This window comes from Pseudomonas sp. NA-150 (genome assembly GCF_044336365.1).
GTDB lineage: Bacteria > Pseudomonadota > Gammaproteobacteria > Pseudomonadales > Pseudomonadaceae > Aquipseudomonas.
Genome location: NZ_CP172305.1, coordinates 5,485,384 through 5,542,207, shown reverse-complemented (window position 1 = coordinate 5,542,207; position 56,824 = coordinate 5,485,384). Strand labels below are relative to the sequence as shown.

At 58.2% G+C, this 56,824-nt stretch carries 52 protein-coding genes (2 of these 52 running past the window's edge); 23 read left to right on the top strand and 29 right to left on the bottom strand.

The genetic code is table 11. The annotated features are described in order from the left end of the window. Window positions 1-955 carry the 3' portion of a hypothetical protein gene (locus ACF0H7_RS26035; RefSeq protein WP_397449708.1) on the top strand. 188 nt of this gene lie to the left of the window's left edge, so the window shows 955 of its 1,143 coding nt (coding positions 189-1,143); the start codon falls outside the window, past its left edge; its stop codon occupies window positions 953-955. 85 nt (window positions 956-1,040) lie between these two features. Beyond that, window positions 1,041-2,144: a glycosyltransferase 61 family protein gene (locus tag ACF0H7_RS26030; protein WP_397449707.1), complete on the top strand. Its 1,104-nt coding sequence runs from the start codon at window positions 1,041-1,043 to the stop codon at window positions 2,142-2,144. A gap of 92 nt (window positions 2,145-2,236) precedes the next feature. On the opposite strand, the gene ACF0H7_RS26025 is transcribed toward ACF0H7_RS26030, so the two are convergent. Together ACF0H7_RS26025 and ACF0H7_RS26020 are read right to left on the bottom strand one after the other, a co-directional pair. Beyond that, entirely contained in the window at window positions 2,237-5,068 is a 2,832-nt protein-coding gene (locus ACF0H7_RS26025; protein WP_397449706.1) for an amino acid adenylation domain-containing protein, read from the bottom strand. 385 nt (window positions 5,069-5,453) lie between these two features. Then, a complete protein-coding gene (locus ACF0H7_RS26020; protein ID WP_397449705.1) occupies window positions 5,454-5,726 on the bottom strand; it encodes a YebG family protein in 273 nt (90 codons plus the stop codon). 311 nt (window positions 5,727-6,037) lie between these two features. Here ACF0H7_RS26020 and ACF0H7_RS26015 point away from each other — a divergent pair, with 311 nt between their 5' ends. Further along, a complete protein-coding gene (locus ACF0H7_RS26015; protein WP_397449704.1) occupies window positions 6,038-6,526 on the top strand; it encodes a phosphate-starvation-inducible protein PsiE in 489 nt (162 codons plus the stop codon). On the opposite strand, the gene ACF0H7_RS26010 is transcribed toward ACF0H7_RS26015, so the two are convergent. Together ACF0H7_RS26010 and ACF0H7_RS26005 are read right to left on the bottom strand one after the other, a co-directional pair. Next, window positions 6,523-6,849, bottom strand: coding sequence for a DUF3509 domain-containing protein (locus ACF0H7_RS26010; protein ID WP_397449703.1), 327 nt, complete (start codon window positions 6,847-6,849; stop codon window positions 6,523-6,525). The genes ACF0H7_RS26015 and ACF0H7_RS26010 overlap by 4 nt on opposite strands. Before the next feature lie 191 nt (window positions 6,850-7,040). Continuing rightward, window positions 7,041-7,454, bottom strand: a complete 414-nt coding sequence (locus tag ACF0H7_RS26005) for an HPF/RaiA family ribosome-associated protein (protein WP_397449702.1) — start codon at window positions 7,452-7,454, stop codon at window positions 7,041-7,043. Between the two features lie 495 nt (window positions 7,455-7,949). On the opposite strand from ACF0H7_RS26005, the gene ACF0H7_RS26000 reads away from it, so the two are divergent. Next, a complete protein-coding gene (locus ACF0H7_RS26000; RefSeq protein WP_397449701.1) occupies window positions 7,950-8,501 on the top strand; it encodes a cytochrome b in 552 nt (183 codons plus the stop codon). Window positions 8,502-8,597: 96 nt separating this feature from the next. Here ACF0H7_RS26000 and ACF0H7_RS25995 read toward each other — a convergent pair whose 3' ends face one another. Further along, window positions 8,598-9,473: a helix-turn-helix domain-containing protein gene (locus ACF0H7_RS25995; RefSeq protein WP_397449700.1), complete on the bottom strand. Its 876-nt coding sequence runs from the start codon at window positions 9,471-9,473 to the stop codon at window positions 8,598-8,600. 135 nt (window positions 9,474-9,608) lie between these two features. Between ACF0H7_RS25995 and ACF0H7_RS25990 the strand changes: the two genes are divergently transcribed. After that, window positions 9,609-10,508 (top strand): DMT family transporter, encoded by a 900-nt coding sequence (locus ACF0H7_RS25990; protein ID WP_397449699.1) that lies wholly within the window; start codon window positions 9,609-9,611, stop codon window positions 10,506-10,508. Between the two features lie 102 nt (window positions 10,509-10,610). On the opposite strand, the gene ACF0H7_RS25985 is transcribed toward ACF0H7_RS25990, so the two are convergent. After that, window positions 10,611-11,585 carry a 2-hydroxyacid dehydrogenase gene (locus tag ACF0H7_RS25985; protein ID WP_397449698.1) on the bottom strand — a complete coding sequence of 325 codons (975 nt, stop codon included), beginning with the start codon at window positions 11,583-11,585 and terminating at the stop codon, window positions 10,611-10,613. 110 nt (window positions 11,586-11,695) lie between these two features. Beyond that, window positions 11,696-12,646 carry a LysR family transcriptional regulator gene (locus ACF0H7_RS25980; RefSeq protein WP_397449697.1) on the bottom strand — a complete coding sequence of 317 codons (951 nt, stop codon included), beginning with the start codon at window positions 12,644-12,646 and terminating at the stop codon, window positions 11,696-11,698. A gap of 193 nt (window positions 12,647-12,839) precedes the next feature. Here ACF0H7_RS25980 and ACF0H7_RS25975 point away from each other — a divergent pair, with 193 nt between their 5' ends. The 4 genes from ACF0H7_RS25975 to ACF0H7_RS25960 are packed head-to-tail and all read left to right on the top strand — an operon-like array spanning window position 12,840 to window position 17,597. Further along, window positions 12,840-14,339, top strand: coding sequence for an efflux transporter outer membrane subunit (locus tag ACF0H7_RS25975; RefSeq protein WP_397454022.1), 1,500 nt, complete (start codon window positions 12,840-12,842; stop codon window positions 14,337-14,339). A gap of 13 nt (window positions 14,340-14,352) precedes the next feature. After that, window positions 14,353-16,536 carry an FUSC family protein gene (locus ACF0H7_RS25970; RefSeq protein ID WP_397449696.1) on the top strand — a complete coding sequence of 728 codons (2,184 nt, stop codon included), beginning with the start codon at window positions 14,353-14,355 and terminating at the stop codon, window positions 16,534-16,536. Then, window positions 16,526-16,726: a DUF1656 domain-containing protein gene (locus tag ACF0H7_RS25965; protein WP_397449695.1), complete on the top strand. Its 201-nt coding sequence runs from the start codon at window positions 16,526-16,528 to the stop codon at window positions 16,724-16,726. The genes ACF0H7_RS25970 and ACF0H7_RS25965 overlap by 11 nt, the downstream gene beginning before the upstream one ends. Before the next feature lie 10 nt (window positions 16,727-16,736). After that, entirely contained in the window at window positions 16,737-17,597 is an 861-nt protein-coding gene (locus ACF0H7_RS25960) for an efflux RND transporter periplasmic adaptor subunit (RefSeq protein WP_397449694.1), read from the top strand. Between the two features lie 136 nt (window positions 17,598-17,733). Here the strand turns inward: ACF0H7_RS25960 and ACF0H7_RS25955 are convergent, their stop codons facing one another. The 17 genes from ACF0H7_RS25955 to yaaA all read right to left on the bottom strand — a co-directional run bounded on the left by ACF0H7_RS25955 (window position 17,734) and on the right by yaaA (window position 39,062). Next, a complete protein-coding gene (locus ACF0H7_RS25955; protein ID WP_397449693.1) occupies window positions 17,734-19,119 on the bottom strand; it encodes a hypothetical protein in 1,386 nt (461 codons plus the stop codon). A 135-nt stretch (window positions 19,120-19,254) separates the two neighbouring features. After that, window positions 19,255-19,788 (bottom strand): DUF2867 domain-containing protein, encoded by a 534-nt coding sequence (locus ACF0H7_RS25950; RefSeq protein ID WP_397449692.1) that lies wholly within the window; start codon window positions 19,786-19,788, stop codon window positions 19,255-19,257. Further along, on the bottom strand, window positions 19,785-20,606 hold the full coding sequence (locus ACF0H7_RS25945) for an SDR family oxidoreductase (protein ID WP_397449691.1): 822 nt from the start codon (window positions 20,604-20,606) through the stop codon (window positions 19,785-19,787). Before ACF0H7_RS25945 ends, ACF0H7_RS25950 begins: the two co-directional genes overlap by 4 nt. After that, on the bottom strand, window positions 20,607-21,065 hold the full coding sequence (locus tag ACF0H7_RS25940) for a multidrug transporter (RefSeq protein ID WP_397449690.1): 459 nt from the start codon (window positions 21,063-21,065) through the stop codon (window positions 20,607-20,609). A 199-nt stretch (window positions 21,066-21,264) separates the two neighbouring features. Further along, window positions 21,265-22,716, bottom strand: a complete 1,452-nt coding sequence (locus ACF0H7_RS25935) for a mannose-1-phosphate guanylyltransferase/mannose-6-phosphate isomerase (RefSeq protein ID WP_397449689.1) — start codon at window positions 22,714-22,716, stop codon at window positions 21,265-21,267. Window positions 22,717-22,787: 71 nt separating this feature from the next. Then, window positions 22,788-23,453, bottom strand: a complete 666-nt coding sequence (locus ACF0H7_RS25930; protein WP_397449688.1) for an alginate O-acetyltransferase AlgF — start codon at window positions 23,451-23,453, stop codon at window positions 22,788-22,790. Window positions 23,454-23,465: 12 nt separating this feature from the next. Then, window positions 23,466-24,641 (bottom strand): alginate O-acetyltransferase, encoded by a 1,176-nt coding sequence (locus ACF0H7_RS25925; protein ID WP_397449687.1) that lies wholly within the window; start codon window positions 24,639-24,641, stop codon window positions 23,466-23,468. A gap of 10 nt (window positions 24,642-24,651) precedes the next feature. Then, window positions 24,652-26,106, bottom strand: a complete 1,455-nt coding sequence (locus ACF0H7_RS25920; RefSeq protein ID WP_397449686.1) for an MBOAT family O-acyltransferase — start codon at window positions 26,104-26,106, stop codon at window positions 24,652-24,654. A gap of 199 nt (window positions 26,107-26,305) precedes the next feature. After that, complete coding sequence (locus ACF0H7_RS25915; RefSeq protein WP_397449685.1) at window positions 26,306-27,427, bottom strand: mannuronate-specific alginate lyase; 1,122 nt, start codon at window positions 27,425-27,427, stop codon at window positions 26,306-26,308. A gap of 7 nt (window positions 27,428-27,434) precedes the next feature. Beyond that, the gene (locus ACF0H7_RS25910) at window positions 27,435-28,868 is read right to left on the bottom strand and encodes an alginate O-acetyltransferase (protein WP_397449684.1); all 1,434 of its coding nucleotides are present in this window, start codon (window positions 28,866-28,868) and stop codon (window positions 27,435-27,437) included. Window positions 28,869-28,880: 12 nt separating this feature from the next. Next, complete coding sequence (algG, locus tag ACF0H7_RS25905) at window positions 28,881-30,428, bottom strand: mannuronan 5-epimerase AlgG (protein WP_397449683.1); 1,548 nt, start codon at window positions 30,426-30,428, stop codon at window positions 28,881-28,883. A gap of 25 nt (window positions 30,429-30,453) precedes the next feature. Then, window positions 30,454-31,920: an alginate export family protein gene (locus ACF0H7_RS25900; protein ID WP_397449682.1), complete on the bottom strand. Its 1,467-nt coding sequence runs from the start codon at window positions 31,918-31,920 to the stop codon at window positions 30,454-30,456. Further along, on the bottom strand, window positions 31,917-33,332 hold the full coding sequence (algK, locus tag ACF0H7_RS25895) for an alginate biosynthesis TPR repeat lipoprotein AlgK (protein ID WP_397449681.1): 1,416 nt from the start codon (window positions 33,330-33,332) through the stop codon (window positions 31,917-31,919). The genes ACF0H7_RS25900 and algK overlap by 4 nt, the downstream gene beginning before the upstream one ends. 1 nt (window position 33,333) lies before the next feature. Then, entirely contained in the window at window positions 33,334-34,503 is a 1,170-nt protein-coding gene (locus ACF0H7_RS25890; protein WP_397449680.1) for a PilZ domain-containing protein, read from the bottom strand. 39 nt (window positions 34,504-34,542) lie between these two features. Then, window positions 34,543-36,024, bottom strand: coding sequence for a mannuronan synthase (gene alg8 / locus ACF0H7_RS25885; protein WP_397449679.1), 1,482 nt, complete (start codon window positions 36,022-36,024; stop codon window positions 34,543-34,545). 152 nt (window positions 36,025-36,176) lie between these two features. Next, complete coding sequence (locus ACF0H7_RS25880) at window positions 36,177-37,493, bottom strand: nucleotide sugar dehydrogenase (protein WP_397449678.1); 1,317 nt, start codon at window positions 37,491-37,493, stop codon at window positions 36,177-36,179. A 789-nt stretch (window positions 37,494-38,282) separates the two neighbouring features. Beyond that, window positions 38,283-39,062, bottom strand: coding sequence for a peroxide stress protein YaaA (gene yaaA, locus ACF0H7_RS25875; RefSeq protein ID WP_397449677.1), 780 nt, complete (start codon window positions 39,060-39,062; stop codon window positions 38,283-38,285). A gap of 258 nt (window positions 39,063-39,320) precedes the next feature. Between yaaA and ACF0H7_RS25870 the strand changes: the two genes are divergently transcribed. The 5 genes from ACF0H7_RS25870 (at window position 39,321) to moaE (ending at window position 43,574) form a co-directional block, all read left to right on the top strand. Further along, complete coding sequence (locus tag ACF0H7_RS25870; RefSeq protein ID WP_397449676.1) at window positions 39,321-40,472, top strand: polysaccharide deacetylase family protein; 1,152 nt, start codon at window positions 39,321-39,323, stop codon at window positions 40,470-40,472. 334 nt (window positions 40,473-40,806) lie between these two features. Beyond that, complete coding sequence (locus ACF0H7_RS25865) at window positions 40,807-42,201, top strand: PhoH family protein (RefSeq protein WP_397449675.1); 1,395 nt, start codon at window positions 40,807-40,809, stop codon at window positions 42,199-42,201. 184 nt (window positions 42,202-42,385) lie between these two features. Further along, window positions 42,386-42,871 (top strand): cyclic pyranopterin monophosphate synthase MoaC, encoded by a 486-nt coding sequence (gene moaC, locus ACF0H7_RS25860; RefSeq protein ID WP_397449674.1) that lies wholly within the window; start codon window positions 42,386-42,388, stop codon window positions 42,869-42,871. Further along, window positions 42,868-43,113 carry a molybdopterin converting factor subunit 1 gene (gene moaD, locus ACF0H7_RS25855; RefSeq protein WP_397449673.1) on the top strand — a complete coding sequence of 82 codons (246 nt, stop codon included), beginning with the start codon at window positions 42,868-42,870 and terminating at the stop codon, window positions 43,111-43,113. The genes moaC and moaD overlap by 4 nt, the downstream gene beginning before the upstream one ends. 2 nt (window positions 43,114-43,115) lie before the next feature. Then, window positions 43,116-43,574, top strand: coding sequence for a molybdopterin synthase catalytic subunit MoaE (gene moaE, locus ACF0H7_RS25850; protein ID WP_397449672.1), 459 nt, complete (start codon window positions 43,116-43,118; stop codon window positions 43,572-43,574). 168 nt (window positions 43,575-43,742) lie between these two features. Here the strand turns inward: moaE and rhlB are convergent, their stop codons facing one another. Together rhlB and ACF0H7_RS25840 are read right to left on the bottom strand one after the other, a co-directional pair. Further along, window positions 43,743-45,206: an ATP-dependent RNA helicase RhlB gene (gene rhlB / locus ACF0H7_RS25845; RefSeq protein ID WP_397449671.1), complete on the bottom strand. Its 1,464-nt coding sequence runs from the start codon at window positions 45,204-45,206 to the stop codon at window positions 43,743-43,745. 147 nt (window positions 45,207-45,353) lie between these two features. Then, window positions 45,354-46,010: an alpha/beta hydrolase gene (locus ACF0H7_RS25840; RefSeq protein WP_397449670.1), complete on the bottom strand. Its 657-nt coding sequence runs from the start codon at window positions 46,008-46,010 to the stop codon at window positions 45,354-45,356. 479 nt (window positions 46,011-46,489) lie between these two features. Here ACF0H7_RS25840 and ACF0H7_RS25835 point away from each other — a divergent pair, with 479 nt between their 5' ends. The 8 genes from ACF0H7_RS25835 (at window position 46,490) to ACF0H7_RS25800 (ending at window position 54,089) form a co-directional block, all read left to right on the top strand. Then, window positions 46,490-47,521: an amino acid ABC transporter substrate-binding protein gene (locus tag ACF0H7_RS25835; RefSeq protein ID WP_397449669.1), complete on the top strand. Its 1,032-nt coding sequence runs from the start codon at window positions 46,490-46,492 to the stop codon at window positions 47,519-47,521. A 69-nt stretch (window positions 47,522-47,590) separates the two neighbouring features. Then, the gene (locus ACF0H7_RS25830) at window positions 47,591-48,772 is read left to right on the top strand and encodes an amino acid ABC transporter permease (protein ID WP_397449668.1); all 1,182 of its coding nucleotides are present in this window, start codon (window positions 47,591-47,593) and stop codon (window positions 48,770-48,772) included. Between the two features lie 10 nt (window positions 48,773-48,782). After that, window positions 48,783-49,883 carry an amino acid ABC transporter permease gene (locus ACF0H7_RS25825; RefSeq protein WP_397449667.1) on the top strand — a complete coding sequence of 367 codons (1,101 nt, stop codon included), beginning with the start codon at window positions 48,783-48,785 and terminating at the stop codon, window positions 49,881-49,883. Window positions 49,884-49,893: 10 nt separating this feature from the next. After that, a complete protein-coding gene (locus tag ACF0H7_RS25820; protein ID WP_397449666.1) occupies window positions 49,894-50,658 on the top strand; it encodes an amino acid ABC transporter ATP-binding protein in 765 nt (254 codons plus the stop codon). Between the two features lie 219 nt (window positions 50,659-50,877). After that, a complete protein-coding gene (locus ACF0H7_RS25815) occupies window positions 50,878-52,155 on the top strand; it encodes a CynX/NimT family MFS transporter (protein WP_397449665.1) in 1,278 nt (425 codons plus the stop codon). 92 nt (window positions 52,156-52,247) lie between these two features. Next, the gene (locus ACF0H7_RS25810; protein WP_397449664.1) at window positions 52,248-52,718 is read left to right on the top strand and encodes a nuclear transport factor 2 family protein; all 471 of its coding nucleotides are present in this window, start codon (window positions 52,248-52,250) and stop codon (window positions 52,716-52,718) included. 37 nt (window positions 52,719-52,755) lie between these two features. After that, on the top strand, window positions 52,756-53,073 hold the full coding sequence (locus tag ACF0H7_RS25805) for a GIY-YIG nuclease family protein (protein ID WP_397449663.1): 318 nt from the start codon (window positions 52,756-52,758) through the stop codon (window positions 53,071-53,073). 83 nt (window positions 53,074-53,156) lie between these two features. Further along, window positions 53,157-54,089, top strand: a complete 933-nt coding sequence (locus ACF0H7_RS25800) for a glutathione S-transferase family protein (protein ID WP_397449662.1) — start codon at window positions 53,157-53,159, stop codon at window positions 54,087-54,089. A 93-nt stretch (window positions 54,090-54,182) separates the two neighbouring features. Here ACF0H7_RS25800 and ACF0H7_RS25795 read toward each other — a convergent pair whose 3' ends face one another. After that, window positions 54,183-54,533: a glutaredoxin family protein gene (locus ACF0H7_RS25795; protein ID WP_397449661.1), complete on the bottom strand. Its 351-nt coding sequence runs from the start codon at window positions 54,531-54,533 to the stop codon at window positions 54,183-54,185. Next, a complete protein-coding gene (gene yejK / locus ACF0H7_RS25790) occupies window positions 54,533-55,534 on the bottom strand; it encodes a nucleoid-associated protein YejK (protein WP_397449660.1) in 1,002 nt (333 codons plus the stop codon). The genes ACF0H7_RS25795 and yejK overlap by 1 nt, the downstream gene beginning before the upstream one ends. A gap of 415 nt (window positions 55,535-55,949) precedes the next feature. On the opposite strand from yejK, the gene ACF0H7_RS25785 reads away from it, so the two are divergent. Further along, window positions 55,950-56,231 carry an HU family DNA-binding protein gene (locus ACF0H7_RS25785; protein ID WP_397449659.1) on the top strand — a complete coding sequence of 94 codons (282 nt, stop codon included), beginning with the start codon at window positions 55,950-55,952 and terminating at the stop codon, window positions 56,229-56,231. Window positions 56,232-56,307: 76 nt separating this feature from the next. On the opposite strand, the gene rlmF is transcribed toward ACF0H7_RS25785, so the two are convergent. Next, window positions 56,308-56,824: the 3' portion of a 23S rRNA (adenine(1618)-N(6))-methyltransferase RlmF gene (gene rlmF, locus ACF0H7_RS25780; RefSeq protein ID WP_397449658.1), read on the bottom strand. The gene runs 485 nt beyond the window's last position; only the last 517 of its 1,002 coding nucleotides appear in the window; the start codon falls outside the window, past its right edge — the gene reads right to left on this strand; it ends in the stop codon at window positions 56,308-56,310.

The window sequence follows — 56,824 nt, the reverse complement described above, 5'->3', positions numbered from 1 at the left end:
GCGGGAGATGGCCAAAGTACTCATGGGGGTGCAGTCTTCTGTGGCCGACAGCCAGTCGAATTCCGGTAAATCGGGCCGCAGGGTTCTGGTCAGCGAAATGCCGACCCTGGGCGCATTGTATGTGCCGCACCTGCTGAGTGCCGTGGTGCCGCTGGGTCGGCCTATTGAGGATATTACGTCAAGGTACAACAGCGAGTTGCGCCGAAGCCTGCGCAAGAACCAGCCACGCTACCGTATGCGGCAGGCGCTGACGGATGAAGAAATCGAACGAGTCGACAGGGAAATGCTTCAGCCTTATGCCCTCGCAAGGCATGGCCCGACGGCCTCGCAAATTCCCTCGCATGAGGTGGCAAGGGTCGCCAAGTCCGGCGGCCGACTCGATCTGATCCTGTTGGATGACGAAGTGGTTGCCTGCCATCTTGGCTGCGTCATTACTCGGGCCGGAAAGCGCTATTGGAGCACGATTCGTTTTGGTTACCCCGAGGCGGTGTTTTCAGATGCCAAGAAGTTGCGTGAGGTCAACTCGATTACCACCTTTATGGCCCTTGAGTGGGCGATAGAAAATGGCTTTGACTATTACGACATCGGCACCTGCCTGGCCCGCCCGGACGACGGACTTCTCGAATGGAAAAGAAGACGGGGTGGTGATGTCGATACGCTGGGCAATCACGCTTATATGTTTGTCCAGCTGCCCAAGGTAGGCGCAGCCCAACTCCTTTGGGAGACCCCGCTATTTGCGGTTGAGGGCAAGAACCTGACACTGCATCTGGGCTTGCCGGACGGGCCAAACGATGAGGAAGTCGCGAATCGCTATCGTGAAATGGGCTTCGGTGGGCTGTTCAAAATTTACCTGTACTGTGCCAAAGCGCCAAGCGAACTGTTGCTCGACACATTGCGTGGTCGTTATGCCCATTTGAAATCCCCACCCATAATGGAAAGAATCCCCTCTACCTGAGCCGTTTTCTGATGTTGAACAAATGCAGCGGATGCGCTGGCGCCATTAATTGTTGTGTGTAGAGACGCCGTAAAGGGAGAGTGACATGTCAGAGATGAGTGTATTGACCAGCGGAAGTCGAACACGGTGGAGCCTTGCTGCGTACACGCATATTGTTAGATCACGGCTGATGCGAAAACCGGCGGACATCCTGCAAAGTGCAGCGGTGAAAAGTTGGGATATCGCGCCGGGTGAGGTATCGATTGCCCCACCAGCTTTTTTTCTACCCAATCAACTCGAACGTGTCACAGGCTGGGAGGGAGAACGCTTTTATCCTTTTGAACATCCTCGTCGGACTATGGAAGGCGTCGGCACTGTTGAACATGGTCCAACCCGTGGCTACTTGCTTAAAGATGTCTTGCTGATTGACGGGACGTTGTACAAGGGCAATGCGAACTCCAGTTTGACTCCCCGACTGAGTCGCCTGCCAAGAGTGTCCGTGGAAAGCGAGATCGAGCGCGGCGCGATTTACTGTACCGCCGGTGGAAATCAATGGTTTGGCTCATGGTTAATGGAAGATTGTGCCACTTATCCATTAGCCTGCAATGAGGGCGTTCCCGTAACGACCGCACTTGCGAACCTGTCGTCCGCTGCCCATGCACCGGTGTATGAAGACTGGCTGGGCATGACGCCGGTTCGCTTACGGAATGCGTTTTTTCGTGAGCTGGTGATATTCGACGATCTCAGTCAAAACCGCAGCCGGCATTCACGCTTTCGCGCGATGGGTGACAAGTTACTGTCCCACGTAAACTACAGCGCGCACTCAGGCGTATTCATTCTGCGCGGCGGCACGGGTGAATTGCGAATACTGCACAATGAACTGGCACTCGCTGAGCGTCTGCGTGACCGCAGGGGTTTTCGCATTCTTGACCCGTCTAAATCCGATGTTGCGACGATCGTGGCGGCCTGTGCCGGGGCGAAAACCATAGTCGGGATCGAGGGCAGTCATCTGGTACATGGTGTCAATGTACTGCAGCCGGGTGGCTCGCTACTGACCCTGCAGCCGCCAAATCGCTTCATCTGTTATTACAAGTACCTGACGGATCGCGACCAGCAGAATTTTGGCTTTGTGGTTGGAACGCCAGCGGGCGAAGGCTTTACCATCGACCCGGATGAGATGGAGCGCACGCTGGATTTATTCCCTTCCTGATCAAATAGGCAAAGGATCGCGCCCCAAGACCGCAGCCTGTTGGTATGGGCCGCAGGTGGGGCGTTACCGCCTGACGCAGGAATAACCTGCGTTCACGCTACCCGCTCAATCGAGTCCGAACTGCTCTTCTTCCCGTGCCCACTCCAGCGCGTTACAACCATTCGAACGCCCTTGTGCCAGGCATAGGCAACGCCAATACCACCCACTATGGCAACCGCTACCGCGAGCGCCGGCTGGTCATAGATGTGATGGGCCAGGGACTGAAACTGAAAGTGGGTCAAATAAATAAACAGTGTTGACGACGCGATCAATGCAAGTCCCCGCGCGATGATACCGGGCACGGGAACTGACTTGATCCAGATCGCTGCGAGAACGGCAGGCGCTGCGACGTCATAGTATTCCGGATTCACGGACACATGCCCGCCAAAGCCGAAAATGGCCAGCATATCCGGCCAGCCCATCACCACCACAGTCACCGCGCTGGCTAGCCACTTCTGGGCTGTTGAGTTGGCGTAGTGAATGGCCATGCCGAGCACCATGATCGGCAAGTAGTGCTGCGGTACCCGGTTAAACAGCGGGGCAGCATCAAACACATATGCACCGAAGAGGATGTCGGCCACAGCCAATACGCAGGCCGCAATCACCAGATGGCGAAATGGATTGGACGTTATGATGTCTCGCACCCGTTTGAACGACAGCGCACAGCCAATGATTATTATCATTTGCAGAAGCACTTCAATGTACCAATAGGCGAAGCCACCCGTGAGATTGGGTGGAAACCAATTTGAAATCAGTACCAGTGATTGCCAGTGAATACTGTGGAACAGTACCTGAGTCAACAGGGTGTACAGGACGGTGGGTATCGCGATACTGGCGATGGACTTGGCAAGCATGTGCGCGTTGCCGCGTTCATTGATGGCTTGAAATTGAAACCTTGCCAGGCTGATACCTGACACGACAAATAACACCGTCGTCTCGCCTGAAACGGGCCATCCTGAAATAAGATTAAAGTGTCCGATGACAATAAATATGATGGAAATCACGCGTAACAGAACCGGGACTTCCATTGCCCGCACTGAAAACCTTGAAGTCTTGGTGCTGCTGGCCAGTGCACACAGGTCACGAACCGGCTTCATTTCCCATCGATCGGGCAGACGGCCAATAAGCTCTTCAAGCACCATGGAGGCCTGAACAAACGAGAGCGAATCGCCGCCCAACTCTACGAAGGATAAGTTCGCATCGATGCGCGGTACTTCGAGTATTGCCGCCCACGCGTTCATCAGTTTGAGCGCGACCGGCGACAGATCCTGGCTCGAACCGACGGACGCCGCATCGGTGTTAACGGCTATCGGCGGTAACGCCCGCTTATCAATTTTGCCATTGGGAGTAAGCGGTATGGCATCCAGAAAAACAAACAACGCCGGCACCATATAATCCGGGAGCTGATTGCCCACATGTTCACGCAACTCAACAGATGAAAGCGGCGTTGTCGACACGCAATAGGCAACCAGTCTTACCGCTGCACTGTCATTGGCGACCGTCACAACGCACTGCTTGATCTGCGGGTGCCGCGACAAAGCGCTTTCGATTTCAGTCAGTTCGATTCGATGGCCACGAATCTTGACCTGACTATCACCCCGTCCCAGGTAACTGACACTGCCATCTGAAAGATAAGTGCCGAGGTCGCCCGTTCTATAACAAATATCGTCCTTGATCTGGGTAAACGGGTTCACCACAAATTTTTCTCGGGTTTGCGCGGTGTCACCCCAGTAACCCAAGGACAAAAAGGGGCTGCGTATCAGAATCTCTCCGACCGCGCCTTCGCCGACCAGCTGATTCGCATCATCCACGACCAGCAACTGCGCGCCTTCAATGCCTTTACCAAGCGGAATTTTGGCGTTATCGGCTTCAGGGTCAATTGGGTGGTACGCCATGGCCTGAGGCGTTTCTGTCGTGCCATAAAAATTCACGCTAACGGCATGCGGGGCCACGACGCGCATTTGTTGGTAGAGCGTATTACTTAATGCCTCTCCGCCCCAAAACAGATAGCGCAGATCGTTGAGCGTTAATCCACTCAGCTTCGCGCCCGTTTCAATCAGCTTCCCCAGGGGCGGCGTAAGATGGATAACGGTTATGCCATGCTTTCGTATCCACGCCGCCAACGCCGAAGGGTCGATAACGGTCGACTGCGCCGGAACGATAACTTTTGCGCCAATGGAGAGCGGAGTAAAAACGTCGCGGTATACCGGGTCATGACCCAAACCGGAAAGCAGGGAAAAACAATCATCTTTTGTCAGCGAGTGACGCTGGCTATGCCACTCGATGAAATGAACCAGCGGCGCATGGTGGGTGACAATACCTTTCGGTTCGCCCGTGCTGCCTGAGGTAAATGTGATGTAGGCCGGATGACCCGGGTCGACATCTGGCAAAGGTTTTTGACTAACGGCGAACTCACGCAGTGCCAGAGCCGGCGCCTCCGGTATTCTGACGATCTGCGGAGACGCGCTGTGTGCTGCGTGCGCGGGTTGCTCGAGATTGAGGTCAACAGAAGCCTCGCCGCACAACAGAACAAAGGCGGGCTGAAGGGCTTGAATGATCTGCCCCACGCGCGCGGGTGGATAGGCAATGTCGGCAACGGTGAACGTCAATCCGGCACGCGCTGCCCCAAGCATCGCATAGACCAATCCGGCACAGCGACTCGAAACAATAACAACCCGGTCGGATGCTGTAGCGCCATTTGCAATCAAAAACGCCGCAATGCCCTGGCTTATCTCTTCCAGCTGAAGATAGCTGCACGTCGTGTCTTCAGCGACGACAGCGGTTGCATCTGGCGAGCGTTTCGCCTGCTGTAGAAAGTCCATGAATATCGGGCGTTCGCCCAGATATTGCAGAGGAAGCGTTGGGTTTGGACGAGCATCCTGCATGTTGATTGCATACTCCGTATGATCTATACGAGGGTAACGTCGCGATCCGAAAATCCTGAGTGAGATTATGCGCAATTTGTCGGTGGTCGAGTTACAAAAAGGCCGCGTAATTCTGCTGAACTTTATAGCAAAGAACTGCCAGCGGTGAGTAGTTTAGGTCGATTGATTGAGCGTTAATGCGGGGTGGTTGGCGACGCGAAGTTTCGCGCCCGCTATTGAGGCGGATCGGTAGAAAGGTGTTGGAAGTCGAAGGAAGGAAGGCTCGTTAACTATTTGACGCCGATAGCGTTCACCGGTGAACGTGGGCAGGTTGTGAAGCCCGCACTGCACCTCCAGGTCTGCGGGGAGAGGGCATTATGTGCATGCCCCTCACGCTGCGCAGTCATCATTCCGATTGCGCTTCACCGTCCTGTTGGCCGAGCTCTGCCAGTGCACCGGCATTGCCTTTGAAAGCGGCCGCAAACAGAACGCGATTCTTGGCCATATAGATGCTGGCATCTTCTGCCTGTTTCTCGCTTAACCCAGGCACGTTTTTCAGCAAGACGTCCGTCAACGACTCAGCCAACTCGAGCATCTGGTCATGTGCATCGGCAAGTTTGCGGTCCACGAATGTAGTCTCCAAGTCGCGGGTACTGCGATAAAGGGTTTCAACAGCCATTGTCGGCCTCGTCGTCAGGTGCAGTATGGGATGGGGTTTCCCCCGGCTCAGCTGGATAACGCTTTCAGCAAAGGTGAATTGCTACCACTGTATTTTTATACAGCTAAAAGCATAAGCGAACCAATCCGATTTGGATAGTGGCATTTTTTGCCTTGCTGCGAATCCGTGGCCGTGCGGATGTGCCTTGCGACAACGCGCCACGCCCTCAACCATAGACTCTGGCACCCGATCTGCTACAAAAATGCCGTGCAACGGCAATCAGTCACGTTGGCACGGCATCATCCGTTTCGAATTACTCAAGGAAGTACATTGTGAAAATCACCTGGGCTGAACGCCTGCGTCAGCAAGTTCATGGGTTGGCCGAGTCGTTGGGCAATCTGTTCGTAGAGTCCTTCCACTACCTGGCGCTGTTCGCCATCGGTGGGGTGACGGCCTGGGCGGCGGTCATGGCGTTTCTCGAGATGCTGGAGAAGGGGCATATCACGGTCGATGACATTCTGCTGCTGTTCATCTACCTGGAGCTGGGGGCGATGGTCGGGATTTATTTCAAGACCAACCACATGCCCGTGCGCTTCCTGATCTACGTCGCGATCACCGCCCTGACGCGGCTGTTGATCTCTGACGTGTCGCACCACAATCCACCGGATCTGGGCGTGGTGTACCTGTCCGGGGCGATTCTGCTATTGGCGTTTGCGATTCTGGTGGTGCGCTATGCGTCGTCGCAATTCCCATCATCCAAAGTGCCTGACCCGGACGGCAGGAGCAAAGGGGCGTTGACCGAGGAGAAGGGCGAGCTTTAAACGCTGGCCCGCTGTACCAGGCTGAGTAACACGTTGGTGCGCGGTACCGACAGTTGATTGAGGACATCACTGTTGGTCATCGCGGTGAGGATTTCCATCGCGCTGTGGCCTTGTTCGATGGCAATGCCGAATTGTACGCTTTCGATCAGACGCTGCAGGCGTTTCGGATCGTTGCGCTGTGCGGTGCTGATCAGCCGTTTGGCGACCACACCGCTTTCGTTGGACAAGGTCAACATGATGCAACCGCCGGCACCTTGAATGCTCAGGTTGACTCGATATTCAGGCTGGAATGCATCGGTGATCTGCTGGAAAGGGTTATCCATGGTCCGTTACCTGCTCAAGGAGTCTGCGGTTATTGACCGGCTGTCGACGGTCTAAGTTCGCGAGGCTGGATGAACGGTCGTGTTCTTTCACCGAACGTAGACCATAAAAAAGGGCGGGGCCGCTTGTGCGCTCCCGCCCTTTTTTTAGATGGCTCTAATGATGATGGTAGATGACTAAAAAGGTAGCTCGATCAGCTGTGCAGCGCTTGATCGTTTTCCAGAAACTCTTCCTGCAATAGGGCGTCCGGGTTTTCCGAAGCCTCATTGGCAGCCAGCGCATTGGCTCCTACACGTTTATTGCGCAGTTTGCCGAACATGTGTTCGAGGGCATGATTGAGTTTGATGGCAGCGCCATCCACAGCCTGGTCCAGTGAATTGGCTTTATGAGTGACAGAAATCGGTTGATGCCCTTTGGGCCGGGCTTCCATCTGGCAGCGCATGTCATGCGGGCCGGGTTTGTCGCCATTCTCATCGCGGAGATGGACTTCGACGCGAGTCAGATTTTCTTCGTAGTGTTCGAGCGTGCTTTCAACGGTGGTACGGACCCACTCCTCCAGACGGTTGGTGCTATCGATGTGGTTATCGCTATTGACCTGGATTTGCATAGTTTTTCCCTTACTTAGGCTTGCTCACATGAGAGTGAATGACCTGACTCGGGTGAGGTGCAATCACTCGCCTCTCACCTCCAGTGTTGGCGCCGATGGGTAAACAATTCAACCCCCTTTTGTGCAGAAATATTTCAAAACTGAAAAATAAGTGACCAGACCGCCGTGTTTATTGGTCGGGAAGCGGCAGTCTTTTTTTCATATGAGAACATTTATCATTAATGCCTCTGCCGCACGACGTCGGTCAGTGCTGATCGGCGGCGAGCAGTCGGATGTTGCCCGGATAGACAACTGGTAACAGTTGATTTTTCCCGGATCTGAAAAATCCTTCTAGAGTGAGCGGATCTTTTTTCATGCGTGGTCTATTTCGCCAAACATGCGGGGAAAATAGAGAATAAACGTCATGTTGGTAGCCATTAGCAGCCATTCGCGAATGGCTAACATCATTCATTGTTTGGGATATTCATTGGGTTTAATGGATTGCAAGGAGCATGTGTGCGTTCAGAAAAAGCGACTGGCTACACCGCAACGGCCAAATGGCTACATTGGGGAATAGGTGCGATTTGGATCGTAAGTTGGTGTTTAGGTATGTTGGGGGCTTACACGCGAGACATCTTCAGCACGGATCCCAGCCTCACATTTGTACACAAGGGTTTAGCGAGTACAGTGCTGTTTCTGGTGATTTTACGAGTGGCCTGGAGATTGACTCACCCGGTGCCGGCTTTGCCGCTGAGCGTCAGCTCTGGTATGCGGCGTGGTGCGGCAATCGGTCATCTGTTTCTCTATCTGATTCCACTTTGCCTGGTGCCGCTCTCTGGCTGGTATTGGAGTTCGGTTGCCGGTAAACCGATCATGCTGATGGGTTTTTTCCGACTTCCCTCGTTGGTAGGGCCCGATCAAAGTATGTATGACGTGGCGTTATGGACGCACACACTCTCCGCCTGGTTAGCTGGAGCATTGGTGGGGGGGCATATATTGCTTGCGCTTAAACATCATTTTCTGGACCGGGACGCCGTGCTCAGCGGTATGTTGCCCGAAAAGCGCTGACGTTCCGACGGCCCGACAAAGCCGCTACTCGGCCGCTATCAGGGCGTGAATATAGACACCTGAACTTGCCTGAAGCGTGATGCATAAAACGCCTTGCTAGCTGAAAAACGCCAACCGATACGCCCCCGGCGTCGCGCCCATCACTTGCCGAAAGCGATTGTTGAAATGGCTGGCACTGGCAAAACCACAGGCCATGGCGATGTCGCCGAAGGGCATTGAGCTGGTACGCAGCAGATGCCGCGCATGGTTCATCCGTCGGGCCAACAGGTATTGGTGCGGCGGCAAGCCGAAGCTTTCACGGAACATCCGCGCAAAGTGGTATTCCGAGAGCGCACATTGTGCGGCCAATTGACTCAGGCTCAGCGGTTCAGCCAGGCGATGTTCGATGTAGTCGACCAATTGCCGGCGCAGGTGCGGCGCCAGACCGCCTTTGAGGCGCAAGCCTTCACGTTGCCCGACCTGGCTGAGCAACGTATGGCTGAGCATTTCGTGAGCGAGGCTGCTGGTCAGCAAACGTTCAGCGGGCTCGTTCCAATTCAGTTGGATCAATTGCTGGAAGCGGCGGGTTTGTTCGGCGTCATCAATGAACGTGCTTTCGCGCAGTTGCAGTTCGCGCGGTTCACGGTCGAGCAGGGTGACGCAGCCGAGGGCGAATTGTTCGGGGCTGATGTACAAATGCGCCAGACGCAGTTCGCCGTTGACCACCCAGGCGGACTCATGACCGGCAGGCAACACGCATAATTTGCCCGGACTGCCTTTGGCACTGGGCTGATCGCGACGAAAGGTGCCGGTGCCGCCCTCGATGTAGCACGACAAGGTGTGATGGCTCGGGCCGTGATACTCCTGGGCGTCGTGATAGTTGCTCCAGAGGGCTGCGACCAGCCCGTCACCCAGGCCCGCAGTCTGTTCCAGACGCGCGTGCGGTGAGCTATTCAGGGCTTGAAATACCTGGATGGAGTCCATGGTCGACATCAGTGGGTCCTCTACATCCGGCATCGTACCCTGTAGGACCTGTCCTGCCAGCCTGTCAGCGCGCAAAAGCGCAAGATTGTGCAAGTCGACGGTCGGCTGAATCAGCAGACTGAGGGCTCATTCAGGGAGCCCGTCATGAACATTTCTTTATACCTATTGACCGTGCTGATTTGGGGCACCACATGGATCGCATTGAAGTTGCAGCTTGGCGACGTGGCGATTCCGGTGTCGATTGTCTATCGCTTCGGCTTTGCCGCGCTCGTGCTGTTTGTGATGTTGCTGCTGAGCGGGCGCTTGCAGAAGGTCAATCGTCGTGGCCAGTTGATCTGCCTGGCCCAGGGCCTGTGCCTGTTTTGCGTCAACTTCATGTGTTTCTACACGGCCAGCCAGTGGATCCCCAGCGGCCTGGTTGCCGTGGTGTTTTCCACCGCGACCCTGTGGAACGCGTTGAATGCGCGAATCTTCTTCAAACAGAATGTCGCGCGTAACGTGCTGGCCGGCGGAGCGTTGGGCCTGCTGGGCCTGGCGTGCCTGTTCTGGCCGGAATTGGTCGGCCATAGCGCCAGCCGCGAAACCTTGATCGGCCTCGGTCTGTCGTTGCTCGGCACCTTGTGTTTCTCGGCGGGCAACATGCTCTCCAGCCTGCAACAGAAAGCCGGGCTGCGTCCGCTGACCACCAACGCCTACGGCATGCTGTATGGCGCGGCGATGTTGGGTATTTATTGCCTGCTCAGTGGTACGCCGTTCAGTTTCGAATGGAACACCCGTTACATCGGTTCGCTGGCGTATCTGGTGATTGCCGGCTCTGTGATTGGCTTTACCGCGTACCTGACGCTGGTCGGACGCATGGGCCCGGAGCGTGCGGCGTATTGCACGGTGCTGTTCCCGGTGGTCGCGCTGAATATCTCGGCGTTCGCCGAAGGTTACCAATGGACAATGCCCGCACTGATGGGGCTGGTGTTGGTGATGCTGGGCAACGTGCTGGTGTTCAGGAAGCCGAAGGTGGTGGTTCCAGTATCTGGGAAGTTGGCTTGAGCCTTTGTAGGAGCGGCCGGTCGATGCGCGATGGCCCGCGATAGCATTACGTCAGACAAACCGCTATCGCGGGCAAGCCCGCTCCTACAAAAATGGTTCCGGTCAGCCCTTCCACACCTGCGGGTTCACCAGGTCTTGCGGCTTCTCACCCAGCAACGCGCTGCGCAAATTGTTGTAGGCACGGTCTGCCATGGCCTGGCGCGTTTCGTGGGTGGCTGAACCGATGTGCGGCAGGGTCACCGCGTTGCTCAGTTGGAACAGTGGCGACTCCGCCAATGGTTCCTTCTCGTACACGTCCAGCCCGGCGCCACGAATAGTGCCGTTTTGCAGGGCTGCGATCAGCGCCGGTTCGTCGACCACCGGCCCGCGCGAAATGTTGATCAGGATCGCGCTGGACTTCATCAGCCCCAGTTCGCGGGCGCCGATCAGGTGCTTGGTCTTCTCGCTCAACGGCACCACCAGACAGACGAAATCCGCTTCGGCCAGCAGTTGATCCAGACTGCGGAATTGCGCGCCCATCTGCTGTTCCAGCTCGGGTTTGCGGCTGTTGCCGCTGTACAGAATCGGCATGTTGAAACCGAAATGGCCACGGCGAGCAATGGACGCGCCGATGTTGCCCATACCGACGATGCCCAGGGTTTTGCCGTGAACATCAGTGCCGAAATGCGCAGCCTCAACCGTGCGTTTCCACTGACCGGCCTTGGTCCAGGCATCCAGTTCAGCGACGCGGCGCGCGCTGCTCATCAGCAGGGCGAACGCCAGGTCGGCGGTGCTTTCGGTCAGCACGTCCGGGGTATTGGTCAGCATGATCCCGCGTTCGTTGAAGTAGCCCAGCTCGTAGTTGTCGTAACCCACGGAAATGCTCGACACCACTTCCAGCACGCTGGCGCTTTGCAGCTGCTCACGGCCCAGTTTGCGACCGGCGCCGATCAGGCCGTGGGAGTGGGGCAGGGCTTCATTGAACTGCGCATTCATATCGCCCAGTTTCGGGTCGGGCACGATCACGTTGAAATCTTGCCGCAGGCGCTCGGCCATTTCAGGAGATACACGGCTGAAGGCAAGGACGGTCTTTTTCATCGGGCAGATACTCTTGGACGATTCAAATGGGCGCTTTACATGAACAATGCGTAGCACGCTAACATTCTTGCCCGTCCTTGGGCATCAGGTTCTTGCGAGGAGGTTTGCGATCAGATGGACGCATTCAGCAAATCGTGGGTCTTCAGGTCCGCTTCGTGCGCCGCCAGAATCTCTGGCAACGAACCGCGCAGGTATTCGACCCAGGTTCTGATCTTCGCATCGAGGTACTGCCGCGACGGATAGATCGCGTACAGGTTCAGTTCTTGCGAGCGGTATTCCGGCAGCACACGCACCAGCGTGCCGTTGCGCAGGCCCTCGATGGCTGAGTAAATCGGCAGGATGCCAACCCCCATGCCACTGCTGATCGCGGTTTTCATCGCGTCGGCGGAGTTGACCAAGAAGGGTGAACTGGGGATGGTCACCATTTCCTGGCCTTCAGGGCCGTCGAACACCCATTTCTCCAGCGGAATCACCGGGCTGACCAGGCTCAGGCACGCGTGATTGAGCAGGTCCTGCGGTTTCTGCGCCGCGCCAAAGGCCATGATGTAGGCCGGGGACGCGCAGACGATGCTGTAGGTGATGCCCAGCCGCTGGGACACGAAACCCGAATCCGGAAGCTCGCTGGCCAGCACGATCGACACGTCGTAGCCCTCGTCCAGCAGGTCCGGCACGCGGTTGGCCATGGTCAGGTCGAAGCTCACGTCCGGGTGATGCTTGCGATAGCGGGCAATCGCATCAATCACGTAGTGCTGGCCGACGCCGGTCATCGAATGCACCTTCAACTGACCGGCCGGGCGTGCATGGGCATCGCTGGCTTCGGCTTCAGCTTCTTCGACATAACCGAGGATTTGTTCGCAGCGCAGCAGGTAACGCTTGCCGGCTTCGGTCAGGGCAATGCGTCGCGTGGTGCGGTTGAGCAGTCGGGTTTGCAGGTGAGCTTCCAGATTCGAGACTGCGCGGGACACGTTGGCTGTCGTGGTATCGAGCTGGATGGCGGCGGCAGTAAAGCTGCCAGCTTGCGCCACGCAGCTGAAAGCGCGCATGTTTTGCAGGGTATCCATTGGCAGTTCTCTGATGAGATAGCAAATTGTGACATGAAGTATCTGTGGCGTGTGAGCCAGGCCGGGGGATTATTTCCCGATTGGTAACAAAGAATCGCACTTCACCCGTCTTATCGCGCCCCTGACGCCCCTCTAGACTTGCTGGCTACAACCTACTCACCTCAGTCGGGGATTTGCAGCAGTGCCGCGTAGCATGATCAAAGGCCTCAAGCCACTCACTGTTTTGGCATTTTCGCTGGCAATCGGCGGCTGTATCGGTACCCATGGAATCGGCCCGCAAAGCCAATCCATGCAGGCCAATGCCCTGGCGACTGACGAAGCCATCCAAAGCGCGGCAAAAGAAGCCCATTGGCCCGCTGCCCAATGGTGGCGCGCATACGGGGACGAACAGCTCAATCGCTGGATCGACCTGGCGGTACAGGGCAGCCCAAGCCTGGCGATGGCGGCTGCACGGGTGCGTCAGGCCAAGGCCATGGCCAGTGTTGCAGAATCTGGCGAATCGCTGCATATCAAAGGCACCTCGGCGATTGATCGCCACAACTGGCCGACCGACCAGTTCTACGGCCCGGGCGAACTGTCCAACACCACCACCTGGGACAACAATGCGACGGTGGGCTTGAGCTATTCCCTGGACCTCTGGGGCAAAGACAGCAATACCACCGAGCAAGCGCTGGATATCGCGCACATGACGGCGGCCGAAGAGCAACTGGCCAGGCTTGAGTTGCAGCACAACATCATTCGCGCCTATATCCAGCTGTCGTTGAACTACGCCCAGCGCGATATCGTCCAGGCCACGCTGGCCCAGCAGGAACAAATCCTCGGGCTGGCGCAACGGCGCCTGAACGGGGGGCTGGGTACCCATTTCGAAGTCAGCCAGGCCGAAACCCCGCTGCCGGAAACCCATCGGCAGATCGACTCGCTGGACGAAGCCATCGCCCTGAGCCGCAACCAATTGGCAGCGCTGGCCGGCAAGGGCCCGGGAGATGGCGCCGCCTTGCAACGGCCGACGTTGTCCTTGCAGACCGCGTTGAAACTGCCGTCGGCATTGCCAGCCGAATTGCTGGGCCAGCGTCCGGACGTGGTCGCCAGTCGCTGGCGGGTCGCTGCCCAGGCGCGCGGTATCGATGTTGCGCATGCCGGCTTCTACCCCAACGTCGACCTGGTGGCCAACCTCGGTTACATCGCGACCGGCGGCGGCATGCTCTCGTTCCTGAGTGGCAATAAATTCAACTACGGCGGCGGCCCGGCGATCAGCCTGCCGATCTTCGACGGCGGTCGCCTGCGTGGTGAATTGGGTGAGGCATCGGCCGGCTATGACATGGCGGTCGCTCAGTACAACCAGACCTTGATTGTTGCACTGAAGGATATTTCCGATCAGTTGATCCGTCGTGCCTCGATGGACAAGCAACAAAGCTTGGCGGCGGAGTCGGTGGCGTCGGCGCAAAAGACCTACGATATTGCCTTGATCGCCTACAAGCGCGGGCTGACCGACTACCTGAACGTGCTCAACGCGCAGACCTTACTGTTCCGCCAGCAACAGATCCAACAGCAGGTGCAGGCAGCACGTCTGACCGCACATGCCGAACTGGTGGTGGCGCTGGGTGGTGGTTTGTCGGCAGGCGCCGACGTGCCGAGCGAAGCGAAAACCCTGCCGCCGAAAACCCCGGCAGCGCTTCAGTTGCTCGACCATTGAACGCGCTGACGCCATGAGCCGCTACCTCGACCCCCAGGAATGGCGCCGCGAATTTTTCGCTTGGGCGCGCAGCGACGGCGTGACCTGGACCTACATCTTCAAAACCCTGATCGCCGCGTTCCTCACTTACTGGATCGCCCTGCGCCTGGAATTGCCACAACCGCGCACCGCGATGATCACCGTGTTCATTGTCATGCAGCCGCAAAGCGGCCAGGTGTTTGCCAAGAGTTTTTATCGCTTTCTTGGGACCCTGGTGGGGTCGGCGGTGATGGTGCTGTTGATGGCGCTGTTCGCGCAAAACACCGAACTGTTCCTCGGTAGCCTGGCGCTGTGGATCGGTTTCTGTTCGGGCGGCGCGGCGCGTTACCGCAACTTGCGGGCCTACGGTTTTGTGCTCGCCGGCTACACCGCCGCGATGATCGGACTGCCCGCGTTGGCGCACCCGGAAAGCTCGTTCATGGCCGCCGTATGGCGCGTGATCGAAATTTCCCTGGCGATTGTCTGCTCGACCTTCGTCAGCGCCACGATCCTGCCGCAAACCACCAGCGCGGCGATGCGCAACGCGCTGTATCAGCGCTTCGGCGTGTTCGCCAAATTTGTCGCCGATGGCCTGCGCGGCACCACGCAACGGGCGGCGTTCGAAGCGGGCAACGTGCGCTTCATCGTCGAAGCCGTCGGTCTCGAAGGGTTGCGCAGTGTCACGGTATTCGAAGACCCGCACATGCGTCGGCGCAACGGCCGGCTCAATCGCCTGAACAGCGAGTTCATGGCCCTGACCACCCGCTTCAACGCCTTGCATCAATTGCTTGAACGTCTGCGTGTGCGCGGCTTCAGCCAGGTAATTTCGACCATCGAGCCGGGCCTCATAACGCTGGCGCAATTGCTTGATGGTTTCGCTGGCCGAGCCCTGACCAGTGCTGACGCGGCACTGCTCGACCAACGGCTGGCCGCTTACAAAGTCGATTTGCCGACGCAGATCCGCAGTCTGCGCACCACGTTGGTCCACATCGGTCCCAGCGACGCCGACCTGCTGGATTTCCATACCGCCTTCGAGTTGCTGTACCGATTTGTCGACGAGTTGCACAGTTATGCACAGACTCACGCGTCGCTGGCCGATCACACTCACGCTCGCGAACAGTGGGACGAGTCGTTCCAGTCCACCACCAGTTGGCTGTCGTCAGCGGCGTCGGCGATTCGGGCAATGTTTATTGTCGGCGCGCTAGGCACTTATTGGGTGGCCACGGCCTGGACCAGCGGTGTGACCATGACCCTGGTGGCGGCGGCGACCGTCGCATTGTCGGCAACCACGCCCAACCCCAAGCGCATGGCGTTCCAGATGGCCTGCGGTACGGCGATGGCGGCGGTGTTTGGCTTTATCGAAACCTTCTTTGTGTTCCCCTACATCGACGGCTTTCCATTGCTGTGCCTGTGTCTGTCGCCGGTGTTTGTGATCGGCGCCTTTCTCGCGTCGCGTCCGCAGTGGGTCGGTGTCGGACTTGGTTTGCTGATCTTTTTCTGTATCGGCTCGATCCCGGACAACCGGACGATTTACGATCCTTATGTGTTCATCAACGATTACATCGCCATGGTCCTGGGCATGTTGGTGTGCGCCGCCGCTGGCGCGATCATTCTGCCGCCCAACAGTCGCTGGTTGTGGCGTCGTCTGGAGGATCACCTGCGTCGGCAAGTGGTGTTCGCCATCAGCGCTCCGTTGCGCGGCCTCGGCTCTGCGTTTGAAAGCCGTACTCGCGATCTGATGCATCAGGCCTATGGTCTTGCCGTGCGTAATCCGCAAGTGCAACTCGGTTTGTTGCGCTGGATGCTGACCGTGCTGGAGATTGGCCACGCCATCATCGAACTGCGTCGCGAGCAGGAAAACCTGCCAGAGCAACCGTGCTACGCAGAGTCGCAACCGTGGCGCCAGGCAATTCGGGTCATGGGGCGTTCATTGGTGCGGCTGTTTATCCAGCCCAGTCATAGCAACCTGACGCGCAGCCTTAACGCCGTCGATCACGCCATTGTCTGCGCGCAGCAAGCCGATGAACCGGGGGCCCGACATTTCGAGACCTCGGCTCTGCGTCGGGTACAAAGTTACCTGCACTTCATTCGCACGTCATTGCTCGACCCGCAATCACCGCTGGCTGCTTACGCCTATGAGCCTGAGCCCGCGCTGCAAGGACTACAACATGCCTCGTGAAATCGCCTTTCATGGCCTTTACATGCCCACCGTGACTGTGATTTTCCTGGTCGCTGCCGTGTTGGCCTGGGTGCTGGATCGAGTGCTGTCCTGGCTCGACCTGTACCGGTTTTTCTGGCACCCGGCGCTGGCACGCCTGAGCCTGTTCAGCTGTATTTTCGGCGCCTTGGCGCTCACTGTTTACCGTTGAGAACACTAGGATGAAAAAGCTCTTCAGTCTGATCGCCACGTTACTGATCCTGGCTCTGGCCATCTGGATCGGTCGTACCCTGTGGATTCATTACATGGACACCCCGTGGACCCGCGACGGACGTGTGCGCGCCGATGTGATCAACGTTGCGGCCGACGTGACCGGTACGGTGGTCGATGTGCCGGTGCGTGATAACCAGCAGGTGAAGAAGGGCGATTTGCTGATGCAGATCGACCCGGATCATTACCAACTGGCGGTCAAGCAGGCGGAGGCGATGGTGGCTTCACGCAAGGCAACCTGGGAAATGCGCAAGCAGAACGCCACTCGCCGGGCCGACATGGACAGCATGGTGATCTCCAAGGAAAACCGTGAAGATGCCAGCAACACGGCTGCTTCCGCGCAGGCCGACTACCAACTGGCCCAGGCACAACTGGAATCAGCTCAGCTCAATCTGCAACGCACCCGCGTGTTGGCTTCGGTGGACGGGTACGTGACCAACCTCAACGTGCATCGCGGCGATTATGCGCGGATCGGCGAAGCGAAAATGGCCGTGGTCGACATGAACTCGTTCTGGGTCTACGGCTTCTTCGAAGAAACCAAATTGCCGCACATTCGTGTCGGCGATCCAGCGGACATGCAATTGATGAGCGGTGAGCTACTCAAAGGCCACGTCGAAAGCATCGCCCGCGCGATCTACGACCGCGACAACCCGGAAAGCCGCGAACTGATCGCAGACGTCAACCCGACGTTCAATTGGGTGCGACTGGCGCAGCGTGTACCGGTGCGTATTCATCTCGACAGCGTGCCGGAAGGCCTGGTGCTGGCGGCGGGGAGTACCTGTACGGTGATTGTGAATCCTGCGGTGAAGTGATGGGTTGACGGGATACTGATATGGCATTTTTGCCCCCGGTTCTTTGGGGCGCCCGCAGGGCATCGTCATGACAACATCCGGCTGAAGGCTGTGTGATGGCCGCGGGCAAAATTGTTCGCGACCATCGGTCTTGTCTCTATAGTTTGATGGCCAATATCGCGGCCCTACCTGAATAACTGCCTGCACAGAGCGCACGTGCCGGTTGTATAAATAGGGAGCCCTCGGATGGGTGAAATTTTCCACCTACAAGTACTCCTATACCGCCTCCTCCTGCAAAAGTAGTATCGAGCTTACCGGTTTTATCGTATCGGCCCAAGACATCTGAGCTTAAGTCCCAGCCAGTAACCAGAAGTTTACCATCGGAGTCGGGTTGAGCGGCCAGGTTCACCCATGTATCAAAGGGATCGGGCTGATCAATGATCTGCAAGACCGGTTTCCCCTTATTGAAGCTGATATCCATTTTTCCGTCGGTCCCACACTGACTGAGCATGGCAAACGCCGCTGACGGGTTCATACGACCGTGCGCTCCGCATAGTGCCAGCTTCTCCTCATTGTCTGATAGAAGGGCATGATAAGCATATGACTCACGCGGTTCGCCTTGGTCATGATCCCCTTGTATATCCAGAAAGCCCCTGTCGGCAAATTCTGTGTCCACTGTACCGTCTGCTTTAATCCGGGCAGCAAAAAGTGGAGTTGGCATATAACCCGTTGTGCCGTAGGTAAAGAAAGTGTTGTTCTTCTCTGAGTATGTGCACCCAACAAGAGAAATTCTTCGTTCGGGATGTGTAAATTCTATATATCCCCTATCTGGGTTCCCTGGAACATAAAAATCCTGGTCTAACGTGCCATCGGGTTTAACTCTTACCAGGTAGGCACGGTGGTAGGGGGAATCTTCAAATCCTGCGCTGCCTGAGAGAAAAATGTTACCGTCCGGTAACAGCGTGCACGACCGAGTGGACCATTGGTTGGCGCCTAGTCTTGATTTCATATAAGCGCCGATGGCAAAGATACCGCCAATGCCGAAACTCATGTCCATGCTGCCATCTTTTGTCAACTGAGATAAATAATAATTTTCCTCAAAGAGGCCGGGACTCACCTCGGACACTTGGCGGCCGCTTACCAGAATCCTGCCGTCTGGCCTTTCGTCAGTTTGCATAGGCATACTATAGCCGTCGTTATGAAATTTTATTTCCCAGGGTACGCCTTCAACATTCCCATTTTCATCCATTTGCATAATTGCTGCGTAGCCATTCTTCGGCTCTAGCCGAAGACCTTCGTAGATACTCACATAGTACTTGGACGGGTCAGACCTCATGGGGGCTATCGAAGAGGCATACACGGGATTATGACCGGCCACTGTGAATATACATTTGCCTTCAGTGCCGAAAGAATTGTCGAACTCCAGTGGATTTAGACCTCGGGGTAGGGCGTTGTCATTCGGCACATCTTCGGCGTAGAGGGTGCGATGACGGAGCGCTTCCAGTCTTTCCTGGTGAGTGCCGGTAAAAGGGGTTTTGTCCATGATAGCGAATCTCCTGGTCGAACCGAAGTATGGTTCGATACTCATTGACTCTAGTGTTGAAAAGTGCTGGCGTTAGATAGATTCGAAGCAGCTGTGCCGTTTTTATTTCGGATGTTTATTTAAAGTTCTGAGTCATTACATTGCAGCAATAATCTGCAGATACCGCCGCAACAACACCCGCACAATCACCCGATGTGCGGGCTTCACAAACACCATATACAAGCGTCCCAGCCAGTTCCGGTTATGCACCACGGTCGCCACCGTCAGCGCACAGCCTCGTTCGACAGACTGCCGATACACCGACACGCGCACTTCCAGATGGGTGTCCGCATCGCCGAGGATGACTTCGTTTTCGGCCAGATACAGCAAGGTGAATATCCCCACCCGATCGCCGACTCGATAATCTTCGATAGCTTTGTCGCGGCGCACATCACTCATCCCGCCAAGGTCTTTCAGGCCCAATTGTTTGACGATTTTGTTGCGCGCCAACATCAGGAAATTGATCCACGGTGGCGTCGAACCCAATACCTGCATGGCCAGTTTCAGCATCGAATCATTGTTGGCCGGGGTCAGCATCCGGTAGGCGTCGTGGTAACTGGCGCCTTGGCTGTAAGGATAGATTTCACTGCCAACCACAGGTTCGGTGACGGTCGGGCCGATGCGATTCATAGCGCGACGTCCAGCCCAAAGCGTTTGCGCAGGACTTTATCCAACAGGCTTTTGGGGATTAACCACGACAGCAACGGCATCGCTCGACTGCCGTTACCCAAGCGCAGCAAGCGTGGCGGCGTGTCTTTGTTCACGGCGGCGAGCAGGTCCAGGGCGAACTGCAAAGCGGGTGTTGGATTATCTTGCGAGGCGCGGGCGCGGGCTCGAATACCTTCGCGCAACGGCCACCAGGGCGACGACTCGACGATCAGTTGCTCGGCTTCACGAGTAGCGCTGGTGGCGAAACCGGTATCGATGGCGCCTGGCTGAACTTCCATCAAGCGCACGCCAAACGGCGCCAGTTCCAGGCGCAAGGCATCGCTCAGCGCATGTACCGCCGCTTTCGAGGCGCAGTACGCGCCAGCAAATGGGGTGACCAGCACGCCCGACACGCTGCCGATATTCACCACGATCCCTTTGCTGCGACGCAACAGGGGGAACAGCGCTCGAGTAACCCCGATCACCGCGAATACGTTGGTTTCGAACTGCCGGCGCATGGCTTCGACGCCGCCGTCAAGCAACGGCCCCATGGCGCCGTAACCCGCGTTGTTGATCAGCAGATCGAGGCCGCCGTGTTGCTCAAGTTGTGCCGCTAGCCGTTCAAGCGCAGCCGCGTCATTGACGTCCAACTCCACGCCGCTAAATCCGGCCGCATTCAGCGCCGCGACATCTTCGGCCTTGCGAGCCGTGGCCCACACGGTGTAACCGGCAGCGTTGAAAACATCCGCCAAAGCGCGGCCAATACCGCTGGAACAACCGGTGATCAGAGCGATGCGCATCTAAAAATTTCCTTGTAAGTGCTCGGCGCGAAACTCAACGGTTTGCGCGCGATAACCCGGGCGCAATGGCGGCAGCGGCAGACAGTCTTGCCAGTCACCGCCGGCCTTCAGCTCGCCAGGCCCGCGATAACGCGGGGCGGTGTAGACGTTGTCGGCCAGATTGACCGTATCCCCCGGCCGATAAGCTGCCACCCGCCAGCGTAGCGCCAGAAGCGGCACCTCATTGCCATTGTGCAGTTCGACGCGTAACGGATTATCGGCGGGGCATTGTTCCGGGGCATAGGTGAGGCGTAATTCAAGACGCTCCAACTGTCGGGTTTCCTGACTGTCCTGCCACACCACCCACAGCCCGACGACGCCCAGGCACACCGCTGCGGCCAACGACACCGGCAAGGCTTTGGCGGGATAGCGCAACAGCAGAATCAGCCAGGAAAGGATGAGAACGGCGCCGATCAGCATGGGAAGAGGGCCTTTGTGGTGCGGATAGTTATATCGTACAGAAGTGCCGCGCACCTGACATACCTTAGAAATACGATCATTTGTAGGAGCTACCAAAGGCTGCGATTAGGCCCGCACGGCCTTCGCGATTTAGATTGATCGCAGCCATCGGCAGCTCCTACAGATGATCTCGTTCTCGTGCGAGGCTGGTTACGCTATATCAGCGCACCACAGCTTTACCCTGCACGCCAATCTCGACCACATTGGAACGTCCATAAATGTCCTCAAAACGCTCGATGTCGTCTTCACCCAAATAGCTACCCGACTGCACCTCAATGATTTCCAGCGCGATCTTGCCTGGGTTGCGCAGGCGATGGACCGAGGCGATGGGGATGTAGGTGGATTGGTTTTCGGTGAGCAGGAACACCTTGTCGTCGCAGGTCACTTCTGCAGTGCCGGAGACCACGATCCAGTGTTCGGCACGGTGGTGGTGCATTTGCAGGGACAGGCAGGCACCCGGTTTGACCGAGATGTGCTTGACCTGAAAGCGTCCGCCCATGTCCACCGAGTCGTAGGAGCCCCACGGGCGGTAGACCTCGCAGTGGGTCTGGGTTTCGCTGCGGCCTTGATCGTTGAGGGTGTTGACCATCTGTTTGACCCCCTGAACCTTGTCCTTGTGGGCAATCATCATCGCGTCCTTGGTTTCGACGATGACGATGTTGTCCAGGCCGATGACCGAGACCAGTTTGCCGTTGCCGTGGATCATGCAGTTGCGGCTGTCTTGAATCACCACGTCGCCCTTGCTGACGTTACCGTCGTCATCCTTGTCCTGTACGTCCCACAGCGAAGACCAGCAGCCGACGTCATTCCAGCCAGCCGACAGCGGCACCACGCAGGCGCGTCGGGTTTTTTCCATCACCGCATAATCGATGGAGTTGTCCGGGCAGCAAGCGAAGGTGGCTTCGTCGATGTCGAGGTTGTCGCCGTTCTGTTGGCTGCGTTCCAGGGTTAGCAGGCAGGTGTCATAGATGTCTGGCTCGTGCTTTTTCAGTTCTTCCAGATAACGACTGGCGCGGAACAGGAACATGCCGCTGTTCCAGAAATAGCCTCCCGCATTGACGAACTCGCTGGCACGTTTCTCGTTGGGCTTCTCGACAAACTGCGCGACCCGACTGACGCCTTCCGGTAACAGGCTGTCAGGGCTGGATTTGATATAGCCATAGCCGGTTTCCGGTTTGGTCGCGGGAACGCCGAACAGCACCATTTCGCCGTTTTCGGCGGCAATGGTCGCCAGCGCGAGGGCACGTTGCAGGGCTTTTTGGTCGTCAATGACATGGTCGGCGGGCAGCACCAGCATCAACTCATCGCGACCTTCGTTGACCAGCTTCATGGCAGTGATCGCCACCGCAGGCGCAGTGTTGCGGCCGAAGGGTTCCATGAGGATCGCTTGACTCTGCAACCCAAGGCTTTCCAGTTGTTCATTGACGATGAACTGGTGGTCCTTGTTGCAGACCACGATCGGCGCCTGCATGCCATCAAAGGCCAGGCGTTCGACGGTTTGCTGAAGCAAGGTGTGTTCACCGGTCAGGGCGAGGAATTGCTTCGGGAACTGTTTGCGCGAAAGCGGCCAGAGTCGTGAGCCGCTGCCACCGGACAAAATGACTGGAATCATGTGTTTCTCCAAAGTAGTTCGAAGGGGGGTACGTCGGTTTCTGTCGTTTCAGTGTTGTTTTTGTTGCGGTCTCAGCGGGTTGCCACGGGAGGCTTGACCCACACCGAGGAGAGGCTGGTGCCGCTGCCGGTGACATACAGCACGGCAGCTTCGCCACGCTCCAGGGCAACGGGTTTCAGATCGCTGACTTTGTTGTCGCCGTCGTACAGCGCGAGGCTGACTTTCACCGGATTGATTTCGCGCTCGCCGCGGCCTTTGGCGGCAACGGCCGAGACCACATCAGTCTTGCCATCAGCGGTCTTCAGGGTTAGCGGTTTGTCACTGAGGTTCTGCACCCGGACCAGGGATTTCTGCTTGTTCTTGAACGGTGGCTCTTCCACCAGTTGCGGGGTGCCGCTGGTGGTGTTGACCAAGGTGTAATAGTGGTCGCTGGCCAGTTTCACCGGCACGGTCTGGCTGCCAACCTTGGCGCTGTAGTCACCTTGCGGCATGAAACTGAAGGCACTGCTGGCCAGTGGTGCGACCTCATTAAGACTGGTGTTGCCGATGCTGGCGCTGACCTCTGCGTTGCCGGCGTTATAGACGCGGATGAAGGTAGAACCTTTCGGCGCGGTCGGACCGTAAAGCGCTGCGTCGCCGCCCGCGAAGGCGTGAGCGGACAGCAAGCCGGCGACCAGGGCGCAGGCGGTGAACAGGTTTTTAGTGGTCGAGCGTGAAACGATAGTCTGTAGGGTCATGGGGTGGTCCTCTCAGTTTTGCGCCCGGTGGGGCGACTCGGAGTTGGTGGCGTTCAGGGCCATGTTTTGCAGCGAATCCTTGGATTTCTTCAGCTCGGCGATCCAGTGCGGATCGAACTCGCCGAGGTCGTTGTGGGCAGGCAGGTAGCGTTCAGGAAACTCCCAGATCAGCACTTGCGGCGGGTTGTTTTTGAAGGCGTCGGTGCGCAGGTACTTGAGCATCGGCAAAATCGGTCCGTGGCCGTCTTCGGCGTAATTCACCACGTCGCTGTGCAGCGCCTGTTGCAAGGCCCCGAGGAAATTCCAGTGCGGGTTGGCGCTGTAGCTGGTGCCGACCAGCGCGACCGGGACTTCGCTATCGCCGAACAAGGCGTCATCGCTTTTGCTCTCGGTCACAAGCGCCGTGGTGCTGCGTTGTTGCAGGGAGTCCGGGCTCGGCAGCAGGTTGCTGAACAGCGGATCCAGGGGCAGGAAGGTGGTCAGGTCGCCTTGGTAAGGCGTGGCGTCTTTGGCCTCGGTGATGAACTGTTGCGGCTCGCCGCTCAGTGGTGCGTGCTCGGCGATGGTGGCGCCCAGGCGTTGTGCGACGACGTCGGCACCCATCGGCGTCCAGTGGGTATCGGTGCGCAGGAACACAGGTCCGGTTTGCTTGGTGCTTTGCAATGGCGCCAACAAGTCCGGAGCGAGAATGCCGTCCTTGGCCATGCGTGCATGAAACTGTTGATACAGATCGGCGTGCAAAGCAGCAGGCACGGTGTCGCCGATGTGCTCCGGATACAGCCGGGTTTTCGCCGGCACGATGGCCATCACCAGTTGCACGCCTTGTTGTTTCAGCGCGTCGCTCACGCCACGGATCAATGCCAGATTGTCGGCTTCGTTCTGTTCGCTGCCGGCCACCGGGTTGAACTCTTCGTCGCTGTACAGCCATTGATCGCGACCCAGCACCACGCCGGGACGGCCTTCGTTGAACAGCTTGAAATCCAGCGCCGCCCACAGGTTGGTGCCCAGGCGCTTGATCGGAAACTGATCGTCGTAATGGGTCTCCGCTGCTTTAGTCCAGTGACCGTCGAGCACTGTGGTGTCGGCCGAGGTCGAGAAACTGCCGAAGCTGCGCAGCGACCAGGCGCCCAATGTCAGCAGGATGGCGAGGAACAGCGCGATATAGAGGATGCGGAATGAGCGGCTCATGACAGGCTCCTCAAAACTGGAAGTACAGGAACGGCGAGAAGCTCTGCGCCGAAAGTTTGAGAATCGAGGCCACGAACATCAGTAACACCAGCCCGCGAACGGCGTAGCGCGACCAGTCGACGGCTTGAACGCCATTGCCGATATTGTTCACTGGGAGTGGCATGGGGTTCGGCCGGTTGGCGTAGAAATCCCGCAGACCGAAAAACGCCAGCGTCAGGTAAGCCACGATCAACGTCGCCACTTGCAGACCCGTGACGCTGGCGCGGTTTAGTTCCGACAGTTGCCATTCGCTGAAGCTGAACATCGCGCCGTACATCCGCCCGGCGACGTGCAGGTTCTCAGAGCGAAAGATCACCCAACCCGTCACTACCAACAAAAAGGTCAGGGCCCAGCGGATCGGATTGAATGTGTGTGCCGAGGTGTTTAGCCCCAGGGCTTTTTCGATGGACAGCCACATGCCATGCCACGCGCCCCAGACGATGTAGGTGATGTTGGCGCCGTGCCACAGACCGCCGAGGAGCATGGTCAGAAACAGGTTGCGGTAGGTGTTGAACTTGCCGCCGCGATTGCCGCCGAGGGTGATGTACAGGTAGTCGCGCAGCCACGTCGACAGGCTGATGTGCCAGCGTCGCCAGAACTCGGTGATCGACTGGCTGATGTACGGCTGCTTGAAGTTTTCCATGAAACGAAAGCCCATCATCAAGCCCAGACCGATGGCCATGTCGCTGTAACCGGAGAAGTCGAAATACAGTTGCGCGGTATAGGCCAGCGCGCCGAGCCAGGCGTCGCCAGTGGTCGGCTGTTGCAGGGCGAAACAATGGTCGGCGACCACGGCCAGGGTGTCGGCGATGAACACTTTCTTGATGAAACCCTGCATGAACCGCGTGGCGCCTTCAGAGAACTTGTCGAGGGTGTGGGTGCGGTTGTTGAACTGGTCGGCCAGATCACGAAAGCGCAGCACCGGCCCGGCGATCAGGTGCGGAAAGATCGCAACAAAGGCGGCGAAGTCGATCAGGTTTCGCGTCGCCGGGGTATCACCGCGGTAGACGTCGATGATGTAGCTGATCGATTCAAAGATGTAGAACGAGATGCCGATCGGCAGCAGCACGTGGGTCAGGATGAACGGTTCCAGGCCGAACGAGGTCATGATCGCGTTCAGGCTGTCCACGCCGAAATTGGCGTATTTGAAATAGCCGAGGATGCACAGGTCAACGGCCACGCCAAGCAACAGCCAGCGCTGGGCCGGTTTGCTGCGTACACCTGCGGCACCGACCTTGAGGCCGATCCAGTAATTCCACAGGGTCACGCCGGCAAACAGCGCGAGAAAGTCCACCCGCCACCAGGCGTAAAACACGTAGCTGGCAACCAGCAGCAGCAAATTGCGATAACGCTGCCCGCTCAAGTAGTACAAGCCGAGGAATACCGGCAAGAACAAGAACAGGAACACGTTGGATGAGAAAACCATCCTTAACCTCTCCGTAGGTGCAACAGTCAAGGGCCACAGCCCCCCCAAACCCCCCGTGAAAAAAGGGGATGTATTGCGTTACAACAGGCAGTGATTTTTCTGTAGGAGCCAACGTGTTGGCGATGGGGCTGACGCGGTGTGACTGGCAAACCGCCTCGCCAACAAGTTGGCTCCTACAGGGATCAACAGCGCAGTCGTGTCAGCCGCCTTTATTGCCCTTCTCATGCGCCGGGTCGTACACCCGGGTCAGGTCGCCGCCAAGACGGAAGGTCTTGAACGGTTCCATTGAGTGCTTGCGATCCAGCACCTCGGGCGGGCAGGTGTAGAGTGAGCAGTAGGGTTCCAGCCAGGCGAATTTGTCGTTGATCTTCAGGTCGGTCATGTCCTGCTTCTCGCCATTGCGCTGAGTGAAGGCGGTCGAGTCCTTGACTCCGCTCAGCACCCGCTGGCCCAACCGCTGCAAGGCACCGTTGTTTTCTGCGCGCAGGTCGACGCCGTTGGCCTGGGCAAAACTGGCGATCATTGCCATCGGCGGCAGGGCGTAGTTGTGATAGGACAGCGCGCGCTGTTTGCGCTTGAGCTCGTTGGGCAGGAAGCCGTCTTTGTCGATCTGGTTGGCGCCGATGCGGTACTCCTTCACTGACCAGTCGAACAGGTCGCGGCGGTTGGTCACCACCGAAGTCGCCATCACCGACCAGGCGGCCCAGTAGGTGTGGTTGTTGTTCTGGTCCAGCGGCAGGTTGTCCCAGTCGCTGACTACTTGATCGGCGAGCGTGCTGAACCAGTGTTCGATGACCTGTGCCTGTTGCTGATGTGCCGCCAACGGGTGCGAATCGGAGAATTTCAGGTGCAGGTAAGACGACGACATACTGCCCAGCGCCCATTTGCGCATCGACTTGCCAGTGTGGTTGAAGTCCTTCGACTCCAGCGCATCGGCCTTGGCCCAGCTGGTCAGCAGGTTCAAGACACAGTCGAGCTGTTCCGGTCGCCCATCACGCATGTACTGCATGACTATTTTTGCGGTGTCCTGCTCGACTTTGGTGATGCTGGCGGTGGCGTCGCGGAAGGCCTTTTCCGAGTCTTCGTTGAGTGTCGAACGGGACTTGTCCGAGCCTTCGTACTTGCTGCGAAAGATCAGTTTGTCGGTGTAGGGCGCTGGAATTGCCGCACAGCTAAAGGAGCTGTCGCCGGACTTGGGCTTTTCGATAGCCGCTAGATATCCCTGTGGCGGGACCAATGCTTGCGCGGCAGACGCAGCGTTGGTCGCGGCCATCAAGGCGCTGGCGAGCAGGGTGGGGACGATCAGTTTTCGAGTATGCATACAGGCCTCATAATCCGGCTTGCGCAGTTGAGCGCGCAGGGGCGGGGAACACGTTGCGTTTGCAGATTTTCGCTTCGACTTGTTGGGGGGCGGTGCCCGCTTCCGGGCCCTGGACTTCCACGGCGAGCAATTGCTGGTCAGCCCAGTCTTTGTCGTCGCGCAGTTCAAAGGCAAAGCGCCCGTCGGTGTCGGATGTTTCCGGTTTCTCGATTTTCAGGTCTTCATGCCGGCCGTTCATGTACCAGAGCCGGGCATGCAGGGTTTTCACCGAGGTATCGGCGAAGCGAATGTCGACCTGGTTGCTGCCGTTGCGCACGTCCTTGATGCCGTTCTTGCCATTGACCAATAACTCGTTGGCGCCCGGTTTGAGTGTGGTGCTATTGCTCATCAGTGCGGGCTTGCCCTCGCAGCCGTTGTCCAGCAGCGACATCATCTGTCGGTAGATGGTTTCCTGATCCAGGCGGTACAGCGGCGAGAATTCCCAAATCAGGATTTTCGGTGGTTTCTTCTGGAAGTCATCGCTGCCCAGGTATTGCAACATCGAGCCTTCGAGACCACCGCCGGGGAAGGCAACGTTGAGAATGTCGGCGCCGATGTACTCCTCAAGGAAACCCGAGAAGTTGTAGTTCTTGCCACTGTGGCTGGTGCCGACCAGGGTAATTTGCGGGTTGCCGGCGTCGCCGAATAAATCGCCGTCGGCTGCCTCGCCCTTGGGCTCGGTGACGAACTGGTCCATGTACTGGATCGCGTAACTGGTGCCGCACAACTGCCCGGCCATGTTGTGCAGGGTCCCGGTTTTGCCCATGCGTCCGGACAGATGGCTTTCGAATTCACGCGTGGGGATTTCGGCGAAGCCGGGCACTTGCCTGACCTTCTCGGCGACGATTTTTGCCGTGCGTTGCGCGCCGTACGGCGTCCAGTGCTGATCGCCGCGGAAGTAGAAGTCGTGCGCTTGCTGCTCATTGGTCAGCGGCGAAAGATCCGGCACCCAGAAGCCCATTTTGCTGAAACGGCCAAGCATCGCCTGATAACTCTTCAGCGCTTTTTCATAGTCGAACTTGTCGCGTTCGGCCGGGAACAGTTTGTTGCGATCCACCAGCCCGCGGGTCGGTTGGTACACGATGACCAGCTCGACGCCTTTGCTTTTGAAGGCGTCGTGCAGCTGTTGCAGGCGACGATAGCCTTCGGGCGTGGTGTCGAATTCGGTGCGCAAATCTTCTTGAGTGCGGAACAACCAATCGCCTTGCGCTTGCACCAGCGTGGTGAAATTTTGCTGATAGCGGGTGGTGTAGTTTTTTGCATCGAGTGCCTCGGGGCACAGGTTGCAGCACGGGTCGGCCGAATAGGTCGGCGCGTCGTCGGCCCATGCCCCAGCCGTGGCGGCAAGCATGGCGGCGGCGAGGCCGGAGAGGCTGAGTAGTTTGATCAGTCGAGCAGGCATAAATGGATTTCCTCAGTCCCGGAGGTCGGTCTGGCGTTCGACCGGGTCGATCAACACGGCTTTTTTCTGGCGCACCAACAGGTCGAGAATTTCGTCCTGACGCTCGCCGAGAATGCCGTTGAAGGTGATGCCATTGGCTTTGGTCGGCGCGAGCATCGACACTCGGTACAGTTCGACACTCAATGGCGAGTCGATGGACAGCGGCCCCGAACCATTGGCCGCCAGTTCGCCGCCGACCAGGATCAGCGACACCTCGGTATCGAAGGGGTCGAGTTTGATGTCGCGGTCGGTGTCGCTCAGGTCCTTGATGTGCCCGTAGACGCCGACCAGTCCGTTGCCCATGGCGACGTTTTCATAGAGACGGATGTTGACGCTGTTGCGCACCCGAATGCCGTGCCGCCGATTGCTGATAACCCGGTTGCCCCAGAGCAGGTTGTCGCCGCTCTCGTACAGGGTGATGCCGTCGGTGTGGTTCTGGTAAATCTCGTTGTCGGCGATCAGGTTGTTCACGCTGTTACGGTCGATAACCAGGCCCGACAAGTGGTTGTCGTAGCTGCGGTTGTTGAAGATGAAGCTGTTGTTGACCTCACGGGAAACGATGATCCCGTGCTTCTTTTGGGTTCCGTAGACCGTGTTGTCGGCGATGATCAGGCCGTGGGAGCGGTCGTGCGGGTCGATGCCGTAAACGATGTTGTCGCGATAGGTATTGCTTTTGATCACCACGTCACGCGCTTCATAGCAGTAGAAGCCGTACCACATGTCCGAGAACTGCGAGCCGATGATCCAGCCAGTCGGTTCCGGGCGCTTCAGCACTTTGGCCATGTTCGGCGTGTACTGGGAAATACTCACGCCGTAAGACTTGCTGCTGGCGTAACCGAAACTGGCGAGCTGGCTGTTGACGATGTACGTCTCGGTGCCGCCCCAGGCCAGCAGGAACGGGCGAAACTCTGTCGGCGTGCGGAAGGTCGCGGGGCCGTTATCGGCTTCGCGCCAGCCGGTGACTTTGGTGTCGCGGATGAACAACTGGCCATCGTTGATCATGAACGCCCCGGCTTCCTGGGACAGGCGCAACTCCTCGGTCTTGCCGTCGATCTCAAGGATGCCCTTGCGTCCAACCACAATCGGCAGCCGGGCAAGAAATACACCGGGTGAGGTTTCGCGGACGACATTGGGCAGGCGTTTGCTCAGGTCGCGCAGGTTGAGGTAACCGTCGTCGACGAAGAGGGCTTGAGGGATGCCGTGTTGGCGCGCTACCCATTCGACCATCTTGTTGTCGCCGCCGATGAAATCCTTGAGTGCGTCTTCCTGCATCATCGGTTTGATGCTGACCTTGCCGGGTTTGCTGCGAACGATCTTCGCCGCGACGGCTTCGGCGGTGTAGCCGGAGAGGTCGGGCAGTGTTGGTTTGGCCAGCTCCAGCGACTCGCTCGGGGCGTCGGTCACGGTGTAGGTCTTGGCCTGCTGCAAGCCCTTGGCCAAAATCGCCGGCGTATCGGCATAGGCCGTCGCACAGCAAAGCAGCAGGGCGCTGGCCAGCAGGCTGGTGGTCGGATGGTTCATCGTTTGACTCCCATTGCGGCCTGCATCAGAAGCGCCAGATGACATCGACGAACGCGCGATGCATGTATGAATCGACGTTGCTGCCATAGGCGTCGCCGGGCTTGAACACGCCACCGCGCAAGCGCACCAGGGCCGACGGTTCATCAATGGACTGGCTCAGCGCGGCCGGTAGCAGGCCTTGCTTGAAGTACTTGGTGACCACCAGATCCATTTCCTGGCCCAGGTCTTTCTTGCCGTCCATCAGTGGCAGCGAGGTGCTGGAGGTCACGCCGTCTTCGGCGTTGAAGGTGTTTTCCACGGCGTCGATGCCGGTGCTGCCGACGGGCTTGTTGCCGTCGACGCGCCAGAATTTGTGGTAGACCAGACTGGCGTCGTATTCGTCGCGTAACTGCCAAGAGCCGAACAGAGTGGCGGTCTGCAGGTTGTTCATCTCGCCACGGAACGCTTCGCCAAATCGATGCAGGCGCGAGCGGGTGCCGGTGTAGTTCGAGCGATTACTTTCCAGACCGTTTTGCTCGTAGTCGCCGCTGGCGCGGGCATAGGCCGCACCGACTTGCCAATTCGGGTCCAGGCGCAGGCGCAGACCCAGGTCAGTGGCCCAACCGTTGACGTTGTCGTGGCGCTTGTCACCGGCGACGGTCACGCCGTTTTGCGACGAGGGCGAGGTGCTGTCGCGATGACCGCTGAGCCCGGTGAGGCTGGCCCAATAGTTGACGGTGTTGGTGTTGCGAAAGTTGTAGGCGTCGCTGTTGGCTTCGAGGCCGACCCAGGTCAGGTCGCCGTTTTCGGTTTTGTCCAACGAGTCGACTTGCTCGGCGCCGGTCTTCAGTTTGCCGTCGTCGTGGGTGTGGTGGGCACGCAGTCCGACCCATTGACCCGGCGTCCATTGCGTCGAGATATCGCCGAAAATATGCAGGCGGTCTTTATCTCGCGGCGCCAGTTCCGAGAGGTCGGTGCGGTATTCGCTGAAGCGTTCTGCCGCGCCGAGATTGGCCCTTAGCAAGGTGGTGTCGAAGGTCCAGTTCAGCGCTTCGATGTTGGTGTCGCGCCACTGCCCGTCGTCATTGCGCAAGCGTTGACGACCGAAACGCAGTTGCTCGCCTGGGTAAGGCGTGAAGCCTTTGTAGCCGACCCAGAATTCGCGCAAGGCCAGATAGCTTTTATCGGGCTTGCGCTTGTCGCTGCTGCTGTCATCGGCTTTTTGCAGGGTGTCGGTTTCGATAATGTCAGTGGCCGTCACTGCCTGGCCCATGACGTAGGCACTCCAGTCACCGCGCTCGCCATACGCCCACGGACGCAAGTCCAGACCGAGGCCGTTGACATCGCCACCGCCACGGGTGCCGAGGTCGCGGTCGTCTTCGGATTGGCCGGTGATCTTCACTTCCAGGCCAAAGTTTTTGGTTTCGGTGAGGTCGGCTGCCAATGCGACACTGGCCGAGAGCAACGACAGACTCAGGCTCAGCCCGGCGGTCATCCACGGATTAAACTTCATAAGGCTTCCTCGCCGTCTACAGACTGCAGCACATTCAGGGCACGCGCGTTTTGCGCAGAGGTGCCGCGCAACTGTTGCTCGTGTTGCAGCAACTGCTGGGCTTCGGCGCGCTGTACCGGCGGTAGTTGTTCATTGAGTTGCTGGGCCAGATCGGTGGCTGCCGGGGTGCCTTGGGCCAAGGCGAGCTGGCTGAAGACAAAGGCGTTGACCAGATTTGGTCGGGTGCCGTGGCCTTGGGAGAACAATTGCGCGAGGGCAAAGTCGGCGCTGTTCTGGCCGCCGCGTGCAGCGATCAGCAGTTGCTCGACAGCCTTCTGCGATTCGACGCGACCGAGATAACCACGGCGATAAATCTGGCCCAGGTAGTAATGCGCGGCAATTTCGCTGCCCGCAGCTTTTTGCAAATGGACCTCGGCTTGTCTGGCATCCGGTAACACCCATTTGCCTTCGTAATAGAGCTTGCCCAACAGCAATTCGGCGCGGGGCTGGTCTGCCGCACGGCCGTTGTCCAGGTACGTCATCATGGTCTTCACGTCACCCAGTTCCGGGAAGTCATACAGCAACTTTGCCAGGGTCACCCAAGACACCGGATACCCCGGCGCCACGCCTTGCAACAGACGCTGCGCGGTTGTGGCGTCGGGCTTGCCAAGGTCGGCATCGGCCAAGACCCGGGCGACGCCATCGACCCGTTGCGCGGACACCCGGCCTGCGGCATGGGCGTTTTCCAGTTGGGCGATCAGGGCGTTCTGTTGTTCGGTCTGCCCGCGTTTCTGATAGACCGTGGCCAGTTCGACGTAGCAGATATCGGTGGCGCTCAGCGCCGCCTTGCACAGCCGTTCGACGTCATCCAGATGCTGGTCGTAGGTGTTCTGCGTGCGATAGAGCAGTACCTGCGCCAGGTTCGCTTCCGGGTAACGGGCGGCTCGCCATTTATCGATCTGCTGTTGCGCGCTGACCTTGGGGAAACTCTGCGGGTATTGCAGGTAGAGCATCGCCAGCGGGATCAGGGTGCCGCCTTCGCCATTGGCAAAGGCTTTTTTCAGCAGGCCTTCGGCTTCCTGATGTTCGGCTTCGGTGGCATCCGGACGCGCGACCAGCAAGCGCCCCAGACGAGCCTGCGCCCGAGGCGAGGTGTCAGCGGCGGCACGGTAGGTGGCTTCGGCCCGTTTCAATTGTTCCGGGTCACGGGTTTCGACCTGAATGTCGGCCAGTCCGACCTGCGCATCGCTGTAACCGAGGTCTGCCAGTTGCCGGTAGTTCTGCGCCGCCAGCGCTGTATCGCCACGTTTGAGCGCTTCATTGGCCAGGCGTTGATCGGGCAAACCGGCGCAGCCGCTCAGGCCGATGGCCATGGCGAGGCTCAGCAGGGCTGGCGTCGACAGGGTTCGGAGTGGACGTAGAGACCCCGTCATGTCAGAGACTCGCGGCCGTGGCTTTGTCGATCAGCCAGTTCAGCGAAGGGCCACGATCACTGGTGACTTCCACCGGGCGCCCGGACAGCCCGCTGCTCAGGGCTTCATCCGGTTTGATCTGCACGCGGATGTCGGTGGACAAGTCGACGCTGCTCAAGTTGGCGCTGCTGATGATCGTGCCACCGCGCACGCTGTCATCACCGGCGACCTGGAAGTTGACCCGGGCACCGGGACGGACGTCGGCGAACTGGCGGTAGGTAAAACGAGCGTCGATGTTGGCATTGGTATTACGCGGCACCAGCTGGAAAATCACCGCGCCTTTGCCGGCGAACTGACCGTCCGCCACCAGCTGTTTGGCGACCACGCAATCGCAGGGGCTGGTCAATGTGCCGCTCAACTGGCGAGCGAACAGTTCTTCGATTTTCGCCGGTTGCAGCTGTGCGTCGTCCAGATGGTCCTTGAGCATTTCCAGCATGCTGGTGTTGAACGAAGCCAGCGGCGCACCTTTGGCGACGATGCCATCGGCGCCGACCAGACTTTGCACCGTGCCTTCGCGGGGCATGGTCACGTCCATGCTCGCCACGCTGACCACACCGGCGGAGGCGTGGCTGACGAAGTACAGGCCGTACACCGATTTGGCGATAAAGCCGAACGCCACCAGACCCACGGCGAAAATCCCCAGGCTGAAGGTCATGGCCTTCATGCGCCCGAAAGCGCTCATGCCGCTGCCGCCGTCCTTGAGCTTGCGCGCCTTGGTGAAGTTGTCGCGCTGCAAGGTGGCGAGCACTTCGCCCATGCTGATCAGGTCGCCGCTCAGGTGCGAGGTGATCAGGTGGCGCAGGGTGGCGATGTCTTGTTGTTGCAGGTGTTGAAACTGGCAGCCGGCGCGTCCGGTACGTGGGTCGAACGATCGGATTTGCAGTTCGACGTCCATGGCCAGGCCGAGGTTATCGATGACGAATTGCAGACGCGCTTTGTGCACCTCGCCTATGGTCAGGCGTTGTTGCCCGGCATTGAAACTGAGGCCCCCGGCGGACAGATCCTCGACCTGTGCTTCGAGCGGCGTGCGCTCGCTGCCGAAGAACCGCAACCTGGCCGGGATCTTGATCCGGGCATGTTGGCGTTGGGCTTCTGATTCGTGCACGACATTGGCATTCACGGCGTTATTCATGGCGTAGCTCCTACTTAATCAATTGATCCATTGGGCCGGTCAAACCATCGTCAGCAGCACAGCGACGAAAATGCTGGCGGCTGAGAAGGTCATGGTCCGAGACGACCAGGTGTTGAACCAACGTTGAAAGCTGGCCAGGTCGCGAGTGAGTTTGGTGTCCTGGCGGGTCCAGGATTGCTGGTCGAGGCGGAAGAACACGTAGATCTTCACCAGCGCGCCGACGATCTGGTTGTAATAAAGAATTGCCGGGTACGCGGGGCCGATGTTGTGCCCGGTGCAGGACAGCAACAGGGTCAGGATGAAGCGGGTCAGACCGATCCACAGCAGGTACACGAGGATGAAGGTCACGCCGTATTTGAAGCTGGCGATCAGGGCAACGGTCAGGCCGAGGATTGAGGTCCACATCGACACGCGCTGGTCGAACAGCACCACGCTGGTGAACAGACCCAAGCGGCGAATGCCCAGGCCCAGCGCGCGCGAGTTCTGCCGCAGGTTGTTGCCGTACCAGCGAAACATCAGCTTGCGACTGGCCTTGATGAAGCTCTTTTCCGGCGGGTGCTCGACGGTGTTGATCGCCGCATCGGGCACGTAGAAGGTGTCGTAGCCCAGGCGCATCAGGCTGAACCAGCTGGACTTGTCGTCGCCAGTCAAAAACTTGAACGTGCCCAGGCGCCAGTGGTTCAAAGAGTCGCTTTCGACGTCGGCGATGAAGTCTGGGTTGGTCACTACTTCGGCGCGGAATACCGACATACGCCCGGTCATGGTCAGCACGCGTTTGGACAGGGCCATGGAGCACATGTTGAGGTGACGCTGGGCGAAGCGCAGTTTGTGCCACTCGCTCATGATGTAGCCGCCGCGCACTTCGCAGAATTCGTTGGTGGTCAGCCCACCAACGTTGCCGAACAATTGGAACCACGGCACGGTCTTGCGCACGACACCGGGGCTGAGCACGGTGTCGCCATCGATCACGGCCACCACGGCGCGGGCATCGGGCAGGTGGCGGGAAATCGCGCGGAAGCCATAGGCCAGACCATCACGTTTGCCGGTGCCGGCGATGCGCACGAAGTCGAGCTTCACCCGGTCGGGCGGATTGAGCTTGGCCCATAGGCTCTTGACCAATAGCTCGTCAGACATTTCCACAAGGGAGCAGACCACGGTGGTCGGGTAGCCGCATTCGATGGCTTCACGAATCACCGAGCGGTAGACCTGCGCGGTGGTCAGGGCGTCGATGCGGAAACTGGTGACCATCAGAAACACATGGGACGGATCAGCCGCGCTGCCCAGCTTGCGCACTTTGCGCCGCAGGTATGGGTAGACCAGGTACAGAAACAGCATGCCGCGAACGAAATGCGTCGCGCCCATGGAGTAGCGCCAGATGCCGACGAAGCCAATCAGCAGCAGGAAGTCCTTCGACTGCGGATCGAAGAGACTGGTGGGTAACGCCAGGGCGATACCCATGAGAAAACTGAGGTAAAACAGCCAGCCGGCGGCCTGGAGAAGGCCGTGCTTGAGCCTGAGCATAATCTGCGTCCGTGTTGAAATCGGGGGTGTAGATCTCGGGCTGACTCGATCCCTGTAGGCGCTGCCGAATGCTGCGATCCATACGGCCGGGAGGCCGTTCCGGCCTTTCGCAGCCTTCGGCAGCTCCTACAGGGGGGCGAGTTATCCGGGCTTTACCAGCAGATGCCCTCGGTACGGTCCGAGGTGCTGGTGGCTCTGGACATGAAGCCCACTAGGTCCACCACCTGTTTGCCGAGCGGTGCTTCGTTGGCCAGGGCGCGGAATTTCTCGTCGCGGTTGCCGAGAATGATCACGTCGGAGTTGTTGATCACGTCGTCGAAGTCGGCATTCAGTAGCGACGAAACGTGAGGGATCTTCGATTCGATGTAGTCCTTGTTCGCGCCGTGAACGCGCGCGTACTCGACGTTGCTGTCGTAGATGCTCAGGTCGAATCCCTTACCAATCAGCATTTCCGCCAGCTCCACCAGAGGGCTTTCGCGCAGGTCATCGGTGCCGGCCTTGAAGCTCAAACCGAGCAGGGCAATTTTGCGTTTGTCGTGGCTGGTGATGATGTCGAAGGCGTTCTGTACCTGGGACACGTTGCTGCGCATCAGCGAGTTGAGCAGTGGCGCGTCGACGTCCAACGAGCTGGCGCGGTAGGTGAGGGCGCGCACGTCCTTGGGCAGGCACGAGCCACCAAAGGCGAAACCGGGGCGCATGTAGTACTGGGACAAATTGAGCGTCTTGTCCTGGCAGACCACGTCCATCACTTCCCGGCCATCAACTCCGACGGCCTTGGCGATGTTGCCGATCTCATTGGCGAAGGTCACTTTGGTCGCGTGCCAGACGTTGCAGGTGTACTTGATCATTTCGGCGACTTCGATGTCCTTGCGGATGATCGGCGCGTCGAGTTCTTCGTACAGGGCTTGCAGGGCGTCGCCCGAGGCGCTGTCCAGTTCACCGATGACGGTCATCGGCGGTTGGTCGTAGTCCTTGATCGCCGTGCTTTCCCGCAGGAACTCCGGGTTGACCGCGACGCCGAAGTCGACCCCGGCCTTTTTGCCCGAGCAGTCTTCGAGAATCGGGATCACAACGTTTTTCACCGTGCCCGGCAGCACGGTGCTGCGCACCACGATGGTGTGGCGCGAGGTTTTTTCACGCAGGACGAAGCCGATTTCGCGGCACACCGATTCGATGTAATCCAGTTCCAGATCGCCGTTCTTCTTGCTCGGTGTACCAACGCAAATCATCGACAGGTCGGTGTCGCGAATCGCGGCTGAAAAGTCCGTGGTGCCACGCAATTTGCCAGTACTGATGCCTTGCGCCAGCAGCTGTTCCAGCCCCGGTTCGACGATTGGCGACTTGCCCTTATTGATCAAATCGATCTTGGCGGCCGAAATGTCTACTCCTACTACATCATGGCCGCGTGCAGACAGACAGCCCGCGCACACTGCGCCTACATAGCCCAGACCAAAGATACTGATACGCATAGGATTCTCCTTGTTTATTGCTGCCAGTGACTGGCTGGTTAGTTCAGCGGACAGAGGTTTTCTGCGCGCAGGTATGTAGCCATTAGATGCCGCGTAGCAAAGGCGGACATATGAAAATGGCGAGTGGCCGGATCAAATAGGGCGAGCTCGAATGTTACTGAATGTAGGTCTTAAGTTGTCGGTATATATGTACGCTGGCGCCGGGTTCAGAAGCTGTTATGGCCGGCCCTGTCAGGGGCGGCCTTTCGATAACGGCTGAAATCCGCATCCTAGAGCCTGTTGGCTGCGGTTCCGCATCTCCATGGACCAAGGTGCTCGAGCGAGAAGTATCGAGAAACCCCGTACAGGCCTAATGAACTCCAGTATGCCGTCCGCTTCGCGTTAGATCATATGATCCGGGCACTTTGCGGAAATGCGAAGTTTGATTGGTACTGCCGAGTAGGATGTTTCCTACGTTGTGGCGGGCAGTTGTTACGGGTTGTATGAGCGTGGTGCTGAAGGATTAGTTCCCAGCCCTTAGTGCGGAAGTGAGGCGTTGCTGTGTAGGAGTTTTCGATACGAGTTAGTTGAGGTTTCGCATGCTTTTCGATTTGGGCCTTAGATTGCAGGTAGTTGCGGTGCGGGGATGTTTTTATGCCACTACTTGAAATGAGGGGGCAAAAAAATTCAAAAAAATGTAAATTTTTTGAGAAAGCAGAAAACAGAAGGGATGAATGCTTGTTTGCTGGCGCCAATAAACAGTCATTTCGAGAGTGAGCACGCCCGATATCGAGGCGTGCTCCGGGAGGATTACTCGGTAGGTGTATCCCTGAGGAACACCAGATTGTCCGGCGTCGATTTGGAAATACTGTAGCGATAGCCTTGGGCATCGAATTGCTTCAAGTCTTCGGGGGCGTTGATCTGCTCTTTGATCACAAAGCGGCTCATCATGCCGCGCGCTTTCTTGGCGTAGAAACTGATGATCTTGTATTGATCGTTTTTAAGATCGCGGAACTCGGTGTTGATCACGCGGGCCTTGAGGGCCGTGCGTTTTACCGCTGAGAAGTATTCATTGGACGCCAGGTTGAGCAGCACGTCGTCGCCTTGCTCAGTCAGTGCCTGATTCAGCCATTCACTGATTTGCGTGCCCCAGAACGCATACAGGTCTTTGCCGCGGGCGTTCTCCAGCTTGGTGCCCATTTCCAGCCGATACGGCTGCATCAGGTCCAGCGGGCGCAACAGGCCGTAGAGGCCAGAGAGCATGCGCAAGTGATCCTGGGCGTAGCTGAAGTCGGTATCGGTGAAATTCTCGGCCTGCAACCCGGTGTACACGTCGCCCTTGAACGCCAGCAGCGCCTGCTTGGCGTTTTCAGGGGTGAATGCCGGGGTCCAGCTGCCGAAGCGAGCGGCGTTGAGGCCGGAGAGCTTGTCGGACAGGTCCATCAGTTCGGCGATCTGCGCAGGGCTCAGTTCACGCAACTGGACGATCAGTTCCTGGGAATGGTCCAAGTACTGAGGCTGGGTGAAGCGTTTCGTCACCGGCGGGGTGTCGAAATCGAGGGTTTTGGCCGGGGAAATCACCATCAGCATAAGATCGTCTCCTGTAATCGTGGGCGCGATTCTAGGGGCATAGCCGGCAGTACTCCAGCTATTGGCGATGATAGGGATAATCAATGATCACTACGCCAAACGATTGTAGGAGCTGCCGCAGGCTGCGATAAGGTCGGAACGACCTTCGGCCATCGTCAAGACACAACCGCTTCGCGCTTGATCGCAGCCTTCGGCAGCTCCTACAGAAGTGCGGCGACAGGTTATAGTGCGCCGCGAGGTTTTCCTGGGGATTTGATTTTGCGCATCGTTCTGTTCATCTCGGCATGTTTGTTTTGGTCCACTGCACAGGCGGCGGGGCCTGTGGAAATCGCCACCATCGAGCGTAGTGTGTGGCCTGAGCAGTTCACCACGCCGGTGCTGTTCGATGTCGCCTCGCGCGCCGAAATTCTGGCCTTTGCCCATGCCCTGCTGGCCAGCGAAAGTCAGGACGAGGCCGCGCTCAAGGCGCGGTTGGACCTGCGAAAGATCAACATGGTCTCGCTGAACCTGATTCGTCAGCGCCTCTGGTCGCGGCTGCTGGAAAACTACCAGTACGCACAGAAGAGCTGTGAACAGGATGCCTCGTTCTGTCTGCTGGTCGAAGACCTGCCGACCCTGCGCGAGCAGGCCGGCAAGTTCGAGGTGGCCAGTGATTCGTACTACGCCGCCTGGGGCCAACCCAGTCAGGCATTTCACGAGACCTACCTGACCGAGTTACTGCACGAGGCGGCGTTGTTTCCGCTGACCAGCAGCGAGATCGAGCGCTATAACTCCGACGAGCTGACCGGCGACGAAATGCCCGATCGCTCGTTCCTGCTCAGTTTCGACAGTGGACCGACGGTGGTCGACGGCACCACCGACTGGCTGACCGACTTCCTGCGGCAGCGCAAGCTCAACGCTAACTTCTTCGTGTTGGGCAAAACCTTGCAAACGCGCGAGTCAAAAAGTTCGGCGGCGGCGGTGCAGACGCTGTACAGGCAGCAGTGCGTGGGCTCACAGGGCTGGGAATATCGCTCCCATGCCCAGTGGCTCGACTGGCAGAACTCGGTGCAGCGCAGCATCGTGCAACTGCAACAGGTGCTGCCGGATAACTACGTGCCACTGTTCCGCCCACCCTATGGCCAGCGCCGGGCTGACAGCGCCGAGTTCTTTCGCGACCAGGGGATCAAGGTCTCGTTGTGGAATATCGACTCACAGGACTGGAGTCGCAACATCTCCGGCGATCAGGCCGGGCAGCGGGTGTTGACCTTGATGTTGCTCTGGCGGCGCGGGGTCGTGGTGTTCCATGACATCCACAACAAGGTCGAGACGGCATTGCCCTGGTTGCTCACCAATACGGCGCAAAGTGGCGTTCAGTGGCAGGACTGTCACAGCTATCCGGGAAACACGGCTAAAAGCCCCGAATCATAAGGGGATGCACGCGTTTGAGGGGCAAGCTGGCGGCGAATTCATTCGACAATTCACGGCCGGTGGACTTCTGACTTTAACGGTGCTTTGGGTCGCCGCCAAGCGCTATTCGTCAACCTGAAAAATAAACTTCAAAAAAGCGTAAAGTGCTTTTTTCTGTCATGAGTTTTGCGGTATTACGAGTACAGACCGCCGAAACCTGCAACACAGGTGGCGTCATCCCAGACCCACCTTGAGCATTGTCCCCTCTGCCTGAAGAGGGAACCCCCGGCGGCCTTTTCGTGGCGCATCACTGTTGTGGTTTTGCGTCGCCTGGCTTCTAAAAAGGTGAGCGAGTATGGATGATCACGGACGCACCCCTTCCTCTAACCAGCCAATCCTTTACGTGCTCGATACCAACGTACTGATTCATGATCCAAACGCGTTACTGAACTTTGAAGAACACCACGTCACCATCCCAATGACGGTCCTCGAGGAGCTGGACAAGCTCAAGGCCGGCAAACATTCCGTTGCCTCTGAATGCCGTCAGGCGATTCGTCTGATCGACAAGACACTGGGCGGCGCGACACCAGAGGAGGTTGAGCAAGGCGTACCGATTGATCGTGGCACAGGTGTCCTCAAGGGCTACCTGTCTATCCTGATGAACAAAGGCAACGAACCCAACAGCTTGCTGCCGGAACACCTCAACGACAACATCATCATCAACCAATTGATCGACCTGCACGTGCGCGACAAGGACCGGCGCGTGGTACTGGTGACCAAAGACATCAACATGCGCCTCAAGGCGCGGGCGTGTGGGATCGCCGCAGAGGACTACAGCACTGACCAACTGGTCGACGACGTTTCGATGTTGTCGCGTGGCTACCACAACATGACCGGTTCTTTCTGGGATCGTGTCAGCAAGGTCGAAACCCGCCAGGACCATGGCCGCACCTGGCATCGCGTGCAACTGATCGACAACCTGCCAGCAGTCCACATCAATGAATTCATCATCGATGAGCAAGGTTTCGTCGGCTGGATCAAAGGCATCAAGGCCGATGAGTTACTGATTCTCGACATGCATCAGGAACCCCTGTTGCACCAGGAAGCCTGGGGCCTGAAACCGCGTGATATCTACCAGGGCCTGGCGCTGTTTGCCTTGCTCGATCCGGACATCCACCTGGTCAACCTGTCTGGCGCCGCCGGTTCGGGTAAAACCATTTTGGCCCTGGCGGCGGCCATCGAACAGACCATGGTCAGCAAGCGCTACCGGCGCATTATCGCCACCCGTAGCGTGCAAGGGCTGGATCAGGAAATCGGCTTCCTGCCGGGCACCGAGGCCGAGAAGATGGAGCCGTGGCTGGGCGCGATCACCGATAACCTGGAAGCGCTGCACATGGATGACGAAAGTACCCATGGCAGTGTCGATTACATCCTCAGCAAAGTGCCGTTGCAGTTCAAATCCCTTAACTACATTCGAGGCCGCAGTTTCCAGCAAAGCCTGATCCTGATCGACGAATGCCAGAACCTCACACCGCACCAGATGAAAACGATCATCACCCGTGCCGGGTCCGGTTCGAAGGTGGTCTGCCTGGGTAACCTGGCGCAGATCGACACCCCTTACCTGTCGGCCACCAGTTCTGGCCTCACCTACCTGACGGAGCGCTTCAAGGACTTCCCGAATGGCGTGCACATCACCCTGCAAGGGGTGCCGCGCTCGATTCTCGCCGAATACGCCGAGAGCCATTTGTAACCACCTGATTGTGGGGGCAGAAATACTGCCCCCACGACTTACTCTGTAGGAACTGCCGAAGGCTGCGATAAGATCCGCAGAATCTTCACGGCGTCAAATCGCAGCCTTCGGCAGCTCCTACAGTTTGATGTGCCTGACAAACCGCATGGGTTTACAATCGCCACTCCTGATCAGGAGTAACCCCGTGCTGACTCATCTCGATTCTCAAGGTCGCGCCAATATGGTCGACGTCACCGACAAAGACGTGACGTTCCGTGAAGCCGTGGCCGAAGCCTTTGTGCGTATGCGTCCGGAAACCCTGCAAATGATCGTCAGCGGTGGGCATCCCAAAGGGGATGTGTTTGCCGTAGCGCGGATTGCCGGTATTCAGGCTGCGAAAAAAACCTCGGATTTGATTCCGCTGTGTCACCCGCTGCTGCTGACCGGGGTCAAGGTCGAACTCAGCGCGGAAGGTGAAGACGCGGTGCGTATCGTGTCGCGCTGCAAGTTGTCCGGGCAGACCGGTGTAGAGATGGAAGCGCTGACCGCTGCCAGCGTCGCCGCATTGACCATCTATGACATGTGCAAAGCGGTGGATCGCGGCATGGTCATTGAAAACGTGCGTCTGCTGGAAAAACTCGGCGGCAAGAGCGGTCATTTCGTGGCCGATCAAGAGGAGGTTGGGCAATGACCGTCGAGGTGTTGTTCTTCGCCCGTTACCGCGAAGCGCTTGGAGTAGACAGCGAGACTGTGGACGGCAGCTTTGCCACGATGGATGCGCTGCGCGAACATCTGGCACAGCGTGGTGGTGTCTGGGACGTGCTGGCCGAACAGAACCTGATGTGCGCGCGCAACGAAGAGCTGTGCCAGCTCGACGAGCCACTGACCGACGGCGATGAAGTGGCGTTCTTCCCCACCGTGACCGGAGGCTGAACATGGCGATTCGTGTGCAAACCGCGGCGTTCGACCCGGGCGCCGAGGTCAATGCGCTGCACGCGGCGAATGTCGGCGTCGGTGCGGCGGTGAGTTTTGTTGGCTACGTTCGCGACTTCAACGACGGCCGCGAGGTGTCAGGGATGATTCTCGAGCATTTTCCGGGCATGACCGAAAAATCCCTCGGCAGGATCGCGGTCGAAGCCGAACAGCGCTGGCCGTTGCTCAAGCTGGAAATCCTGCACCGGATCGGCGCCCTGGAGCCGGGTGAGCCGATTGTCTTCGTCGGCGTCACCAGCGCCCACCGCGAGGCGGCGTTCGAGGCTTGCGCGTTCGTCATGGATTACCTGAAAACCCGCGCGCCGTTCTGGAAGAAAGAAAACACCAGCGATGGCCCACGCTGGGTCGAAGGCCGCGCCAGCGATCATGCGGCGGCGGGGCGTTGGCAAGACAAGACCTGACACCGCGTCGTCCCCACCTTATCTGTAGGAGCCAACTTGTTGGCGAGCAGTTTGACGCGGTGTACCTGATTCACCGCCTCGCGAACAAGTTCGCTCCTACAGGGACGGCAGTACCTCAGGCGAAAAAAACGCAGCTTCGAGGGCTGCGTTTTTTAATGCGTCGAACGCTTACTGCGGCTGAGCGTGCTTGCGCACCACCGGCTTCAACAATTCAGTCGGTGGCGTTTCGCAGCTGATCTTGCGACCCAGCAATGTTTCAATCGCCGGCAATTGGTAGGAGTCATCCTCACCGGCAAAGCTGATCGATACACCACTGGCGCCCGCACGACCGGTACGGCCGATGCGGTGCACGTAGTCGTCCGGCATTTCCGGCAGGGTGAAGTTGATCACATGGCTGATACCGTCGATGTGAATCCCGCGACCGGCGACGTCGGTGGCCACCAGTACACGAATCTTGCCTTCGCGGAAGCCTTCCAGGGTCTTGATCCGCTTGTGCTGCGGGACGTCGCCTGACAATTGCGCGGCGTTTACGCCATCGCGTACCAGGCGCTCCTCGATACGCCGCACTTCATCCTTGCGGTTGGCGAAGACCATCACCCGTTCCCAGTTGTTTTCGGTCACCAGGTTGTACAGCAGCTTGTATTTGTCGGCACCGGCCACGGCATAGATATGCTGTTCGACCATTTCGCTGGCGACGTTCTCAGCTTCGATCTCGACGATGGACGGGTCAGTGGTCCACTGCCGGGCGAGGTTCATCACGTCTTCGGTGAAGGTCGCGGAGAACAGCAGGGTCTGACGCTCGCCCTTGTGCGGGGTCTGGCGAATGATCTGGCGCACTTGTGGGATGAAACCCATGTCGAGCATGCGGTCGGCTTCGTCCAGCACCATCACTTCGACCATGTCCAGGTGCACTTCGCCGCGCTGGTTGAAGTCCAGCAGACGGCCAGGCGTGGCCACCAGAATGTCGCAGTGACGGGCTTCAAGCTGCTTGAGCTGTTTGTCGAAGTCCATGCCGCCAACGAAGGTCATGACGTTAAGGCCGGTGTACTTGGTCAGGGTCGCGGCATCTTTGGCGATCTGCACCACCAGTTCGCGGGTCGGCGCAATGATCAGCGCTCGCGGTTCACCCATGTAGCGTTCCCCTGGCGGTGGGGTCTGCTGCAACTGGGTAATGATCGAAATCAGGAACGCAGCGGTTTTGCCGGTGCCGGTCTGGGCACGGCCAATGGCGTCTTTGCCGGCGAGGGTAAAGCCCAATACACCAGCCTGGATCGGCGTGCAGTACGGGAAACCCAGGTCGTGAATGGCGTGCATCAGTTCAGGCGACAGGTTGAAATCGTGAAAGCGGGTTTTGCCTTCCTGTGGCTCGACGGCGAAGTCTTCCAGTTTCCATGGCGTGACCGGCGGCTTGGGCGCGCGTTCACGACGTGGGCGCTCAGGTTTAGGTGCCTGGACTTCGGCCTTTTGACCCTGCTCAGGCGTGCTGGCAGGTGTCGGATTTTCTGCGATGTTTGATCGTGGATCGTCTTTGGCAGGGCCGAGGGCAGCAGGCGAAGAGGCGATGGGGCTGGACGCGAGTTGCTCAACCTCGCTTTTACCGAACATTTTTTTGAGTGCTTTGAGCACGGTCATCTCGTCAATTGATTAAGGAATGTACGCCGAGCAGTGTAAAGCAAGAATCGTGCGCGGCGTAGTGGCATGCCAAAAGCGCTACAGGAGGTGTCAAGTCAGGGCTTTCCAGCACGCGTTAAAGGCTGCTGGAAAGCCCTGTAGGGGTTTTCAGCGCAACTTTTCGGTGAGCCAAACACCGATATCGGAAATTTCCTGCGGTAACACTTCGTGCCCCATTGGGTATTCCTGCCATGTTGCGGTTACGCCCCACGCCTTGAGGTGCTCGTACGCTGTGCGTCCCATGGCATTCTGGACCACATCGTCGTTAAAGCCATGCAGGCAGTACGCAGGGATGCGTTGCTGGCTGGCGGAAAGGCTCACTGCGTCGCTGAAAGTCGGGGCATAAGTGGAAAGTGCCAGCACGCCACCGAGAGGACCTTGCCAGCGCAAGAAGGCGGTGTGTAAAACCACGGCGCCGCCTTGGGAAAAGCCCGCCAGAAAAATCCGCGCCGGGTCGATTCCGCTGTCGCGTTGGGCTTCAATCAGGTCCAGCAGCATCTGCGCCGAAACCTCCAACTCCTCGTGATTGATGGCCCTGGCGGGGCTCATGGCCAGTATGTCGTACCAACTGGGCATCTCGTAGCCGCCGTTGATGGTGACCGGACGGTTCGGCGCCTGAGGCAAAACAAAGCGCGTGGTGAGCAAGGTTTCTTGCAGGATTTCCGCGACCGGCATGAAGTCATAACGGTCGGCACCCAGGCCATGCAGCCAGATGACGCAGGCGTCGGCAGGCTTGATGGGTTGAAGGATCAAAGGGTCGCTCATGACTGCTCCATTAGTGTGCGCGCGCTCTATCCGGGTGCGTTAAGGCGGAGCGCAGACAAAAAATAATCTTACAAAGATGTCGCAAGGGTACAAGTATTGGACTTGACCTGTCGCTAATTCGACATTGCCAGCATGCTGGTACGGGCTTTGCTATGGAACCCCCGGAGTGAATGCGCTCACCCTCTGCGGTAACACTATCAGGCGACTGATGCCCACGGGGTAGCAATGAATCCACGCATCAGGTTTCTGTGTACGGTCTGCACTGTACCGGTCTGGTTCAGCGGACATCATGGGGCTTCAGTCCATTCGACCGATGACGAGCTATGGTTATTGGGTGTCGGGTAGATCTCGCACCGGATCCATGGCTCAGGTCTTACGTCGCATGACCCAAAAACAAGCCAACACGGGTCGATAACGCCTCACAAGGGTGCGACGGGACTCAAGCTCCTAAACAACAAAGAGCAAACTTGGAGGTTTGAATGAAGATGTTGAAATCCACCCTGGCTGTACTGACGGCTGCAACAGTTCTTGGCGTAAGCAGTTTTGCTCAGGCGGGTGCTACCCTTGATGCTATCCAGAAAAAGGGTTTTATTCAGTGCGGCGTCAGTGATGGCCTGCCAGGTTTTTCCGTTCCTGATGCAAAGGGCACTATTCAAGGTATCGACGCTGATGTCTGCCGCGCAGTCGCTGCTGCCGTTTTCGGTGACGCGACCAAAGTCAAATTCAGCCAGCTGAACGCCAAAGAGCGCTTCACCGCGCTGCAGTCAGGCGAAATCGACATCCTGTCGCGTAACACCACCTGGACCAGCTCCCGTGACGCAGGCATGGGCCTGAAGTTTCCTGGCTTCGTGACCTACTATGACGGCGTAGGCTTCCTGGCCAACACCAAACTGGGTGTTAAAAGCGCCAAGGAACTGGACGGTGCGACCATCTGTATTCAGGCCGGTACTACAACCGAGCTGAACGTTTCCGACTACTTCCGCGCCAACAACCTGAAGTACACCCCAATCACGTTCGACACCTCTGACGAAAGCGCCAAGTCGCTGGAAAGCGGTCGTTGCGACGTATTGACCTCCGACAAATCGCAGCTGTACGCACAGCGCAGCAAGCTGGCCAAGCCAACTGACTACGTTGTACTGCCAGAAACCATCTCCAAAGAACCTCTGGGGCCGGTTGTACGTAACGGCGACGACGAGTGGCTGGCGATCGTGCGTTGGGTTGGCTACGCCATGCTCAACACCGAAGAAGCGGGTGTTACTTCGAAGAACGTAGTCGATCTGGCTAAATCCACCAAAAACCCTGACGTAGCTCGTCTGTTGGGTGCTGACGGTGAATACGGCAAAGACCTGAAACTGCCTAAAGACTGGGTAGTACAGATCGTTAAACAAGTCGGTAACTACGGCGAAATCTTCGAGAAGAACCTGGGCAAGGGCACTCCTCTGGCAATCGACCGTGGTCTGAACGCTCTGTGGACCAACGGTGGCATTCAGTACGCACCACCTGTTCGCTGATAGGCCCTGCGCCCGGTAACCGTTACGGTTATCGGGCGTTGTTCTGTTCCAATCTACATGGGGCACTTCATGCAAAATCAAATCGGCGCACCAAAGCAGAGGCTTACCCTCAGCGATCCTAAAGTGCGTGCGTGGCTATTCCAGATCATCACGGTTGTCGCGGTGGTCGCCATGGGCTGGTATCTGTTCGATAACACCCAGACCAACCTGCAACATCGCGGCATCACTTCCGGCTTCGGCTTTCTTGATCGCAGTGCGGGCTTCGGCATCGCGCAGCACTTGATTCCTTATGTCGAATCGGACACTTATTCGCGCGTATTCGTTATCGGATTGCTCAACACGCTGCTGGTGACCTTCATCGGTATGGTGCTGGCAACGATCCTGGGCTTTGTCATTGGCGTCGCTCGACTGTCGTCGAACTGGATGATCAATAAACTGGCAACGGTCTACGTTGAAGTCTTCCGTAACATTCCGCCCCTGCTGCAAATCCTGTTCTGGTACTTCGCGGTCTTCCTGACCATGCCAGGACCACGCGGCAGCCACAGCTTTGCGGGCATGTTCTTCTTCAGCAACCGCGGTCTCAACATGCCGGGCGCGACCCTGACCGACGGCTTCTGGCCGTTTGTGGTCAGCGTCGTCATCGCAATCGTCGCTATCGTGCTGATGGCGCGTTGGGCAACCAAGCGTTTCGAAGCCACGGGCGTACCTTTCCACAAGGTATGGGTTGGCCTGGCGTTGTTCATCGTGATCCCTGCTGTGGACGTGCTGATCTTCGGTAACCCGCTGCACTGGGAAATGCCGGAACTCAAGGGCTTCAACTTCGTCGGTGGCTGGGTAATGATCCCGGAACTGCTGGCGCTGACCATTGCCTTGACGGTGTACACGGCGGCATTTATCTCTGAAATCGTGCGTTCCGGGATCAAGTCCGTGAGCCACGGCCAGACCGAAGCCGCCCGTTCGCTGGGCCTGCGTCCTGGCCCTACGCTGACTCGGGTCATCATCCCGCAAGCGCTGCGCGTGATCATTCCTCCGCTGACCAGCCAATACCTGAACCTGGCGAAGAACTCTTCGTTGGCGGCCGGTATCGGTTACCCGGAAATGGTTTCGTTGTTTGCCGGTACCGTACTCAACCAGACCGGTCAGGCCATCGAGGTGATTGCGATCACCATGAGCGTCTACCTGGCGATCAGTATCAGCATTTCGCTGTTGATGAACTGGTACAACAAGCGCATTGCGCTGATCGAGCGGTGAGGAAAAGCGCATGACAAACACTCATACTTTCAAACCCGACATGCCGCCGCCGAGTAAAGTCTTCGGCCCAATGGCGTGGATGCGAGCCAACCTGTTCTCCAATTGGCTCAACACCCTGCTGACACTGTTCGCCCTCTACCTGGTATGGCTGATCATTCCACCGCTGTTGCACTGGACGATTTTCGACGCCAACTGGGTCGGCTCTACCCGTGAAGACTGCACCAAGTCTGGCGCTTGCTGGGTGTTCATCGAGCAGCGTTTCGGTCAGTTCATGTACGGCTACTATCCGGCTGATCTGCACTGGCGGGTCAATCTGACCGTATTGCTGGCGATCTTCGGTGTCGCGCCGTTGTTCATCAAGGCAGTTCCTCGCAAAGCGGTCTACGGGTTCAGCTTCCTGGTGATCTACCCGATCGTCGCCTACTTCCTGCTGCACGGCGGTGTGTTCGGCATGACCGAAGTCGCCACCAGCCAGTGGGGCGGGCTGATGCTGACCCTGGTCATCGCCACCGTCGGCATCGCGGGCGCGCTGCCGTTGGGCGTGGTATTGGCGCTGGGACGACGTTCGAACATGCCGGCCATTCGCGTGGTCTGCGTGACCTTCATCGAGTTCTGGCGCGGCGTGCCGTTGATCACCGTGCTGTTCATGTCGTCGGTGATGTTGCCGTTGTTCTTGCCTGAAGGCATGAGCTTCGACAAGTTGCTGCGCGCCTTGATCGGGGTAATCCTGTTCCAGTCGGCCTACGTTGCCGAAGTGGTGCGGGGTGGTTTGCAAGCCATCCCTAAAGGTCAGTACGAAGCGGCTGCAGCGATGGGCCTTGGTTACTGGCGCGCCATGGGCCTGGTGATTCTGCCGCAGGCGTTGAAGATGGTCATTCCTGGCATCGTCAACACGGTAATCGCCCTGTTCAAGGACACCAGTCTGGTGATCATCATCGGCTTGTTCGACTTGCTCAACAGCGTCAAACAAGCAGCCGCCGACCCGAAATGGCTCGGTATGGCCACCGAAGGCTACGTCTTCGCTGCGTTGGTGTTCTGGATCTTCTGTTTCGGCATGTCCCGCTATTCCATGCATTTGGAACGTAAGCTGGACACAGGCCACAAGCGTTAGGAGTTTTGTGATGAGTGAAGCTATCAAAATGCCTCTGGGCGCTGAAGGCATGATCCAGATGGAAGGCGTACACAAGTGGTACGGCCAGTTCCACGTGCTCAAAGACATCAACCTGAACGTGCGTCAGGGCGAGCGTATCGTGTTGTGCGGGCCTTCGGGTTCGGGCAAGTCGACCACCATTCGTTGCCTGAACCGTCTGGAAGAGCACCAGCAGGGTCGCATCATTGTCGACGGCACCGAGCTGACCAACGACCTCAAGCAGATCGAAGCGATTCGTCGTGAAGTCGGCATGGTGTTCCAGCACTTCAACCTGTTCCCGCACCTGACCATCCTGCAGAACTGCACGTTGGCGCCGATGTGGGTGCGCAAGATGCCGAAGAAGCAAGCCGAAGAAATCGCCATGCATTACCTGGAACGCGTGCGGATTCCGGAGCAGGCCCATAAATTCCCGGGTCAGCTTTCCGGTGGTCAGCAACAGCGTGTGGCGATTGCCCGTGCCCTGTGCATGAAGCCGAAAATCATGCTGTTCGATGAACCGACTTCGGCCCTCGACCCGGAAATGGTGAAAGAAGTACTCGACACCATGATCGGCCTCGCGGAAGACGGCATGACCATGCTCTGCGTGACCCACGAAATGGGCTTCGCCCGTACTGTGGCCAACCGCGTGATCTTCATGGACAAAGGCGAAATCGTCGAACAGGCTGCACCGAACGACTTCTTCGACAACCCGCAAAGCGACCGTACCCGTCTGTTCCTCAGCCAGATCCTGCACTGAGTTAATCGCGGCGTAAAAAAAGAACCCGGACTTGTTCCGGGTTTTTTATTGGCTCGTGGGTGTATCACCCTCTGTAGGAGCGGGCTTGCCCGCGATCGGGCTGACGCGGTGTGTCAGGCACGCTGCCATCGCGGGCAAGCCCGCTCCTACACATTGCATTCCATCGAATTCTGCAACAGGATGCCCAGCTCACTTCAAAATACCTGTCCCGAGAATCAAATGACCATCAAGGCGCCCTCGGCGAATGCCCACCACAGTCCCATCGAAGAATTGTTGATCGATGCCGAGGCTGACGACGAGCAAGTCCAGCAACAGCCTCCGGTGTTGAAGCGCCCGTGGCTTTTGCTGTTGGGGCTGGTGTTGGTGGCGCTGAACCTGCGTCCGGCGTTGTCGAGCATGGCGCCGCTGTTGGGCGAGGTCTCCAATAGCCTTGGGTTATCCGCAGCCGAGGCCGGTTTGCTGACGACGTTGCCGGTGCTGTGCCTGGGGCTGTTCGCCCCACTGGCACCGATCCTCGCGCGACGTTTTGGCAGCGAACGGGTGGTAATGGGGATTCTTCTGACGTTGGCCAGCGGGATCATTTTGCGCAGCTCATTCGGCGAAGTCGGGCTATTTTCCGGCAGCGTGGTGGCCGGTGCGAGCATTGGCATTCTCGGCGTTTTGCTGCCGGGCATCGTCAAGCGCGACTTCGCCAAACAAGCCGGGGCGATGACCGGCGTCTACACCATGGCGCTGTGCCTGGGTGCGGCGATTGCGGCCGGTTCTTCAGTGCCGTTGAGTCAGCACTTTGCAGACAGCTGGTCCATCGGTCTCGGGTTCTGGATCGTACCGGCGCTGGTGGCGTTTCTCGTCTGGCTGCCGCAAACCCGCAGCAAGCACGGCACGCATCACGTCGCCTACCGGGTACGGGGTCTGTTGCGTGATCCGCTGGCCTGGCAGGTCACCCTGTATATGGGCCTGCAATCGTCCTTGGCCTATATCGTTTTTGGCTGGTTGCCTTCGATTCTGATCGGTCGTGGATTATCGCCAGTTCAGGCCGGCGTGGTGCTGTCCGGTTCGATCCTGGTACAGCTGATCAGTGCCTTGAGCGCGCCCTGGCTGGCCACCCGTGGCAAGGATCAGCGGCTGGGCATCATCGTGGTGATGCTGCTGACGCTGGGCGGGTTGTTTGGCTGCCTGTATGCGCCACTGGACGGCTTGTGGGGGTGGGCAATCTTGCTGGGGTTGGGGCAGGGCGGGACTTTCAGCCTGGCCTTGACCTTGATTGTCCTGCGTTCGAGGGACGCCCACGTCGCGGCCAATCTGTCGAGCATGGCCCAGGGCTTCGGTTACACCCTGGCCTCGCTGGGGCCGTTCGCGGTCGGCGTGATTCATGGGCAGACCGGAGACTGGAAGGCGGTCGGCTGGATCTTCGCCATTCTCGGGTTGGGCGCCATCGTCTTCGGCCTGGGCGCCGGGCGCGCGCTGTACGTGCAGGTCACCAGCGAGAAAGTCTGACTGGCTATATTCCTCCCACGAATGCCGATGGTCATGCGTCTGTTTGCCGACTATTGTGCACGGATCTTTTCGTTCGTCATGGAACCGGCACTATGAGCGATGCAAACAGCGCAGTGATCACTGAGTTTTACCAGGCCTTCAATCGATTGGACGCCGAGGCCATGGCCGCCTGCTACACCGAGGACGTGCTGTTCAGTGACCCGGTGTTCGGTGAGTTGCGTGGGCGTCAGGCGGGTGACATGTGGCGCATGTTGACCTCGCGAGCCAAGGACTTTTCCGTTAAGTTCGACAACGTGCGTGCCGATGAGCGTACCGGCGGCGCGCACTGGGTCGCCACCTACCTGTTCAGCCAGACCGGCAATACCGTGGTCAACGACATTCAGGCCCGTTTCGTGTTTCGCGACGGCAAGATCTGCGAGCACCACGATCACTTTGACCTGTGGCGCTGGTCGCGTCAGGCGCTGGGCACCAAAGGCCTGCTGCTGGGCTGGACGCCGTTGGTACAGAACGCCATTCGTGCCCAGGCGCAAAAAGGTCTGAAGGCGTATCAGGCCGGGCGCTAGTGTTAGAATCGCCAGCCCTTTTTTATCGATCCTGATCATGCAAGACACCGCGATTCTTGACGAACCCGTTAGCAAGCCCTGGTACGTGTACCTGGTGCGGGCAGCCAACGGCTCGTTGTACTGCGGAATCAGCGACGATCCCCAGCGCCGCTTCGCCGCCCATCAAAGCGGCAAGGGCGCGCGCTTCTTCTATTCCAGCCCGGCAGTGGCACTGGTGTATGTCGAAGCCTGTCGCGACAAGGGCGAGGCGTTGCGTCAGGAGCGGCTGATCAAAAAGCTGAAGAAAAGCGCCAAGGAAGTGTTGGCCGCGAGCTTCGTCGGTCTGCCGGACATCGCGGTCAATCCAGCGCCGTGATACAGCGCTATCAGGCGGACCGGGTAGGCTCCTTTCGCGTAGGCGGTTAAGCTGCTGTCTTTCCATTGACGGAAGGACTGAACATGTCAGAGCTGATCCTGCACCATTACCCAACCTCGCCATTCTCTGAAAAGGCGCGGTTGATGCTGGGCTTCAAAGGCCTGTCATGGCGTTCGGTGATGATCTCTCCGATCATGCCCAAGCCCGACCTGACGCCGCTGACCGGTGGCTATCGCAAGACCCCGGTGTTGCAGGTCGGTGCTGATATCTACTGCGACACCGCGATCATTGCCCGTCGACTGGAACAAGAAAAAGCCTTGCCGACGTTGTTCCCGGACGACCAGGAATTCACCGTCGCCAGTTTCGCGGCCTGGGCGGATTCAGTGGTGTTTCTCCACGCGATCAGCCTCGCCTTCCAGCCGGAGTCCATGCAACAACGCATGGGTCGCCTGCCGCCGGAAGCGGTCAAAGCGTTCATGGTTGACCGTGCCGGCTTGTTCACCGGGGGCAGTGCCATGCGCGTCCCACTGGAGCTGGCCAAACACCAATGGCCAACGCTGATGACGCGTCTGGAGCAACAGCTCGAACATAACGGCGACTTCCTGTTCGGTGCGCCGTCACTGGCAGACTTCTCCCTTGCACATGCCCTGTGGTTCCTCAAACAGTCGTCAGTCACCGCGCCGCTGGTGGATGACTACCCGGCCGTAGCGGCCTGGTATCAGCGTGTGGAAGGCCTGGGGCATGGTGCGTTCAAGGAACTGAGTTCAACCGACGCCGTGGAAATCGCCCGCAATGCCACGCCCGCGGCGTTGCCGGAAGAAGACTTCGTTGATCCGAACGGCTTCGAGATTGGGCAGAAAGTCGCGATCTCGGCCGTGGATTATGGCTGTGATCCGGTGGAAGGCGAGTTGGTGTTCAGCGGCAGCGAAGAGCTGATTCTGCGTCGCGAAGATGAGCGTGCGGGTGTGGTACACGTGCACTTTCCGCGGTTTGGGTTTCGTATCGAGGCGCGTTGAATATCACACACCCCTGTAGGAGCTGCCGCAGGCTGCGATAAGGCCGGAACGGCCTTCCGGCCGTTGGATCGCGGCCTGCGGCAGCTCCTACAATTATTTCAGCGCGGCCAATATCTCTTCCGGGCTGAATCCCCGAATCAACGTGCCATTCACCACGATCATCGGAATGCCACGCCCACCCAGGGCTTCATAAGCCTTGCGTCCCTCAGCCGATTTCTCGATATCGAACTCGGTGTAAGGAATGCCCTTGCTGTCGAGAAAACGCCGCGTCTGTTTGCAGTAACCGCACCAGTCGGTGGCGTACAGCGTGACCTTGGCCTGGCTCGAAACCTGGGCCAGCACTGCGCTGGGCGGGTTGAAGAAATGCTCAATCTTGCCCCAGTTCTGCCAGGCCACGACCACCAGCATGATCAGGACGAATTTCTTCAGGGTGCGAATCAGCATCAGCGGCGCTTCAACTGATCAGTGAGTTGGGTCGGCAGGCCTTTGATGATCAGGGTGCCGGCTTCTTCGTCGTATTCGATCTTGTCGCCCAGCAGGTGCGCTTCAAAGCTGATCGACAAGCCCTCTGCGCGCCCGGTGAAGCGACGGAATTGGTTGAGGGTGCGCTTGTCCGCCGGGATCTCCGGCGACAGGCCGTAGTCCTTGTTGCGGATGTGATCGTAGAAGGCCCGTGGGCGCTCTTCGTCAATCAACTCCGACAGTTCTTCGAGTCCCATGGGCTCGCCCAGTTTGCTCTGGCTGCTGGCGTAGTCGACCAGGGTCTTGGTCTTCTCGCGGGCGGATTCTTCCGGCAGGTCTTCGCTTTCCACGAAGTCGCTGAACGCCTTGAGCAAGGTGCGGGTTTCGCCGGGGCCATCGACGCCTTCCTGGCAGCCAATGAAGTCGCGGAAATATTCTGAAACCTTTTTCCCGTTCTTGCCTTTGATGAAGGAAATGTACTGCTTCGACTGCTTGTTGTTCTGCCACTCGGAGATATTGATCCGTGCCGCGAGGTGCAGCTGACCCAGGTCCAGGTGGCGCGACGGGGTCACGTCCAGCTCGGCGTTCACCGCCACGCCTTCGCTGTGGTGCAGCAGGGCGATGGCCAGGTAATCAGTCATGCCTTGCTGGTAATGGGCGAACAACACGTGGCCGCCGACTGACAGGTTGGATTCCTCCATCAGCTTCTGCAGGTGCTCGACCGCCACTCGGCTGAAGGCGGTGAAGTCCTTGCCAGCGTCGAGGTATTCCTTCAGCCAGCCACTGAACGGGTGCGCGCCGGATTCGGCGTGGAACAAGCCCCAGGCCTTGCCCTGCTTGGCGTTATAGCTCTCGTTGAGGTCGGCGAGCATGTTCTCGATGGCCTGGGACTCGGCGAGTTCGGAGTCGCGGGCGTGGAGGACTGCTGGCGTACCGTCGGGTTTCTTGTCGATCAGGTGGACGATGCAATGACGGATCGGCATGGGCTTCTCGGCTGGAGTAATCGAAGATCACGAGCGGCACAGGCGTCTGCGCTCGATTCAAAGTCGGCAAGTGTAACGCACCTTGGGCACCGCTGAAGGGTCTGGTGTGTCGACGGTTTTCGGCTGAAATCGGGCTTTGATCGACATTTTTTATCGGATACGGCCGAAAAGCTGACCAAATGGGTAGGCAAGTGCGGATATTTACCCGGCTCTGTGCTAGTTTTGCCCGGTCTTGCGCACCTGAAGCGCGCTAAGCACGCAGTTTGTCGCTGTCCGGTCGAACCAAACTACGGTTTCGGTATCTACAGTTCGCGGTTAATCGTGGTTGCTACCGGCGGACCAGGTTCATCGCCTGGCCCCGGGCCGACGCCTCATTCTGCAATCCAAATGAATTTGATAGGGAAGGAACATCACCATGGCATTGACTAAAGACCAATTGATCGCCGATATCGCCGAAGCGATCGACGCGCCAAAAACCACCGCGCGTAATGCTCTTGAGCAATTGGGCCAGATTGTTGCTGACCAACTGGAAAACGGCTCCGAAATCACTTTGCCAGGCATTGGCAAACTGAAAATCACCGAGCGTCCAGCACGCACCGGCCGTAACCCATCGACTGGCGCCGCCATCGAAATCGCTGCCAAGAAAGTGATCAAGTTCGTACCGGCTAAAAGCCTGAGCGACTCGGTCAATAAGTAAGCCTTAGCGCTTATTGAAAAAAACCGTGCGACGGAGCGATCCGCGCACGGTTTTTTTGTGGGCGTTTGTCGGCGGATTACGGTTTGGTCGTGTTCCAGCGCTCGGCGCGCCAAGCCAATTGCTGCGCCTTGTCGTGAAAGGTCCAGGCAACGAAGCGGCTTTGCTTCTGCCCTTGTGACATCTCGACCACCTGGCTTTGCACGGCGCCGATCTTCTTCAGCGTACCCTGGATCATCGGCAGGTTGGACGCCTTCGACACCAGTGTGCTGAACCACAGCACCTGACGCGCCACCTGTTTGCTTTCGTTGATCAACTGCGTGACGAAGCCGATCTCACCGCCTTCGCACCACAATTCCTGAGATTGCCCACCGAAATTCAGTACCGGCAATTTGCGCTTGGGATCGGCCTTGCCCAGCGCGCGCCACTTGCGATGGCTGCCGCGTTGCGCTTCGTCCAGCGAGGCGTGGAAGGGCGGGTTGCACATGGTCACGTCGAAGCGTTCGTCGCTCTTGAGCAGGTCCAGCAGGATCTGCTTGCGATTGCCCTGCAGGCGCAGGCTGACGGCCTTGTGCAGGCTATTGGACTTGATGATC

Excerpts from the sequence above, each read along its gene's own strand:
- ACF0H7_RS25935 (WP_397449689.1), bottom strand. The coding sequence starts at position 22,716 with ATGATTCCAGTCATTTTGTCCGGTGGCAGCGGCTCACGACTCTGGCCG.
- ACF0H7_RS25800 (WP_397449662.1), top strand. The coding sequence starts at position 53,157 with ATGTCAGAGCTGATCCTGCACCATTACCCAACCTCGCCATTCTCTGAA.
- ACF0H7_RS25840 (WP_397449670.1), bottom strand. The coding sequence starts at position 46,010 with ATGAGCGACCCTTTGATCCTTCAACCCATCAAGCCTGCCGACGCCTGC.
- yaaA (WP_397449677.1), bottom strand. The coding sequence starts at position 39,062 with ATGCTGATGGTGATTTCCCCGGCCAAAACCCTCGATTTCGACACCCCG.
- ACF0H7_RS25865 (WP_397449675.1), top strand. The coding sequence starts at position 40,807 with ATGGATGATCACGGACGCACCCCTTCCTCTAACCAGCCAATCCTTTAC.
- yejK (WP_397449660.1), bottom strand. The coding sequence starts at position 55,534 with ATGCCGATCCGTCATTGCATCGTCCACCTGATCGACAAGAAACCCGAC.
- ACF0H7_RS25880 (WP_397449678.1), bottom strand. The coding sequence starts at position 37,493 with ATGCGTATCAGTATCTTTGGTCTGGGCTATGTAGGCGCAGTGTGCGCG.
- moaE (WP_397449672.1), top strand. The coding sequence starts at position 43,116 with ATGGCGATTCGTGTGCAAACCGCGGCGTTCGACCCGGGCGCCGAGGTC.
- ACF0H7_RS25830 (WP_397449668.1), top strand. The coding sequence starts at position 47,591 with ATGCAAAATCAAATCGGCGCACCAAAGCAGAGGCTTACCCTCAGCGAT.
- ACF0H7_RS25890 (WP_397449680.1), bottom strand. The coding sequence starts at position 34,503 with ATGAATAACGCCGTGAATGCCAATGTCGTGCACGAATCAGAAGCCCAA.
- ACF0H7_RS25835 (WP_397449669.1), top strand. The coding sequence starts at position 46,490 with ATGAAGATGTTGAAATCCACCCTGGCTGTACTGACGGCTGCAACAGTT.
- ACF0H7_RS25785 (WP_397449659.1), top strand. The coding sequence starts at position 55,950 with ATGGCATTGACTAAAGACCAATTGATCGCCGATATCGCCGAAGCGATC.
- ACF0H7_RS25795 (WP_397449661.1), bottom strand. The coding sequence starts at position 54,533 with ATGCTGATTCGCACCCTGAAGAAATTCGTCCTGATCATGCTGGTGGTC.
- ACF0H7_RS26020 (WP_397449705.1), bottom strand. The coding sequence starts at position 5,726 with ATGGCTGTTGAAACCCTTTATCGCAGTACCCGCGACTTGGAGACTACA.
- ACF0H7_RS26005 (WP_397449702.1), bottom strand. The coding sequence starts at position 7,454 with ATGCAAATCCAGGTCAATAGCGATAACCACATCGATAGCACCAACCGT.
- ACF0H7_RS26030 (WP_397449707.1), top strand. The coding sequence starts at position 1,041 with ATGTCAGAGATGAGTGTATTGACCAGCGGAAGTCGAACACGGTGGAGC.
- ACF0H7_RS25985 (WP_397449698.1), bottom strand. The coding sequence starts at position 11,585 with ATGAAAAAGACCGTCCTTGCCTTCAGCCGTGTATCTCCTGAAATGGCC.
- ACF0H7_RS25815 (WP_397449665.1), top strand. The coding sequence starts at position 50,878 with ATGACCATCAAGGCGCCCTCGGCGAATGCCCACCACAGTCCCATCGAA.
- ACF0H7_RS25805 (WP_397449663.1), top strand. The coding sequence starts at position 52,756 with ATGCAAGACACCGCGATTCTTGACGAACCCGTTAGCAAGCCCTGGTAC.
- ACF0H7_RS25955 (WP_397449693.1), bottom strand. The coding sequence starts at position 19,119 with ATGGACAAAACCCCTTTTACCGGCACTCACCAGGAAAGACTGGAAGCG.
- ACF0H7_RS25970 (WP_397449696.1), top strand. The coding sequence starts at position 14,353 with ATGAGCCGCTACCTCGACCCCCAGGAATGGCGCCGCGAATTTTTCGCT.
- ACF0H7_RS25960 (WP_397449694.1), top strand. The coding sequence starts at position 16,737 with ATGAAAAAGCTCTTCAGTCTGATCGCCACGTTACTGATCCTGGCTCTG.
- ACF0H7_RS25925 (WP_397449687.1), bottom strand. The coding sequence starts at position 24,641 with ATGAGCCGCTCATTCCGCATCCTCTATATCGCGCTGTTCCTCGCCATC.
- ACF0H7_RS25810 (WP_397449664.1), top strand. The coding sequence starts at position 52,248 with ATGAGCGATGCAAACAGCGCAGTGATCACTGAGTTTTACCAGGCCTTC.
- ACF0H7_RS25995 (WP_397449700.1), bottom strand. The coding sequence starts at position 9,473 with ATGTCGACCATGGACTCCATCCAGGTATTTCAAGCCCTGAATAGCTCA.
- moaD (WP_397449673.1), top strand. The coding sequence starts at position 42,868 with ATGACCGTCGAGGTGTTGTTCTTCGCCCGTTACCGCGAAGCGCTTGGA.
- ACF0H7_RS25965 (WP_397449695.1), top strand. The coding sequence starts at position 16,526 with ATGCCTCGTGAAATCGCCTTTCATGGCCTTTACATGCCCACCGTGACT.
- ACF0H7_RS25980 (WP_397449697.1), bottom strand. The coding sequence starts at position 12,646 with ATGGATACCCTGCAAAACATGCGCGCTTTCAGCTGCGTGGCGCAAGCT.
- alg8 (WP_397449679.1), bottom strand. The coding sequence starts at position 36,024 with ATGCTCAGGCTCAAGCACGGCCTTCTCCAGGCCGCCGGCTGGCTGTTT.
- ACF0H7_RS25950 (WP_397449692.1), bottom strand. The coding sequence starts at position 19,788 with ATGAATCGCATCGGCCCGACCGTCACCGAACCTGTGGTTGGCAGTGAA.
- ACF0H7_RS25920 (WP_397449686.1), bottom strand. The coding sequence starts at position 26,106 with ATGGTTTTCTCATCCAACGTGTTCCTGTTCTTGTTCTTGCCGGTATTC.
- ACF0H7_RS25940 (WP_397449690.1), bottom strand. The coding sequence starts at position 21,065 with ATGCTGATCGGCGCCGTTCTCATCCTTTCCTGGCTGATTCTGCTGTTG.
- ACF0H7_RS25990 (WP_397449699.1), top strand. The coding sequence starts at position 9,609 with ATGAACATTTCTTTATACCTATTGACCGTGCTGATTTGGGGCACCACA.
- ACF0H7_RS25900 (WP_397449682.1), bottom strand. The coding sequence starts at position 31,920 with ATGAAGTTTAATCCGTGGATGACCGCCGGGCTGAGCCTGAGTCTGTCG.
- algG (WP_397449683.1), bottom strand. The coding sequence starts at position 30,428 with ATGAACCATCCGACCACCAGCCTGCTGGCCAGCGCCCTGCTGCTTTGC.
- ACF0H7_RS25910 (WP_397449684.1), bottom strand. The coding sequence starts at position 28,868 with ATGCCTGCTCGACTGATCAAACTACTCAGCCTCTCCGGCCTCGCCGCC.
- algK (WP_397449681.1), bottom strand. The coding sequence starts at position 33,332 with ATGACGGGGTCTCTACGTCCACTCCGAACCCTGTCGACGCCAGCCCTG.
- ACF0H7_RS25825 (WP_397449667.1), top strand. The coding sequence starts at position 48,783 with ATGACAAACACTCATACTTTCAAACCCGACATGCCGCCGCCGAGTAAA.
- ACF0H7_RS26025 (WP_397449706.1), bottom strand. The coding sequence starts at position 5,068 with ATGCAGGATGCTCGTCCAAACCCAACGCTTCCTCTGCAATATCTGGGC.
- ACF0H7_RS25915 (WP_397449685.1), bottom strand. The coding sequence starts at position 27,427 with ATGCATACTCGAAAACTGATCGTCCCCACCCTGCTCGCCAGCGCCTTG.
- ACF0H7_RS25930 (WP_397449688.1), bottom strand. The coding sequence starts at position 23,453 with ATGACCCTACAGACTATCGTTTCACGCTCGACCACTAAAAACCTGTTC.
- rhlB (WP_397449671.1), bottom strand. The coding sequence starts at position 45,206 with ATGACCGTGCTCAAAGCACTCAAAAAAATGTTCGGTAAAAGCGAGGTT.
- ACF0H7_RS25820 (WP_397449666.1), top strand. The coding sequence starts at position 49,894 with ATGAGTGAAGCTATCAAAATGCCTCTGGGCGCTGAAGGCATGATCCAG.
- ACF0H7_RS26010 (WP_397449703.1), bottom strand. The coding sequence starts at position 6,849 with ATGGATAACCCTTTCCAGCAGATCACCGATGCATTCCAGCCTGAATAT.
- ACF0H7_RS25945 (WP_397449691.1), bottom strand. The coding sequence starts at position 20,606 with ATGCGCATCGCTCTGATCACCGGTTGTTCCAGCGGTATTGGCCGCGCT.
- ACF0H7_RS25975 (WP_397454022.1), top strand. The coding sequence starts at position 12,840 with ATGATCAAAGGCCTCAAGCCACTCACTGTTTTGGCATTTTCGCTGGCA.